General features: G+C 34.4%; 57 protein-coding genes and 1 riboswitch (2 of these 58 cut by a window edge). Of the genes, 11 read left to right on the forward strand and 46 right to left on the reverse strand.

All coding sequences use genetic code 11. The annotated features are described in order from the left end of the window. The 13 genes from sufB to IEV35_RS10385 form a co-directional block, all read right to left on the reverse strand. Positions 1 to 113, reverse strand: partial view of a Fe-S cluster assembly protein SufB gene (gene sufB / locus IEV35_RS10325; protein ID WP_188384577.1) — the 5' portion only. 1,285 nt of this gene lie to the left of the window's left edge; 113 of the gene's 1,398 nt are visible here — the first part of the coding sequence; its start codon is at positions 111 to 113; its stop codon lies beyond the left edge, outside the window. A gap of 29 nt (positions 114 to 142) precedes the next feature. Then, positions 143 to 574, reverse strand: a complete 432-nt coding sequence (sufU, locus tag IEV35_RS10330; protein ID WP_188384578.1) for a Fe-S cluster assembly sulfur transfer protein SufU — start codon at positions 572 to 574, stop codon at positions 143 to 145. Next, complete coding sequence (locus IEV35_RS10335) at positions 564 to 1,784, reverse strand: cysteine desulfurase (protein ID WP_188384579.1); 1,221 nt, start codon at positions 1,782 to 1,784, stop codon at positions 564 to 566. Before IEV35_RS10335 ends, sufU begins: the two co-directional genes overlap by 11 nt. Further along, positions 1,784 to 3,097 (reverse strand): Fe-S cluster assembly protein SufD, encoded by a 1,314-nt coding sequence (gene sufD, locus IEV35_RS10340; protein ID WP_188384580.1) that lies wholly within the window; start codon positions 3,095 to 3,097, stop codon positions 1,784 to 1,786. The genes IEV35_RS10335 and sufD overlap by 1 nt, the downstream gene beginning before the upstream one ends. 17 nt (positions 3,098 to 3,114) lie before the next feature. Next, the gene (gene sufC / locus IEV35_RS10345; RefSeq protein WP_188384581.1) at positions 3,115 to 3,900 is read right to left on the reverse strand and encodes a Fe-S cluster assembly ATPase SufC; all 786 of its coding nucleotides are present in this window, start codon (positions 3,898 to 3,900) and stop codon (positions 3,115 to 3,117) included. 243 nt (positions 3,901 to 4,143) lie between these two features. Then, complete coding sequence (locus IEV35_RS10350; RefSeq protein WP_188384582.1) at positions 4,144 to 4,314, reverse strand: YuzK family famiily protein; 171 nt, start codon at positions 4,312 to 4,314, stop codon at positions 4,144 to 4,146. Positions 4,315 to 4,559: 245 nt separating this feature from the next. Then, entirely contained in the window at positions 4,560 to 5,375 is an 816-nt protein-coding gene (locus tag IEV35_RS10355) for a MetQ/NlpA family ABC transporter substrate-binding protein (RefSeq protein ID WP_188384583.1), read from the reverse strand. A gap of 35 nt (positions 5,376 to 5,410) precedes the next feature. After that, positions 5,411 to 6,079 carry a methionine ABC transporter permease gene (locus tag IEV35_RS10360; RefSeq protein ID WP_188384584.1) on the reverse strand — a complete coding sequence of 223 codons (669 nt, stop codon included), beginning with the start codon at positions 6,077 to 6,079 and terminating at the stop codon, positions 5,411 to 5,413. Further along, complete coding sequence (locus tag IEV35_RS10365; protein WP_188384585.1) at positions 6,072 to 7,094, reverse strand: methionine ABC transporter ATP-binding protein; 1,023 nt, start codon at positions 7,092 to 7,094, stop codon at positions 6,072 to 6,074. Before IEV35_RS10365 ends, IEV35_RS10360 begins: the two co-directional genes overlap by 8 nt. A 144-nt stretch (positions 7,095 to 7,238) precedes the next feature. Next, a riboswitch (SAM riboswitch) is annotated at positions 7,239 to 7,351 on the reverse strand. An 82-nt stretch (positions 7,352 to 7,433) separates the two neighbouring features. Continuing rightward, the gene (locus IEV35_RS10370; protein WP_188384586.1) at positions 7,434 to 7,751 is read right to left on the reverse strand and encodes a thioredoxin family protein; all 318 of its coding nucleotides are present in this window, start codon (positions 7,749 to 7,751) and stop codon (positions 7,434 to 7,436) included. Between the two features lie 23 nt (positions 7,752 to 7,774). Then, positions 7,775 to 8,131 (reverse strand): toprim domain-containing protein, encoded by a 357-nt coding sequence (locus IEV35_RS10375; RefSeq protein ID WP_188384587.1) that lies wholly within the window; start codon positions 8,129 to 8,131, stop codon positions 7,775 to 7,777. 115 nt (positions 8,132 to 8,246) lie between these two features. After that, the gene (gene gcvH, locus IEV35_RS10380) at positions 8,247 to 8,630 is read right to left on the reverse strand and encodes a glycine cleavage system protein GcvH (protein ID WP_188384588.1); all 384 of its coding nucleotides are present in this window, start codon (positions 8,628 to 8,630) and stop codon (positions 8,247 to 8,249) included. Positions 8,631 to 8,716: 86 nt separating this feature from the next. Next, on the reverse strand, positions 8,717 to 9,079 hold the full coding sequence (locus IEV35_RS10385; RefSeq protein WP_188384589.1) for an arsenate reductase family protein: 363 nt from the start codon (positions 9,077 to 9,079) through the stop codon (positions 8,717 to 8,719). Between the two features lie 155 nt (positions 9,080 to 9,234). Between IEV35_RS10385 and IEV35_RS10390 the strand changes: the two genes are divergently transcribed. Next, on the forward strand, positions 9,235 to 9,777 hold the full coding sequence (locus IEV35_RS10390; protein ID WP_188384590.1) for a VanZ family protein: 543 nt from the start codon (positions 9,235 to 9,237) through the stop codon (positions 9,775 to 9,777). Between the two features lie 56 nt (positions 9,778 to 9,833). Here the strand turns inward: IEV35_RS10390 and IEV35_RS10395 are convergent, their stop codons facing one another. The 3 genes from IEV35_RS10395 to IEV35_RS10405 all read right to left on the reverse strand — a co-directional run bounded on the left by IEV35_RS10395 (position 9,834) and on the right by IEV35_RS10405 (position 15,457). Beyond that, entirely contained in the window at positions 9,834 to 11,618 is a 1,785-nt protein-coding gene (locus tag IEV35_RS10395; RefSeq protein WP_188384591.1) for an acyl-CoA dehydrogenase FadE, read from the reverse strand. Positions 11,619 to 11,865: 247 nt separating this feature from the next. Next, on the reverse strand, positions 11,866 to 13,041 hold the full coding sequence (locus IEV35_RS10400; RefSeq protein WP_188384592.1) for an acetyl-CoA C-acetyltransferase: 1,176 nt from the start codon (positions 13,039 to 13,041) through the stop codon (positions 11,866 to 11,868). A 16-nt stretch (positions 13,042 to 13,057) separates the two neighbouring features. Further along, on the reverse strand, positions 13,058 to 15,457 hold the full coding sequence (locus IEV35_RS10405) for a 3-hydroxyacyl-CoA dehydrogenase/enoyl-CoA hydratase family protein (protein WP_188384593.1): 2,400 nt from the start codon (positions 15,455 to 15,457) through the stop codon (positions 13,058 to 13,060). Positions 15,458 to 15,806: 349 nt separating this feature from the next. Between IEV35_RS10405 and IEV35_RS10410 the strand changes: the two genes are divergently transcribed. From IEV35_RS10410 to IEV35_RS10425, 4 genes are read left to right on the forward strand one after another with little or no spacing between them, the layout of a single operon-like run. Next, a complete protein-coding gene (locus tag IEV35_RS10410) occupies positions 15,807 to 16,892 on the forward strand; it encodes a metal ABC transporter solute-binding protein, Zn/Mn family (RefSeq protein ID WP_188384594.1) in 1,086 nt (361 codons plus the stop codon). A 13-nt stretch (positions 16,893 to 16,905) separates the two neighbouring features. After that, positions 16,906 to 17,667 carry a metal ABC transporter ATP-binding protein gene (locus tag IEV35_RS10415; protein ID WP_188384595.1) on the forward strand — a complete coding sequence of 254 codons (762 nt, stop codon included), beginning with the start codon at positions 16,906 to 16,908 and terminating at the stop codon, positions 17,665 to 17,667. Positions 17,668 to 17,685: 18 nt separating this feature from the next. Continuing rightward, positions 17,686 to 18,540: a metal ABC transporter permease gene (locus IEV35_RS10420; protein ID WP_188384596.1), complete on the forward strand. Its 855-nt coding sequence runs from the start codon at positions 17,686 to 17,688 to the stop codon at positions 18,538 to 18,540. Further along, complete coding sequence (locus IEV35_RS10425; RefSeq protein WP_188384597.1) at positions 18,537 to 18,950, forward strand: Fur family transcriptional regulator; 414 nt, start codon at positions 18,537 to 18,539, stop codon at positions 18,948 to 18,950. Before IEV35_RS10420 ends, IEV35_RS10425 begins: the two co-directional genes overlap by 4 nt. A 389-nt stretch (positions 18,951 to 19,339) precedes the next feature. On the opposite strand, the gene IEV35_RS10430 is transcribed toward IEV35_RS10425, so the two are convergent. From IEV35_RS10430 to IEV35_RS10455, 6 genes are all read right to left on the reverse strand, one after another. Further along, positions 19,340 to 20,554 carry a hypothetical protein gene (locus IEV35_RS10430; RefSeq protein ID WP_188384598.1) on the reverse strand — a complete coding sequence of 405 codons (1,215 nt, stop codon included), beginning with the start codon at positions 20,552 to 20,554 and terminating at the stop codon, positions 19,340 to 19,342. 18 nt (positions 20,555 to 20,572) lie between these two features. Continuing rightward, positions 20,573 to 21,766: a hypothetical protein gene (locus tag IEV35_RS10435; RefSeq protein WP_188384599.1), complete on the reverse strand. Its 1,194-nt coding sequence runs from the start codon at positions 21,764 to 21,766 to the stop codon at positions 20,573 to 20,575. After that, a complete protein-coding gene (locus IEV35_RS10440) occupies positions 21,756 to 22,973 on the reverse strand; it encodes a DUF58 domain-containing protein (protein WP_188384600.1) in 1,218 nt (405 codons plus the stop codon). The genes IEV35_RS10435 and IEV35_RS10440 overlap by 11 nt, the downstream gene beginning before the upstream one ends. Beyond that, positions 22,970 to 23,914, reverse strand: a complete 945-nt coding sequence (locus IEV35_RS10445; RefSeq protein WP_188384601.1) for an AAA family ATPase — start codon at positions 23,912 to 23,914, stop codon at positions 22,970 to 22,972. The genes IEV35_RS10440 and IEV35_RS10445 overlap by 4 nt, the downstream gene beginning before the upstream one ends. A gap of 112 nt (positions 23,915 to 24,026) precedes the next feature. Next, entirely contained in the window at positions 24,027 to 25,205 is a 1,179-nt protein-coding gene (locus IEV35_RS10450) for a hypothetical protein (RefSeq protein WP_188384602.1), read from the reverse strand. Between the two features lie 136 nt (positions 25,206 to 25,341). Further along, positions 25,342 to 26,622, reverse strand: coding sequence for a hemolysin family protein (locus IEV35_RS10455; protein WP_188384603.1), 1,281 nt, complete (start codon positions 26,620 to 26,622; stop codon positions 25,342 to 25,344). 291 nt (positions 26,623 to 26,913) lie between these two features. On the opposite strand from IEV35_RS10455, the gene IEV35_RS10460 reads away from it, so the two are divergent. Beyond that, a complete protein-coding gene (locus IEV35_RS10460; RefSeq protein WP_188384604.1) occupies positions 26,914 to 27,489 on the forward strand; it encodes a YitT family protein in 576 nt (191 codons plus the stop codon). Between the two features lie 32 nt (positions 27,490 to 27,521). Here the strand turns inward: IEV35_RS10460 and IEV35_RS10465 are convergent, their stop codons facing one another. From IEV35_RS10465 to aceB, 4 genes are all read right to left on the reverse strand, one after another. Next, positions 27,522 to 29,030, reverse strand: a complete 1,509-nt coding sequence (locus IEV35_RS10465) for a BCCT family transporter (RefSeq protein ID WP_188384605.1) — start codon at positions 29,028 to 29,030, stop codon at positions 27,522 to 27,524. Positions 29,031 to 29,177: 147 nt separating this feature from the next. Continuing rightward, positions 29,178 to 30,380 carry a C40 family peptidase gene (locus IEV35_RS10470; RefSeq protein WP_188384606.1) on the reverse strand — a complete coding sequence of 401 codons (1,203 nt, stop codon included), beginning with the start codon at positions 30,378 to 30,380 and terminating at the stop codon, positions 29,178 to 29,180. A 221-nt stretch (positions 30,381 to 30,601) separates the two neighbouring features. Further along, positions 30,602 to 31,873: an isocitrate lyase gene (gene aceA, locus IEV35_RS10475; RefSeq protein ID WP_188384607.1), complete on the reverse strand. Its 1,272-nt coding sequence runs from the start codon at positions 31,871 to 31,873 to the stop codon at positions 30,602 to 30,604. Next, entirely contained in the window at positions 31,863 to 33,464 is a 1,602-nt protein-coding gene (gene aceB, locus IEV35_RS10480; RefSeq protein ID WP_188384608.1) for a malate synthase A, read from the reverse strand. The genes aceA and aceB overlap by 11 nt, the downstream gene beginning before the upstream one ends. A gap of 340 nt (positions 33,465 to 33,804) precedes the next feature. Here aceB and IEV35_RS10485 point away from each other — a divergent pair, with 340 nt between their 5' ends. Further along, entirely contained in the window at positions 33,805 to 34,818 is a 1,014-nt protein-coding gene (locus IEV35_RS10485) for an FUSC family protein (RefSeq protein ID WP_188384609.1), read from the forward strand. A 37-nt stretch (positions 34,819 to 34,855) separates the two neighbouring features. Here the strand turns inward: IEV35_RS10485 and IEV35_RS10490 are convergent, their stop codons facing one another. From IEV35_RS10490 to IEV35_RS10505, 4 genes are all read right to left on the reverse strand, one after another. After that, positions 34,856 to 35,689, reverse strand: a complete 834-nt coding sequence (locus IEV35_RS10490; RefSeq protein WP_188384610.1) for an undecaprenyl-diphosphate phosphatase — start codon at positions 35,687 to 35,689, stop codon at positions 34,856 to 34,858. Positions 35,690 to 35,701: 12 nt separating this feature from the next. Then, complete coding sequence (locus IEV35_RS10495) at positions 35,702 to 36,310, reverse strand: DedA family protein (protein ID WP_188384611.1); 609 nt, start codon at positions 36,308 to 36,310, stop codon at positions 35,702 to 35,704. Between the two features lie 165 nt (positions 36,311 to 36,475). Then, entirely contained in the window at positions 36,476 to 36,856 is a 381-nt protein-coding gene (locus IEV35_RS10500; protein ID WP_188384612.1) for a PilZ domain-containing protein, read from the reverse strand. Between the two features lie 97 nt (positions 36,857 to 36,953). Further along, positions 36,954 to 37,541 (reverse strand): DUF1836 domain-containing protein, encoded by a 588-nt coding sequence (locus IEV35_RS10505; RefSeq protein WP_188384613.1) that lies wholly within the window; start codon positions 37,539 to 37,541, stop codon positions 36,954 to 36,956. Positions 37,542 to 37,671: 130 nt separating this feature from the next. Here IEV35_RS10505 and trhA point away from each other — a divergent pair, with 130 nt between their 5' ends. After that, on the forward strand, positions 37,672 to 38,319 hold the full coding sequence (trhA, locus tag IEV35_RS10510; RefSeq protein WP_188384614.1) for a PAQR family membrane homeostasis protein TrhA: 648 nt from the start codon (positions 37,672 to 37,674) through the stop codon (positions 38,317 to 38,319). A 43-nt stretch (positions 38,320 to 38,362) separates the two neighbouring features. On the opposite strand, the gene IEV35_RS10515 is transcribed toward trhA, so the two are convergent. Continuing rightward, positions 38,363 to 39,412 carry a M42 family metallopeptidase gene (locus IEV35_RS10515; RefSeq protein WP_373284735.1) on the reverse strand — a complete coding sequence of 350 codons (1,050 nt, stop codon included), beginning with the start codon at positions 39,410 to 39,412 and terminating at the stop codon, positions 38,363 to 38,365. Between the two features lie 152 nt (positions 39,413 to 39,564). Beyond that, entirely contained in the window at positions 39,565 to 40,005 is a 441-nt protein-coding gene (locus IEV35_RS10520; protein ID WP_188384616.1) for an RrF2 family transcriptional regulator, read from the reverse strand. A 138-nt stretch (positions 40,006 to 40,143) separates the two neighbouring features. Here IEV35_RS10520 and hmpA point away from each other — a divergent pair, with 138 nt between their 5' ends. Beyond that, the gene (gene hmpA / locus IEV35_RS10525; RefSeq protein ID WP_188384617.1) at positions 40,144 to 41,370 is read left to right on the forward strand and encodes an NO-inducible flavohemoprotein; all 1,227 of its coding nucleotides are present in this window, start codon (positions 40,144 to 40,146) and stop codon (positions 41,368 to 41,370) included. Positions 41,371 to 41,457: 87 nt separating this feature from the next. Here hmpA and IEV35_RS10530 read toward each other — a convergent pair whose 3' ends face one another. From IEV35_RS10530 to IEV35_RS10540, 3 genes are all read right to left on the reverse strand, one after another. After that, positions 41,458 to 42,396: a coiled-coil domain-containing protein gene (locus IEV35_RS10530; RefSeq protein ID WP_188384618.1), complete on the reverse strand. Its 939-nt coding sequence runs from the start codon at positions 42,394 to 42,396 to the stop codon at positions 41,458 to 41,460. Between the two features lie 154 nt (positions 42,397 to 42,550). After that, positions 42,551 to 43,855, reverse strand: a complete 1,305-nt coding sequence (gene murA, locus IEV35_RS10535) for a UDP-N-acetylglucosamine 1-carboxyvinyltransferase (RefSeq protein ID WP_308419781.1) — start codon at positions 43,853 to 43,855, stop codon at positions 42,551 to 42,553. A gap of 4 nt (positions 43,856 to 43,859) precedes the next feature. Continuing rightward, positions 43,860 to 44,639, reverse strand: a complete 780-nt coding sequence (locus tag IEV35_RS10540; protein ID WP_188384620.1) for a DeoR/GlpR family DNA-binding transcription regulator — start codon at positions 44,637 to 44,639, stop codon at positions 43,860 to 43,862. A gap of 364 nt (positions 44,640 to 45,003) precedes the next feature. Between IEV35_RS10540 and IEV35_RS20460 the strand changes: the two genes are divergently transcribed. After that, positions 45,004 to 45,075 (forward strand): putative holin-like toxin, encoded by a 72-nt coding sequence (locus IEV35_RS20460; RefSeq protein ID WP_373284736.1) that lies wholly within the window; start codon positions 45,004 to 45,006, stop codon positions 45,073 to 45,075. Between the two features lie 181 nt (positions 45,076 to 45,256). On the opposite strand, the gene aroD is transcribed toward IEV35_RS20460, so the two are convergent. Together aroD and IEV35_RS10550 are read right to left on the reverse strand one after the other, a co-directional pair. After that, positions 45,257 to 46,021, reverse strand: a complete 765-nt coding sequence (gene aroD, locus IEV35_RS10545) for a type I 3-dehydroquinate dehydratase (RefSeq protein ID WP_188384621.1) — start codon at positions 46,019 to 46,021, stop codon at positions 45,257 to 45,259. Positions 46,022 to 46,027: 6 nt separating this feature from the next. Next, a complete protein-coding gene (locus IEV35_RS10550; protein WP_188384622.1) occupies positions 46,028 to 46,672 on the reverse strand; it encodes a YgaN family protein in 645 nt (214 codons plus the stop codon). A gap of 132 nt (positions 46,673 to 46,804) precedes the next feature. Here IEV35_RS10550 and IEV35_RS10555 point away from each other — a divergent pair, with 132 nt between their 5' ends. Beyond that, positions 46,805 to 46,945 carry a hypothetical protein gene (locus IEV35_RS10555; RefSeq protein WP_188384623.1) on the forward strand — a complete coding sequence of 47 codons (141 nt, stop codon included), beginning with the start codon at positions 46,805 to 46,807 and terminating at the stop codon, positions 46,943 to 46,945. A 55-nt stretch (positions 46,946 to 47,000) separates the two neighbouring features. Here the strand turns inward: IEV35_RS10555 and IEV35_RS10560 are convergent, their stop codons facing one another. The 9 genes from IEV35_RS10560 to IEV35_RS10600 form a co-directional block, all read right to left on the reverse strand. Beyond that, on the reverse strand, positions 47,001 to 47,510 hold the full coding sequence (locus tag IEV35_RS10560; RefSeq protein WP_188384624.1) for an RNA polymerase sigma factor: 510 nt from the start codon (positions 47,508 to 47,510) through the stop codon (positions 47,001 to 47,003). A gap of 31 nt (positions 47,511 to 47,541) precedes the next feature. Further along, positions 47,542 to 49,776 (reverse strand): MFS domain-containing histidine kinase, encoded by a 2,235-nt coding sequence (locus IEV35_RS10565; protein WP_188384625.1) that lies wholly within the window; start codon positions 49,774 to 49,776, stop codon positions 47,542 to 47,544. Beyond that, entirely contained in the window at positions 49,754 to 50,446 is a 693-nt protein-coding gene (locus IEV35_RS10570; RefSeq protein WP_188384626.1) for a response regulator transcription factor, read from the reverse strand. The genes IEV35_RS10565 and IEV35_RS10570 overlap by 23 nt, the downstream gene beginning before the upstream one ends. Positions 50,447 to 50,667: 221 nt before the next feature. Further along, a complete protein-coding gene (locus IEV35_RS10575; protein ID WP_268237919.1) occupies positions 50,668 to 51,324 on the reverse strand; it encodes a serine hydrolase in 657 nt (218 codons plus the stop codon). A gap of 38 nt (positions 51,325 to 51,362) precedes the next feature. Then, on the reverse strand, positions 51,363 to 51,947 hold the full coding sequence (locus tag IEV35_RS20315) for a serine hydrolase (RefSeq protein ID WP_188384627.1): 585 nt from the start codon (positions 51,945 to 51,947) through the stop codon (positions 51,363 to 51,365). A gap of 1,225 nt (positions 51,948 to 53,172) precedes the next feature. After that, entirely contained in the window at positions 53,173 to 54,435 is a 1,263-nt protein-coding gene (ltrA, locus tag IEV35_RS10585) for a group II intron reverse transcriptase/maturase (RefSeq protein ID WP_188384654.1), read from the reverse strand. 622 nt (positions 54,436 to 55,057) lie between these two features. Then, complete coding sequence (locus tag IEV35_RS10590) at positions 55,058 to 57,085, reverse strand: hypothetical protein (RefSeq protein WP_188384628.1); 2,028 nt, start codon at positions 57,083 to 57,085, stop codon at positions 55,058 to 55,060. Between the two features lie 5 nt (positions 57,086 to 57,090). Beyond that, positions 57,091 to 57,564: a hypothetical protein gene (locus tag IEV35_RS10595; RefSeq protein WP_188384629.1), complete on the reverse strand. Its 474-nt coding sequence runs from the start codon at positions 57,562 to 57,564 to the stop codon at positions 57,091 to 57,093. Continuing rightward, positions 57,557 to 57,671, reverse strand: partial view of a hypothetical protein gene (locus tag IEV35_RS10600; protein WP_188384630.1) — the final stretch only. 857 nt of this gene lie beyond the right edge of the window; 115 of the gene's 972 nt are visible here — the last part of the coding sequence; the start codon falls outside the window, past its right edge; it ends in the stop codon at positions 57,557 to 57,559. The genes IEV35_RS10595 and IEV35_RS10600 overlap by 8 nt, the downstream gene beginning before the upstream one ends.

Here is a 57,671-nt window from a genome sequence, read left to right on the forward strand (position 1 = left end):
GAAATCTCTTCAACAACTTTACGTGTTAAACCACGCTCCGTACGGAAAACAGAAACGTCTTTATCACGAAAGCCATATTTATACTCATCTATTTCAGGCGCTTTTTTTGCCATCATATACCCTCCTTCTAGTAATGGTACATTTACTTATTGTGAACTCCCTTTTCCATTGCTTTCCATGCTAAGGTTGCACATTTAATACGAGCTGGGAATTGAGAAACACCACTTAATGCCTCTGCATCTCCCATGTCTAAATCCGTATCAATCTCTCCCCCAAGCATCATATTAGAAAAGAGTTTCGACATTTCTAAAGCATCTGCAACGGGTTGACCTTTTATTGCTTGAGTCATCATTGATGCAGACGACATACTGATTGAACAGCCTTCCCCTTCAAATTTAGCATCCTTTACGACACCATCTTCAATTTGAAGTTGTAATTGAATACGATCTCCACAGGTTGGGTTATTCATATCAACTGTAAGTGCATCTCCTTCAATTACACCTCGGTTACGGGGATTTTTATAATGATCCATAATCACTTGACGATAAAGTGACTCTAAGTTGTTAAAAGACATGACCGAAAAACTCCTTCGTTTTCAAGAGTCCGTCAACTAATTTTTCCACATCATCTTCTGTATTATAAAGGTAGAAGCTTGCTCTCGCTGTTGCTGTTACGTTTAACCACTTCATTAATGGTTGAGCACAGTGATGTCCAGCACGAACAGCTATACCATAAGAATCTAATGCGGTCGCAACGTCATGAGGATGAACGTCCCCTAAATTAAAAGTTACAAGTGCCGCACGATGTTCAGGTCCATACACTTTAATATCATCTACAGTACGTAGACGGTCCATGACATAATCAGCTAACTTTTGTTCATGATTTAGAATGTTATCCATTCCGACATCTTCTAAAAAGTCAATTGCAGCAGCAAGACCTATGGCACCAGCTATAATCGGTGTACCACCTTCAAACTTCCAAGGTAGCTCTTTCCAAGTTGAATCCTGTAAATCTACAAAATCGATCATTTCACCACCAAATTCAACTGGTTCCATATTCTCTAGCAATTCTCTCTTCCCATAAAGCACACCTATTCCAGTTGGTGCTAACATCTTATGACCAGAGAAAGCGTAGAAATCACAATCAAGGTCTTGTACATCTACTTTCATATGTGGAACTCCTTGAGCCCCATCTACAACGAGTACAGCACCTTTGCTATGAGCAATTTGAGCAATTTCTTTAATTGGGTTTATTGTTCCCAATACGTTAGAAACATGCGCAATTGCTACTACTTTCGTATTATCGGTAACAAGTTTACGAACATCTTCTAAAGAAATTGTTCCATCATCTTGTAACGGAATGTAATTTAATGTTGCACCTGTTGCTTTAACTGCTTGTTGCCAAGGGATGATATTACTATGATGTTCCATAGGAGTAATTAAGACTTCATCACCAGGCTTTAAGTTAGCACGAGCATAACTATATGCAACTGTATTAATACCTGTCGTTGTACCGCGGTTAAAAATTATCTCCGAAGTACTTTTTGCATTAATAAAACGTCGAACCTTCTCACGTGCTCCTTCATATTGATCCGTCGCACGAGAACCAAGGGTATGAACACCACGGTGAACATTGGCATTATCTTTACGATAGTAGTTATCAACAGCTTCAATAACCGAAATTGGTTTTTGAGATGTTGCTGAAGAATCTAAATATACTAATGGGTGACCATTTACTTCTTGATCCAGAATCGGGAACATTTGCCTAATGGCTTTTACATCCATTAGTTAACTTTCCTTTCGATTACTTGTTTCAACTGCTTTTTAACAGCATCAATTGGTAATTCTCTTACTACTGGATCTAAGAATCCATAGATAACAAGACGTTCAGCTTCTTCTTTTCTAATTCCACGACTCATAAAGTAATATAGTTGCATCGGATCTACTCTACCAACTGATGCTGCGTGACCTGCAGTAACATCATCTTCTTCAATTAGAAGGATTGGGTTTGCATCTCCACGAGCATTTTCACTTAACATTAGTACACGAGAAGTTTGTTCACTATTTGCACCAGAAGCACCATGTTCAATTTTACCAACAGCATTAAAAATAGTTGTTGCACTTTCTTTCATAACCCCACGTTGTAGGATTTGACCATCTGTATTTTTACCAAATTGAACAATTTTCGCAGTAAAGTTCTGTGTTTGTTTTCCACGTCCAACTGTAACGGCATTTGCGTTAGCAGATCCACCATCTCCAACTAGATGTGTTACGTTTTCTGACACTGTGTCACCATCATTCATTTGTCCTAATGCCCAATCAATTTGCGCATCACGGTAACCTACACCACGACGATTTACATATGTTGTCGTGCCTGCAGCAAAATTATCTACCGCTCCAAATGAAATTTTTGCATTATCTTGTGCAATAACCTCTGTTACAATGTTTGCAACAGTTTCTTCATTTTGATTATTAGAAATATAGTTTTCAACATATGTTAATTCACTATTTTCATCAGCAACAACTAGCACATGATTAATAAGCGCTACTTCCGGATCTTCTTGCCAAAAAACAACTTGAAGTGGTTCTTTAATTTGTACATTTTTTGGAACGTATACAAAGATACCACCGTTCATTAATGCAGCGTGAAGTGCAGTTAATTTATGTTCATCAACAGATACTGCATCCTTCATAAAGTATCGTTTCACTAGATCTTCATGCTCTCTTAAAGCAGTGAAAATATCCGTGAAAATTACACCTTTATTTGCTAAATCATCATTTAGTTTAGCGAAAGCTACAGTGTGATTACGTTGGATAACTAGATTCTCAGGTAAAGCTTCTTTATCAAAGAAATCTTGTATTTCAACTGGCAATTCTGTTAAAGATGTAATAGTTTCCACTTCACCAGAAGCCGTATGTTTAAAGCGTGTAAAGTTCCATTTACCAATTTTTGTTTTATCTGGTTTTGGTAATTCCAGAGATTCAGCCTGTTCCAATGCATTTAGACGAAGTTCTTTCATCCATGCTGGTTCATTAAGCTGGCTTGAAAACTGCTCGATATAACTTCTATCATAAGGTAGCTTTGTCTCTACAGTCATATTACCCCTCCTAACTATTAAGCGTTTTGCCCAACTGTTTCGTCTTCAATACCTAATTCTTCTTTAATCCAGTCATATCCTTCCGCTTCTAAGCGTTGTGCTAATTCAGGACCACCAGATTTAACAACACGACCTTGCATCATTACGTGTACGTAGTCTGGAGTAATATAGTTTAATAGACGTTGGTAGTGAGTAATGATCAAGCAGCCAAATTCTTCGCCGCGCATTTTGTTAATTCCTTTTGATACTACTTTAAGTGCATCAATATCTAGACCAGAGTCAATTTCGTCAAGAATTGCAATATCTGGTTTAATTTGCATTAATTGAAGGATTTCATTACGTTTCTTCTCTCCACCAGAGAACCCTTCATTTAAATATCTAGTTGCCATATTTTGATCGATTTCTAAGTAATCTAGGTCTTTATCTAATTCTTTAATGAATTTCATTAGTGGGATTTCATCGCCTTCTTCACGACGTGCGTTAATAGCAGAACGTAAGAATTCAGATGTTGTTACACCACTTACTTCACTTGGATATTGCATTGCAAGGAATAGACCTGCACGAGCACGCTCATCTACTTCCATTTCAAGAACATCTTCACCATTAAGTGTGATGCTTCCCTCAGTAATTTCGTATTTAGGATGACCCATGATAGCAGATGCTAATGTGGATTTACCAGTACCGTTTGGTCCCATAATAGCGTGGAATTCTCCACCCTTAATTGTTAAATTAACACCTTTCAATATTTCTTTATCTTCAATAGATACATGAAGATTTTTAATTTCTAATGTAGATCCTGCCATATTTGATACCTCCATAATTGTTATGTTTTTGGATATGTAAATTATTTATATCCATTCTCAATCTATTCTCATTACAATCTTATAGCATTTCGAATTGATAAGCAACTTTTTTAGGTTATGCAAGTTTGTCCATTTATATAGGAAGAAACAAGGTATATTTTATTGTCAATTTCTAGAAAAATATTACAGTTTGGCGAATAAAATATAGAGGCTGACTATAATTAGCCAACCTCTCATCTATAATCATCTATGAATGTTACTTTCAATTTCAGCTACAACGTATTTAGATCTATTGTAATCTTCTTGTCGTCTCCTTTCAACCTTCATCCGGTTTTCTAATTTACGACAATAATCTGCATACCCCATTCGATGTGATTTTTGCATCGCTTTTTCCATTTCTGGAGTATAATTCATTTGTATCTCACTATTAATAGTGAATCATCCTTTCGTTTTATTGACAATTCCATCGTAGCATGCAGACATAGTGGACTCCAAGTTGGATTTCATCGCTAATATTAGGATCAATTCACATTTCTTCTACTACAATTCTAATAATAGTAATATCCATAAACATTTTCGCTTTTTCTCGCATATACTATTGTTTGCTCAATAAAAGAAAAAAACAGTAAACCCTAGAATGGATTTACTGTTTGAAAGTATTAGTTATTTCCACCAACTGGTACTACAGCACCCTCATACTTTTCGATAATAAAGTTTTGAATTTCCTCGGATTGAAGAACTTCTACAATTTTCTTAAGGTCTTCATTGTCTTTATCTTCTGAACGAGCAGCAATAATATTTACATAATCAGATTCTTCACCTTCAAGAAGTAGCGGATCGTCTAGTGGATTTAATCCACCTTCGATTGCATAGTTTACATTAATTGCTACAAGTGTGTTTTCCTCATTTTCATATGCTTCAATTAAAAATTCTGGGTTTACTTCCCCGAATAGGAATTGTAAGTTTAATGGATTTTCAACGATATCATCTTGTGTTAATGTTAGTGGGTCTTCAATATCATCTGCAACTTTAATTAACCCTTCTGCTTCAAATAGCTCAAGTACACGAAGATGATCTGCATCGTTACGACTAATAATTACTTCTGTGCCTTCTGGAATATCATCAACACTTGTAATGCCTTTAGAATAAATTCCAATTGGTTCAATATGAATTCCACCTAGATTAACGATATCATAAGCTTTGTCTGGGTCAGTTGTTTCACCTTCAAAAAACGGAATATGTTGGAAATAGTTTGCATCAATTGCACCTTCGTCTAGATCAAGGTTTGGTAAGAAGTAATCAGAATACTCTTCAATTTCAATTGTAATGCCCTCTTCTTCTAAAATAGGCTTAGCCTTTTCTAACACTTCTGCATGCGGTGTACTTGTTGCACCAATCTTGATCACTTCATCATTGCCACAAGCAGCTAATAATCCAATAAGTAAAATAGATAACACAAATAATAATTTCTTCATTTTGTATTCTCCCTTATGTTTTTAGTTTTTAGTATTTATCTTTTATCCAATTTCTTAGTAATCATGTCACCAATAAATTGGAAAATGAACACAATAATAATGATTAATACGGTACATACGAATACTACATCAAAATCACGGCGTACAAAGCCATAATAGTAAGCAAAATCACCTAGTCCTCCTGCACCAATAACTCCAGCAACTGCTGTATATCCAATTAAAGCAATTGCTGTTACTGTAGCTCCAGATACAAGTGCTGGCATTGATTCAGGCAATAATACTTTAAATATAATTGTTTTTGTTTTTGCCCCCATTGATTGTGCAGCTTCAATGACGCCTTTATCCACTTCACGTAAGCCAATTTCTACTAATCTGGCATAGAATGGAGCAGATCCGATAATTAAAGCAGGTAAAGCCGCATTCGAACCTCTAAACGTCCCTAATAAAAAGGTTGTAAATGGAATTAACAGTAAAATTAAAATAATAAAAGGAATAGCTCTAAAAATATTTACTACAGCAGCAATAATGTAATTGAAACCTTTATTCTTCCACAAGTTACCATTAGATGTTAAGTATAGTAAGAGACCTAAAATAATCCCAAAAATAACAGTTCCCACAAGTGCGAGTAGTGTCATATAAAATGTTTCACCAGTTGCTACAAGAAGGTCTTCTAGTACTACGTTTGGAAATAATTCCTTAAGCATGAGCTAAAACCTCCACTTCAATTGAGGTTTCTTCTTTAATAAATGTAATAGTTCGATCAATTTCCTCTATTTCTCCGAGTATTTGAACAGTTAAGGTTCCATAGGCACCTAGCTTCGTTTGATTAATTTTCCCTTGTAAAATATTTACCTCAATATTAAATTGTTTAGATATTGTACTTATTAATGCTTGGTTAGCAGTTTCTCCAATGAAGTGTAATCGTACTAATTTGCCAGCAGAATGGTCATCTATTATCTCGGTTAGGTCACCCTCTTCATTACCCATTACTTGCTCTACAAATTTCTTCGTGACTGAATGCTTAGGTTTTAAGAAAACATCGATAACCTCACCTTGCTCTACGATTTTTCCATTTTCCATAACTGCAACTCGATTACAAATCTTCTGGATAACGTGCATCTCATGCGTGATGAGTATGATTGTTAAACCAAGCCTCTCGTTAATATCTACTAGCAGATCGAGGATAGAGTTTGTTGTTTCGGGATCTAATGCAGATGTAGCTTCATCACAAAGCAGCACCTTTGGATCATTAGCAAGAGCTCTCGCAATTCCAACTCGTTGTTTTTGTCCACCGCTCAATTGTGAAGGGTAGGCATTTTCTCTACCAGCTAGACCAACTAACTGAATTAATTCTTGGACACGCTTTTCCCTTTCGTCTTTAGGTACACCAGCAATTTCTAATGGAAAGGATATATTTTCACTTACCGTTCTCGACCATAGTAAATTAAAATGCTGAAAAATCATTCCTATGTTTTGCCTTGCATTTCTTAATTCACCCTTACGAAGATTAGTTATCTCTTTGTCACCGATGATAACACTACCAGAAGTTGGTTCTTCTAGACGATTTATTAATCGAATTAATGTACTTTTTCCAGCACCACTATAGCCGATAACCCCGAAAATTTCTCCTTTTTTAATAGTTAAGCTTAAGTCATCGACAGCTGTAATCTCTTTATGTTGGATCAAAAATTTCTTTGTTAGTCCTTTTATAGATATCACCAGTGCATCCCTCCTTTTTCTATGATGTACGAATAAATAATCTTATATTCTCATGACGCTTTACTCAGTATTCTAAAACAACAAAAAACGTCTTTCTGTAAGAGAACAGAAAGACGTAATAAGTCAATATTAGATCTTCATGTTCTCTCATCTTTCAAAGCAATATGCTTTGTAGGAGTTGGCACCATTTCAAACACGATTGTTTGACGGTTGCCGCGGTTTCATAGGGCCTTTCCCTCCACCGCTCTGGATAAGAGATTCATAAATCATATATTCGATTTTGATAGATTTAACTATATCACCACTGTGAAACTCTGTCAACATAAAAATGAAAATTGTTTATTGTTTTTCGCTAAACAGCTCTGGTTGATACGTTAATAAATAAGAATAGATATTAGGTATTGAACGAAAAGCATAGACTTTTTCCTGGATTATATTATTCTTCTTAATTAATAAACAGGGTACACTTTCAATTTTATATTCCTGCATAAAATCCGGATAAAAAGATGCATTCATCTTATGAAAAATCTCCGTTTTATGGACAGACTCAATCTTCTCAAGCATTGATCTTGCCAGATTACACGTACCACAAAAAGGCGTATAGATATATAATAAGTAATCTTGTTTTTCTAGTTGTTCTTCTGTAATCTCTTTCAAATAATCACCAACTTGTACGTAAGCTATACTAGATAGTGTGGATTAACTGCAATATGCTTACCAAGTAGAAGCATAGCTAGAATTTTTTCAGGAGTTGCGGCCACTTCTCTGTATTCACTACTTACATAAATATGTTCAGCATGAGGTAATTCTAAGGAAAGTTGTTTTCTTAGTTTTATCCCAGACTTATCTTCATCAACAAAAATATAGACATCTTTTTCATCCAATTGATATGTTTCTAACATTTCGTCAAAACGCTCAATATCAAAAGTTCCATTCGTACAGATAATTGTTATTTGATCATCAATCACCTTTTCCAGTTGTCGTTTATCAGTTAATCCTTCAACAATAATAACCCGATCCGGTTGATGTGAAATCATGTAGATCCCCCTCATCTGTTAAATACAAGGCGTCTAAATTTTGTCAAAATGGAAATATAAAACTGACTCTCTTCCTATTTCACGGAAAAAAGTCAGCTTAAGATGCTATATTGTATTAATCTTGCTCTACAAACTCTTTATAACTTTGAGCTGATAATAGTTCATCTAATTCGGATTCATCCGTTAGTTCTACAACGATCATCCATGCATTTTCATATGGAGATTCGTTAACCAGCTCAGGACTATCTTCTAACTCTGTGTTCACTTCGACAATTTTCCCACTTACCGGAGCATAAAGTTCAGATACTGTTTTAACAGATTCAACACTTCCAAATGGCTCGTCAACTTTTACTTCGTCACCAACTTCAGGTAGTTCTACAAATACGATATCTCCAAGTTCATCTTGTGCAAAATCAGAAATACCTATACGAACTGTATTTCCTTCTTTTTTTACCCATTCATGTTCTTTTGAATATAATAATTCATTTGGTATGCTCATTAGTATCCCTCCGAATAATTGATTGTATCTTCACTATACAAGTATTAATCAATTTAAGCTAGTAATAAAGATATACCTGATATATCTTATTGTTCTGTCCAATGCTTTTCAAATTCATCTTCTTTAAAACCAACTGTAACCTTTTTTCCGTCTGTAACAATAGGACGTTTAATTAACATTCCATCTGAAGCTAGTATTTCAGCCATTTCTTCCGTTGTTGCGTCTTTAATCTTGTCTTTAATATTTAACTCGCGATACTTCATTCCACTTGTATTGAAGAATTTCTTAGGTAATAGTTCACTATTTTCAATCAGTTTTAGAATTTCTTCTTTAGAAGGTGTCTCTTCCACAATATGTATGCTATTGTATGTTACGTTATTCTCATCGAACCATTTCTTTGCTTTCTTACAAGTCCCACAGTTTGGATACCAATAAAACGTTAATGCCAAATTAACCCCTCCTTTTCTACCAATATTCTACCATGGATTGCTTGGAAAGATAAGGGGGATATAGGATTTTATAAGAGGGTCAGTCCCCCTAAATTCCTTGCTCGTTGTTAAGTCGTCTTTTATACTAATAATATTAATTTATTAGGGGCGAAGTAATGAAATATATCAATGGCATTCCTTTCACACTCATCGTGTTGACTATTGTTGTTTATATCCCTATTCGAATGGGATACCTCAAATATAATAAGAGAGATGTGGATTACATACGTGAAGTGTTGATTATCGCTTTCTTAATATACGCAGAGACATTATTGTATTTAACGTTATATCCAGGTAATGGCAGAATAAACGAAGAAGTAACTATTAATATAATTCCATTCGAAACTATTAAACTCTATCTTAATTTTCCTGGTGATTTTACCTTACAAGTTATTAATTTACTAGGAAATGTGGTCGTCTTTATTCCGATTGGTTTCCTAATACCACTGTTATTTAAGAACATTTCTTTTGGAAAGATCTTTGTTATTGGTCTAATCAGTACTCTTTTTATTGAAACAATGCAATTAATATTATCTATTAATGGGATTATCTCAAGAAGCTTTGATGTAGATGATTTAATACTTAATACCATTGGGGTCATTGTTGGGTATATACTTCGGATTATGTTCGATATGCTATACAGGTTTATAAGAAAATAAAAAAATATAAACCGTACAAGGACATATTCGTCTTCGTACGGTTTTCCTTATTTCTATTAAACTGTATATTTCTCAGCTTCTATAATTCCTGCTGCAATTTCACGTTTCTTCGCAATCACATTTGTAGGTGTGTGACGAGTTAGTTTACGTAATGAAGAAAGCATCATACGTAATGTGTCACCTTCCTCAACTGCAATTAATGTTTCTTTAGCATCTGCTTCAATACGGTTAAATGCTTCTTGTACATATACTTGTGTGTATAATAGCTTTTGTTTATTTTTATCCGCACCAGTTGCATTTATTGCTTTTTCTGTACGTAAAATTGCACTTTCCATGTTGTATACCTCTGCCACCATATCAGCAAGGTTTACTAAAATCTCTTGTTCTTTCTCAATTTTTTGCATGTACTTTTGAGCTGCTAATCCAGCACCAAGTAATACAATTTTCTTCGCATTTCTTAGTAGATATTTCTCTTGCTCTAGAGGTTCATTGCCTGGTTCTTCCGGCATCATCATCATGATTTCTTCCTGTAGTGCCATAGCTTTTTGGAATAGAGGAAGCTCACCTTTCATTGCTTTCTTGAGTAATGTTCCAGGTACTAGTAAACGGTTTATTTCGTTTGTTCCTTCAAAGATCCGATTAATTCGGGAATCACGATAAATTCGCTCTACTTCATACTCTTGCATAAACCCATATCCACCATGCATTTGAACAGCCTCGTCAGCTGCGTGGTCTAATAATTCAGTAGCCATATATTTGTTCATGGAACACTCAATTTGGTATTCAGCAATAGCACGAGCTATCTCACGCCCGTCTTTTAATTGCTCATCAGTGAGAGATCCCATACGTTGTTCAAAAAGTCCAACTGTACGATATACAGCACTTTCGTTTGCATAGATTTCAGATGCAATGGTTGCAAGTTTTTCTTGTGTTAATGAAAAACTTGAAATTGGAGTATTAAATTGTTTACGTTGGTTAACATATTCTGTTGCAACTTCAAGTGCTCGTTTTGCTCCACCAACACCACCAATTGCAAGTTTGTAACGTCCAACGTTTAAGATATTAAACGCGATGATATGACCGCGACCTTTTTCTCCTAAAAGATTCTCTACTGGAACTTCTGCATCTTCTAAGATTAATGTACGAGTAGATGATGATTTAATTCCCATTTTCTTTTCTTCTGGACCAGTTGAAACTCCAGGGAAGTCTTTTTCTACAATAAATGCAGAGAAATGTTCGCCATCAATTTTTGCATAGACAACAAATACATCCGCAAAAGCTGAGTTTGTAATCCATTGTTTTTCTCCGTTTAGTATATAGTGTGTTCCTGCCTCATTTAGTTTTGCAGTTGTTTTTGCACCTAGTGCATCCGAACCTGAACCAGGCTCTGTTAATGCATATGCTGCGATTAGTTCACCTGTTGCAAGCTTTGGTAGGTATTTTTCTTTTTGTTCTTCATTTCCGAAAAATACAATTGGAAGGGAACCAATTCCTACATGTGCTCCATGAGTGATGGAGAATCCACCTGCTCGTGCAAATTTCTCAGTTATTAAAGAAGAGCTAATTTTATCAAGTGCTAATCCACCATATTCTTCCGGTATGTCTGCACTTAGTAGACCTAGATCTCCTGCCTTTTTTAATAGGTCTACAGAATGTTCAAATTCATGGTTTTCCAGTTTTTCAGCTACTGGTAGTACTTCTCCTACGACGAAGTCTTCGGTTGTTTTGGCGATCATTTTGTGTTCGTCTGTGAAGTCTTCTGGTGTGATGATGTCTTCGCCTTTAAGGTCTTCGACTAGGAAGGAACCGCCTTTGAATAATTTTTCTTTTGTTTCGCTCATTTGTTTACATCCTTTCTACTTTTGAAATCTATATTAGAACTCTTATGCCAGACCCGCGGTCCGAATACACTTCGCTTTCCGCGGGGTGGCAGTGAGCCTCCTCGAGCTTCGCTCTGCGGGGTCTCACTATAGCCACTTCTCCCCGCAGGAGTCTACGTGTATTCGGACCGCTCAGTGCAATTCACTNTCACTTAATTAACTCTCACATTTTTTAATAACCAAAGCATATTCAAACTAGATTGCTAGATTACAACAGTTCGAATACTCCTGCTGCTCCCATGCCGCCGCCGATGCACATGGTGACGACGCCGAATTGGATGTTACGGCGTTTCATTTCATAGGCTAGACTTAGGGTTAGTTTGGTTCCTGTCATACCTAGTGGGTGTCCTAGGGCGATTGCTCCGCCGTTTACGTTTACAATATTTGTGTCTAGGTCTAGTGCTTGGATTACACGAACAGATTGGGAAGCGAATGCTTCGTTTAATTCGAATAATCCTACGTCAGAGAGACCAATTCCAGCAATTTCTAGTGCTTTTGGAATTGCTTTTACTGGACCAACACCCATGATTTCAGGTTCAACACCCGCTACTGCAAAGGAACGGAATTTGACTAATGGTTTTAGCCCTTCAGCTTCCGCTTTTTCACGGTCCATTACTAGAACTGTTGCTGCACCGTCACTCATTTGTGATGAGTTTCCTGCTGTTACTGACCCTTTCACATGGAAAGCAGGGCGTAACTTAGCAAGTACTTCCATTGTTGTACCTTCTCGTACACCTTCATCTGTATCAAAAATGAATGATTTTTCTTCAACTTTATTATTTTTACCGATGAAGCGCTCAGTTACTTCTACTGGTACAATCTCATCTTTAAACTTACCTTCTGCAATTGCTTTTGCAGCTCGCTTATGACTTTCAACAGCAAATGCATCTTGATCCTCTCGAGAAATTCCAAATCGATTGGCTACTTCTTCCGCTGTATGTCCCATTCCCATATAATAACCTGGTGCATCTGTAACTAGTGTTGGGTTTGGTTTAAATGAGTGGCCCAACATTGGTACTAGACTCATAGATTCTGCACCACCAGCTATAATCGTGTCGCTTGCTCCTAGCATGATACGTTCAGATGCATATGCAATGCTTTGAAGGCCTGAAGAACAATATCTGTTTATTGTTATACCTGGTACATCATGTTTTAATCTGGCTAGACCGGCAATATTACGTGCCATGTTCATGCCTTGTTCTGCTTCAGGAATTGCACAACCAATGATAACGTCATCAATATTTCCATCATATCCACCAGCACGCTTTAATGTTTCTTTAATTGTTAAAGCCGCTAAATCATCTGGACGACTATTTTTTAAGGATCCCTTATTTGCTTTTCCAACAGGGGTTCTAGCTCCTGCTACAATTACTGCTTCTCTCATATTTCATTCCCCCTCCCTAGTTTCTCAGTGGCTTTCCTTTTAATAGCATGTGTTGCATTCTAGCTTGTGTTTTCGGTTCTGCAATTAAGCTCAAGAAAGCCTCTCGTTCTAGATCAAGCATTACTTGTTCATCAATGAGTGTTCCTTCTTTAATTCGACCACCTGATAATACATATGCAAGTTTCTCAGCAATTTTCACATCATGTTCGGAAGCATAACCACCAAATTGTAATGTCTTAGCACCGATAAGCATAGCTGCATATCCTGCTTCTCCAACTACTGGAATTTTTTCACGTTGTGGTGCTCGGTATCCTGCTTTTGCAAGTTCTAAGACGCGTTGTTTTGCATCATAGATTAAATGATCTGGATTTGCACTAATTCTGTCATTAGCATCTAAAAACCCATTTTCAATTGCTTCTTTAGCAGAAGTAGATACTTTTGCCATGGCAACTTTTTCAAAGACATTATTTGCAACCTTTGTTAAGTCAAAGTCAATATCTTTTGGTAGATTACGAAGTTCTTTCAAATAAAGTTCTTTCGTTCCACCTCCACCAGGGATTAGCCCTACTCCAAATTCAACAAGGCCAATATATAACTCAGGAGATGCTTGTAGAGCAGCAGCTGGTAATGATACTTCAGCTCCACCACCTAGTGTCATATTAAATGGTGCTACAACTACTGGCTTATTCGCATATTTAATTTTCGTCCCCATATCTTGGAACATTTTTACAACCATATCTAACTCGAAGAAATTGTCATCTTGTGCTTCCATTAACATTAATGCAAGGTTTGCCCCAACACTAAAGTTCTTCCCTTGGTTTCCAATTACAAGCCCTTCGTAATTCTTTTCTACTTCATCGATTGCATTGTTAACCATTTGTATTGAATCTAAGCCAATTGCATTACTTTTAGAATGGAATTCTAGTAATGCAACACCATCTCCAATATCAATTAAACTTGCACCAGAGTTCTTTTTAATTACTCGATTCACATCTTTTAATCGTTTAATGTTAATTTCTTTTGGATTGAATGCTTGTTTTTTATATTCGCCATTATCATAGAAATAAACTTCCCCATTATCTTGCTTATAGAAAGATTCATTACCAGCTTCAAGGAACTCTAGTACCCAATTCGGCACTATCTCTCCTTCTTCTTTCATCCGTTCTACAGATGACCTCAATCCAATAGCGTCCCATGTTTCAAATGGACCAAGTTCCCATCCGAAACCCCATTTCATTGCTTGGTCAATCGCAACAATATCGTCTGCAATTTCACCAACTAATTCAGCAGAATAGAGTAAAGCAGGTTTTAATACGTTCCATATAAGCTCTCCAGCACGATCACCTTTTGCACTTACAAGCGCTTTCATTTTGTTTCGAGTACCTTTTGCTTGTTTCGCTAATTCGACGGCAGGAGATTTTAGTTTTTTACGATCTTCATATTCTAAAGTGTTAGGATTTAGTTCATAGATAACACTTCCATCTTTTCCTTTTTTCTTTAAGAAAAATCCTTGACCACTTTTAGCTCCTAACCAGCCTTTTTCTTGCATCTTTAACATAAATTCTGGAATCTCAAATACTTCTTTCTCTGCACCTTCAACTTTTTCATACACATTTCGTGCAACATGTATAAAGGTGTCTAGACCAACAACATCTAATGTTCGGAACGTAGCACTCTTTGGTCTACCAATTAATGGACCCGTTACAGAATCAACTTCACTAACACTGTAACCGCCTTTTAACATCTCTCTAACAGTAACTAACAAACCATATGTTCCGATTCGATTCGCTATAAAATTTGGTGTATCCTTTGCTTCTACTACACCTTTACCTAAAACATCTTCACCAAACTGTTTCATGAATGAAAGAACATTTGGATCTGTATATTGTGTTGGAATAACTTCTAATAATTTTAAATATCTTGGTGGATTAAAAAAGTGCGTACCTAAGAAATGTTTCTTAAAGTCTTCCGATCGTCCTTCCACCATCGCTTCAACGGATATACCTGAAGTATTAGAACTAACAATCGATCCATCTTTTCGATTAGCATCTACTTTCTCAAATACAGCTTTTTTAATTTCTAGTCGTTCTGTTACTACTTCAATTATCCAATCAACATGTTTAAGTTTGTCCATATCATCATCCATATTTCCAATTTCAATTAAATCAAGACTTGATTTGGATGTGATAGGTGATGGCTTTTGTTTCAATAATGCTTGCTTACTTTGGGCTGCAATTCGATTTCGTACTACTTTATCCTCTAAAGTAAGTCCGAGTCCCTCCTCTTTTTCTGTTAATGCTCGTGGTACGATATCTAGCATTAAAGTTGGAATCCCAATATTAGCTAGGTGAGCAGCAATACCCGAACCCATTACACCAGAGCCTAAGACTGCAGCACGCTTAATAGTTCGCTTCATGTTTTGTCCCCCAATCACTTCTTGAATGAATACTCATTCATTTTTTGATAAAAAAATTAAGGACAGTCTCCTATCCATCTACTTTTACTATAAGATAATTTCTGCTATTTCGCAATAACAAAATGTTTAATTTTATAAATTTATTAAAAATTAGATATAAATTAGAATAGTTTTTGTCTTTTAAAACTTGTCTATTACACATTTCTAATCTTTGAATATTAATTAAATTCAGTGGGACATTACTGAAAAGAAAAAAACAATAATCGTAATCATTACTATTTACAAATCGGAATGATTACGATATGATATTTTTGGCAGTAAACTTATTAACAATAATGTGAGGATTAAAATGAAATTATTTACTACAATCGGTTTAATAATTATTTCAGGCTTCTTACTAATTGGTTGTCAAAGTGAACAACCATCTAATCCAAAGCCAGAAAGCAAATTATCTATCTATACATCTATTTATCCAATTCAGTACATAATTGAACGAATTGGTGGCGAGACGATTGATACTTCTACTATTTTCCCACCTGGTGTGGATGCTCATTCTTATGAGCCAACTACGAGAAAAATGATCCAACTTGCAAAAAGCGATGCATTCGTCTATATGGGAGCAGGTATGGAAGGATTCTCAAACAGCATAGCAAATGCTCTTGAATCAGAACATGTACATTTACTTGAATTAGGACAATACGAGGACTTATTTAGTGAGAATGAGCACGATGAACATTACCATTCTGACGAAGTTGACCAACATGAACATAATGACCATAACCATTCTGGCGATGGTGATCATCATGAGCATAATGACCATAACCACTCTGACGATGGTGATCATCATGAGCACAATGACCATAACCACTCTGACGAAGGCAATCAACATGAGCATGACGGACATAATCATGGTGACCATGATCCACACATTTGGATAGATCCAATACGGATGATTGATATGGCTGAAATCATTTTACAGTTTTTATTGGATATTAATCCATCTGAAATGGATCTATACGAGAGAAACTTCATGGCATTAAAAGAAGATCTTATGAATTTAGATAACGACTTTAAAGAAATGATTGAACAAAAATCTCAAATGAAATTTCTTATCTCTCATGCAGCCTATGGATATTGGGAAGAAAGATATGGGATAAAACAACTAGCCATAAATGGTGTATCCTCAACTAGTGAACCATCGCAAAAAGATTTGGTTAGAATTATTGAACAAGCTAAAAACAGTGAGTTAAACTATATTATTTTTGAGCAAAATACTTCAAGTAAGGTTTCAACTATCATTAAGGATTATCTTCAAATTGAAACTCTTACCATACACAATCTAGCAGTCTTAACAGAAGACGATATTAAGAATAAAGAAGATTATTTAACTCTTATGAGAAAAAATTTAAAGGTGCTTGATCAAGCATTGCAGTGAAAGGATATATAATATGAATAAAGAAAGTCCGATTATATCTCTCAAAAATATCGAATATACGTACGAGAAGAAAACCGTTCTTAAGAATGTGAACTTTGATTTGACAAAAGGATCTTTTGTAGGCTTACTTGGTCCAAATGGTGGTGGGAAAACTACTTTAATCAAAATAATTCTTGGAATGCTTTCTCCAATGAAAGGAAGCTTAACACTTTTCAATAAACCAGCTGAAAGCTTTAAAGACTGGAATAAGATTGGTTTTGTCTCTCAAAAGTCTAATTCATTTAATAAAGGATTCCCAGCTACTGTATTTGAAGTTGTTTCAGCTGGATTAACAAGTAAAATTGGTTACTTTAAATTCTTCAATAAAAAAGATAAACAAAAAGTGTTAGATGCAATCAAATCAGTAAATATGAGTGAATATACGTATGAAAATATCGGTAATTTATCTGGTGGACAACAACAGCGTGTGTTTATTGCACGTGCATTAGTAAGTGAGCCAGAATTACTAATATTAGATGAACCTACTGTCGGAATTGATTATGAAAATGTTCATCGTTTTTATGAGTTATTGCATGAATTAAATAAATATAAAGGTATTACTTTACTTTTAGTTACTCATGACACTGGAACGATGACCAAATATGCTACAGATATTGTATGTTTAAATAAAACACTTCATTTCCATGGGAAACCAGATGAATTTGAAAGTTTAACAGAAAAAGAAATGTCAACATTTTACGGTCATCCAGTCAATATCGTTACCCATGACCATTAATTAGAGGAGAACTAAATTATGTTAGCAGATTTATTGGAGTTTAATTTTTTAAGACAAACCTTCTTAACTGGTTTACTTATAGGCATTATCGCCCCTTTATTAGGTACTTTCATTGTAGTTAGACGATTATCCTTAATTGCAGATGCCTTATCACATGTTACACTTGCTGGTATAGCATTTGGACTATTTATCGAGAAGAAATTTTCTTTTACATTATTACCACCTATTTACAGTGGTTTAGTATTTTCAGTAGTTGGTTCTATTTTTATCGAAAAGTTAAGGCATGTATATAAGGCTTATCAAGAAATTGCAATTCCCATCATTCTATCAGGTGGTGTTGGATTAAGTGTTATTTTTATTGCCTTAGCAGATGGATTTAATACAGAACTGATGAATTTTCTTTTCGGTTCCGCTTCCGCAGTAAGTAAAACAGATTTTTATACTATTTTAACCATATCCATCTTTGTGGTAGTTATTATCTTCCTATTTTATAAAGAACTTTTTACTCTATCTTTTGATGAAGAACATGCAAAAGTCTCAGGAATACATGCTAAGCAAATACATTTATTATTTATTATCTTAACTGCTTTAGTTATTGCAGCCTCCATTCAGATCGTTGGTGTATTACTCGTGTCAGCTTTAATGACTTTACCAGTTGCTGCAAGTATGCGTATTGCTAAAGGTTTTAAACAAATGATGTTCTTATCTATTCTTTTCGGGGAAATAGCTGTTATAATAGGGTTAATCTCAGGATATTATTTAAATATCCCTCCAGGAGGAACAATTGTAGTCGTATCAATTATTATTTTATTACTTTCGATTGGATACAAACGTATATTTGTAACAAAAACAAAAGTAGGTGCTACAGTATGAATACTTCTAAGGCGATTGAACTTCTAAAGAAAAAAGGCTATAAAACAACGGGTAAAAGAAAAGATATTTTAACTTTTTTTGACGATGCAGATGGGTATCGAACTGCGAAAGAACTCATTCAGCATTTGGAAACAATCCATGATGGAATAAGCTTTGATACAATTTACAGAAATCTTCATCTGTATCATGAAATGGGAATATTGGAACTAACAGAATTAAACGGAGAGAAACATTTTCGTATGAGCTGTACACACCATCATCATCACCATTTCATCTGTAAAGACTGTGGTAAAACAAAGGATATAGATGTATGTCCGATGGATGAAGTTAAGAAAACCCTTGTAAATTATTCTATAGAAGATCATAAATTTGAGATTTATGGTCTTTGTCCAGCTTGTCAGACTGCTTAAATATAGGTAAAACGAAGAGGCTAGTAAAAAGAATTTAGTCTAAAGATAAATGCGAACAATAAATTAGTATGTGCTTCTAACCCGCTCCGGGAATATACTTCGCTTTCACTTTCGAGTACAAGTGCGACATCCGCTCGATAGAACCATCGCGGTGTCTTCTTTGCCGCGGGTGGCTGGTGAGCCAGGCTACTACTTGAATAAGCTTCTTCGCTGCCTTGCACCGAGGAAGCTTTCTTCGTAGCGATACTTGCAGACGCAGGTGCATCAACGGGTCTCCCCGATGCCTTGCTTCCCGCAGGAGTCTACGTATATTCCCGGAGCTAATAATGCTTATTGTTCGTCTAGACAAACTTTTAATTTCGTCTCAGCCTCTTCTATCATTATAATAGTTACATTTCTTCCTCAATCTTTATTTCCTCTAGTGTTTTCTCAAGTGAATGTAGCAGTTTTTTTAGACTAGCTTCTTCTTCTCTCGATACAGGTTTCTCTCCATAACGCACTTTTTGATAAACTTGGGCGTTGCCTTCAAGGCCAAGTCTATTAAACCAATTCTCAATGGATTCATAATGCATTCTCCCAAGTTTTCGTTTGGCTGCTTTTAATTCAAATTCAAACATTAATCTGCGAATTGGATGGTTAGGGCTTCTTCTTCTTCGTTTGAAAAGCGTTCTACCAAATTTTCCCCTGTCCGCTAATTTTTCTTCCTTAATACTATACTGCGTTACTTCTTCTTGATCATTCTCTGCTGCTTTCTCTTTCAATCCACGATAAATTAAGTAGATTAATAGAAGAACAATAACACCAATTGCAATCATTATTAGCGTGTTCATATCGATTCCTTCTGATGGTTGACTTGTGTATTCCTTAATCTCTTCCCCTTCCGCAAAACCAGGAGTACCCTCAATCGGTTCCATTTGGTCAATGCCTCTCTGGAAGAATTGCGCTATACCGAGATACTCTAGAAACTGTGCAAATTTACCTGCAACTAATGTCAGTACACTGCCTATACCGCTCCAAATAAATGATACAACTTTGGTTAACGTATCTCGAAGGAGAAAAAATAGCATAGCACTTCCTAAAAATATCCCACCCCATTTAATCCATTCTGTACGATGGAAGGAATTTCTCTTTTCTCTTTCAATATGGTATAGGTTGCTTAACGTATTTCCAATCAGTGTTACAGCAATTAGTGTTAGTAACAACATGACATAGGTAAAATTCTGAGTTACAAGCAGTGCGAGAATGGTTAATAAGAATGTTATGATTAAATAATTTGATTCGTTATTAATAAATATTTTATTTCGAATAGAGATAAATCGCCATACGAATAACCCTGAGAATAACGCACTTAGTCCAGTATTATAGCCAAACGAAGTTAATACGATGAACACAACTGGTATTGAGATTATATATGGAATATAACTGTTTGTTATTTTAGAAATAACAGCATAGCCAACACTTATTGCAAACAGTATACTTATATAAGTCCATATTGGAAGACCTTCGAAATACTTATACATAATTGGTAGAAGAGACAAGTAAATAATTATTCCTTCACTAATAAAATGGTAGGCATAGGTTATTTGAAGTTGTTTATTGTGCAATTTTTCACCTCCAGGAAGCTATTTAGCGGTCAGCAGTTCCTCCATCCGTTTCAATTGTTCCTTCAATGACTCTTGATCGGATTCATTTACTATATGATTTCCATACCGTACACTCTGGTAAATATTAATGTCCTCTTCTATTCCAATTCGTTTAAACCAATCTTCAATCGTTTCATGTGGCTTTCTACCTTTTTTATGTTTGACTGCTTTCCGTTCAAATTGAAATACCAATTTTCGAATCGGATGATTTGGTGATTTGACCTTACGACGAAAAATAGATGTTTTATTGTCTTCTACAATTGAATCCCGTTGGATAAGGAAAGTAGCCTCCGAAACTTTCTCTTGAATCTCTCCTTTTTTATAACGTTTCTTAACTTGTCTTCTAAAGAAGGAGATGATCAAAAGTACCATAACAAATAATAATACAACAGCAATTGTAAACATTAATAGACCTGACATTTCGCGAATAACACTTTCATCTGGTGCTGCATACCCATACCCGTCATGTGTTATCTTATCACTGTCTTGATCTGGCCAACCTCTTTTTTCAACTTCAAAAAAGTAACCTAATACATTTGAAACACCAAGGATTGAACCACCTGTCAATGAGATCAAACCATCCCATAGTGTAACAGTGACGAACCGCAAGATTGGGTAAGTAGCAAAAAGCAAAACTGCTCCGGCTATCAATATCCCTATAAAATACCCTGGTACTTTACGATCTATTTGTTTTCGATCTTCTTTCACAACATAAACTAAATGACTGGAGATATATCCAAAAAACAAGATTACAAACTGTAAAAATGGATATACCATAAACTCACTATCATGAACAAAGATTGTTACATATATCGTAGCGATAACTGTTAATAAAATATATAACGATTCTCTTTTAATGAACTCTTGATGTTGTATTGCCATATATCTCCAAACTAGTAAACCAGATAATAAAATAACTATAATCGTTGGATAATCAAGCATAGAGAATGTAACGAATAAAACAGGTGCGACTAGTACGTATACAAATAAATTAGCATTAGACTTTTTAATAAGTGTAAAGATAATACATGCAACAACAATTACTGCTAGATAGCTCCAATAAGGAACGTAGAAATAGCGATGATAAAAGACAGGCATAAAAACCATAAATATGATAATAGCTTCCGCCAAAAAGTGATAGGCATAGGCAATCAGAGGATGATTATGTTGCATTCCTGATTGCCTCCCTCGTAACTGATCTGATACCAGCTCCACCTTCTCCTTCCACAACTTGGTAAACACTATTTTGGGCTTGTTTCCAAGAATTCATCATTTCCATGGCACCAGACGGCAAGTCACCGATGAATATTATGGTTTTTGGCTTAATAAACTGTTTTCCAATATGAAACATCATCTTATTAAATGGCAAGATTGGGGCTTGTTTATGAACCCTTGCAAGCATTTCAAGTGCGTGCATATAATGAGTTTTTCCTTCGCCTTCATGCAAGTGAATATATGGCGTCTTCCCTGGTTTTCTAGCATTAATATAAATCTCAAATGGAATTCGCATTTTGGTAGCATATTCACTTAAATAGGCAGTATAAGAAAGTAAATTTTCGAGATTTTTATTAAAGCTTACTAAGTTTTTATCATTCTCTGTACTTAAATTGATAATAAATACAAACGTTCGATCGACTACTTTTTCATATATATTGGTTTGCATTTTCTGTGTTTTTACAGTAGCCTTCCAATTAATCTTATGGAATGGATCACTATAACTGTAATCCCGTGTTCCTAATGGACTTTGAACATCTTCAAAAGGAGAAAAATTTAATCTACTTTCCCCAGGCATCATATGAAAGACCGCATTTGCTCCATGTACTGGTAATAGCTTCGGATAAACAATAAATTCCGTATTATGAAAATCATAATAACGAAGGCGAACCCTGCTAAAGTTTAATAAATGAGGGAAATCATATGATATATTTTTTACACGAGCAACCCCTCTTTGCTCTGCATGTAAAGGAAATTCAATAACTGTCTTCTTCTTTTGAATTATAGATAGTGGAAGTTTTAATTCTTTCCAGTACTCTTTGTCGTTATTTGCAATTGTATAAGCTTTCATTGCAGAACCAATTTGAAAAGTGAATTCTCCATTAATTAATGGAAACATTGACCTATTTTCTATTTCAAATTTATAACTAGTTTCCTCCCCTGGAAAAAGCTTGATCGAACGTTGTTCATTCTTTAAGGAGAGACTTTTCTCCACACTTTTGTCGTAAATTTTGTATGCAATTAAATAGGCAGTAAAAATACCAACTGCGATAAAGACGATTGGTGATTTGAATATGACTCCGACAATAAAGAAAACTAGTAAAGCTAAAAGGATATAATCAAAACTGCTTGAGTCTCCTGTTCCTGCTTCCTTTCTCCACATCATTGAGTAACGGCCCCTTCTTCAACCGGTACAGGGACAGCTTCCAAAATTTCTTGTACAATTTGTTCTGCAGTTTTCTTAATGGAGCCTTCCATTGTAAGTATTAGACGATGCTCAAATACATACGGCGTTAATGATTTAATATCATCTGGAGTAACATATTCTCTACCTTGTAAGTATGCACGTGCTTGTGTTGCACGCATTAATGCAAGCATTCCCCTCGGGCTAATGCCTAACTCAACTTCATGATGATTCCTTGATGCATGAACTAAATCTAATAAATAGTCATATACCACTTCAGAAATGGTAACTTCTTTTATTTCCTCTTGAATAGAGCGAATCTCATCTAATGACAATGCAGCACTAATGGAATCATATGGATCACTTGTACGATATGTAGTTAATATTTGTTTCTCTTCCTCTTTTGATGGATATCCTAAATCAACTTTAAACAAGAAACGGTCTAACTGTGCTTCAGGTAATGGGAAAGTTCCATAATTACTTTCTACTGGGTTTTGTGTAGCAAGAACTATAAATGGTGCCTCTATTTTAATTGTTTCACCATCAATAGTAGCTTGGTATTCCTCCATAACTTCTAATAAACTGGATTGTGTTTTTGGTGTTGCACGGTTAATTTCATCAGCAAGTAATACATTGGATACTGCTGGTCCGATACGCAATTCAAACTCCTGTGTTTTTGGGTTAAAGAATCTGATACCAGTTACATCACTAGGAAGTACATCTGGAGTAAACTGAACACGATTAAATTTACCATCCATTACTTTAGCAAAACTTTTCGCTAATTTAGTTTTCCCAGTCCCTGGTACACTCTCCAATAACACATGGCCACCTGCAAATAAGGCGGTGAAAAGTAAATCGACAACTTCTTCCTTACCATAAATAACTTTATTTAGTGATTCCTTTGCTAATTTAATATTTTCCATTCTTTAAAAACCCCCTATTAGTAGTAAAAATTAGATAATTGATACTATTATAACATGTCTTTCTATTCATTTACGATATTAAAGTATGAAAGTTTCACTCTTTTTCTTTACTCTATTCTTTTAAGTAATCTATCATGTTTCTCAATTCTTGTTTTAATTGATTCATTTCACTCTCATTCACATCCATTTCGCCGTACCTAACCTTTTGATAAGCAAGCAAATTTGATGATAATCCAATCCTATCTAGCCAATCCTCCACTGTTTCAAAAGGCTTTCTACCCTTCTTATATTTCACTGCTGTTCTCTCAAACTCGAAGACTAATTGTCTTACTGGATTAGTTGGCTTTCCAATGAACAACTTTCTAATTCTTTCAAATGGAAAAACTAATTTACTATTTGTAGGAACTAGTTCATAAGATTCAGATAATTGGTCATTTTCTTCTCTAAACTTCACCCTTGTACGGAATTGTCTTACGATTAAATAAATCCCACCTAAAATAATGAATGCCGTGATTAAGATGTAAGTTATTGAATAGGTAGCCACATATCCCCAAATGGATGGGCCTGGTTCTCCCTCTTCTCCTAACCCCATTTCTTCTATTCTATACTTATTCCAATCTATTAAGTTCTCATAATCAGCATCTGGAACTAGTCTAGACAGTAATGTCGCAAAAAAGAAGAGAATACCACTTATTGCCTGCCATATTTTTATACTTACAAATTGTAAAACATCGGAAAATAAATAAATAAAAATTGTAATAAAAGTAAAAAATATGATAAAACGCGGCCATATTTTCCTATTAATATATCTTCTTTCAGATCGGCTGTTAGAAACTATATTACTTAAAATAAATCCTACTAAAATATTTATTAGTTGAAAGACAAAGATGAATAAGAAAACAAGATCACGTAGAAATAATAGACCTAATACTGTTAATACCAATGTCAATATTAAATACATATTTTCTCTTTGTAAGTACATTTCACTACGAATTGCAATATATCTCCAGGTAATTAATCCTGTAAATGTTATGCTTAATCCTAAAGGATATCCGACCATTAAGAAGACGGCGATTACAACAGGAACCGATAAAAAATACCACAAATGACCAGTAGAATATTTAGAAATGATTGTATAAGTCAGAGCTAAGCCTAGTACAAGAAATATAAAAATCCAATAATCTACCTGCATGTAATGGTGAAAAACAACAGGAAGAAGTAACAAATAAACGATAATTGCTTCACTAATAAAGTGATAAGCATGGATTACCTTAAGGTTTCTATAATTCAATTAAGACACAACCTTTATCTTCAGTTAAGTAACAAGACATTTCCAAACATTATAACACAAATATTCCGAATTTTATGATTGAAATTTATTTGCAAACATAAAAAAGACAATCCATTACAGATTGTCTTTTTTATATTTATGCTTTTACAATTCTTATTTTCTTAATTTGATATCCATCGTTTTCTTCTACAATGAATTTAAATCCTTCATGCTCAACTGTAGTGCCTTTTTTAGCTTCTACATTTTGAGTAATAATCCATCCTGCGATAGTGTCGACTTCTTCTTCATCAAGATCTGTACCAAGAAATTCATTAACTTCATATAATAAAAGCTTCCCATCGACTAAGACAGAGCCATTTTCTTGTTCTTCAATCATAGGAGTTTCATGTACATCAAATTCATCACGTATGTCTCCTACGATTTCTTCTAATATATCTTCAACTGTTATTAATCCTGCTGTTCCACCATATTCATCAACTACAATCGCCATATGAATTCGTTCTTTTTGCATTCTTAATAGCACTTGCTTAATTGGCGTTGATTCAGAAACATGGAGAATTGGACGTATATGTGGAACTATAGATTCTTTTTCACTAGTAATATGGCCTGTAAATAATTCCTTAATATTAACCAATCCAATAATATGGTCCTTATCACCATCTGCTACTGGATATCTCGTATATTGTCCTTCACGGATAACATTAATATTTGTTTCATAACTATCTTCTTTGAAGAAACAGACCATTTCTGTTCTGGGTACCATAATCTCTCTAGCAACCCGTTCATCAAATTCAAAGATATTATTCACATATGTCATTTCTGACTTATTTATTTCCCCATTTTTATAGCTTTCAGATAAAATAAGGCGAAGCTCTTCTTCTGAATGAGCATTGTCATTTTCACTTGTAGGTTTTAGACCTAGTAAACGAATTAACAGTTTTGCAGTGCCGTTAAATATAAACGTAATCGGATAAAGAATATAACGGACGACTATTAGTAGTTTTGCTAAATTTAAGGCTAGTACTTCTGCATTATTAGTTGCTACTGCTTTTGGGACTAATTCACCAAGCACTAAACGAAGATATAAAATAATGAAAAAGGCAATTAAAAATGATAAGAAACCAACTGAATTAGTTAATCCCATATTCTCGAAAATTGGACGAAATACCGATTCGACATACCCTTTACCTATCCATCCAAGTGCTAATGCAGTCACTGTTAGACCAACTTGACACAGATTGATAAATGCATCCAGGTTATCGTCTATTTTTTTCAAGCTAACCGCTTTTGAATTACCTTCCTCAATTAGTTGTTCAATACGGCTTGAACGAACCTTCACAATGGCAAATTCGGTTGCTACAAAGAATGCGGTTAAAAGTATCAATGTAGCAACCCAAAGTAAGTTTACTATATCCAATTAAGATCCTCGTATCAAAAATGATACGTAGGATTTCACCTCCTGAAATTTTCAAACTATAAATAGTTAGTTATTGTTCCGTTCCTTTGTAGATGATTCTTCTCTTAGGAAAACTTAGAATATCTACAAAATTTATTTGATTAATGTATACTAATGCCTTCCCATCAGAATCACCTACTTTCTTAAGATAATTATATTCTATCTCAAACAATCAGTCTACAATAATATTTCATGTTACGTGAGAACTGTTCATACACTAAAATATGCTAATTGGACAAGGTGGGAGTACTATTGATAAAAAAGACAATAGCTATCATTTTGGGTAGCTTTTTTATCGCAATTGGGGTAAATTATTTTGTCATACCTCATCATTTAGTTGAAGGAGGAATAGTTGGAATTAGTTTAATTGGAAAGTATGCATTTCAATTACAACCTGGTTTAATTACTATTATTCTAAGTTGTCCACTTTATTTGCTTGCTTTCTTCGTTGATAGAAAATATTTCTATAATGGCATACATGGATTATTAGTTTCATCCTTTTTTATTGACCTCTTCCAGCCAATATCATTTTATTCTTCCCTCCCTGTTTATATCAGTAGCATATGTGGGGGCTTCATAATTGGAATAGGAATTAGCATCTTATTAACGAATCATATTAGTAGTGGAGGATTGGACTTACTTGCATTAATGCTAGCTAAATTCACATCCATAAACGTTGGTATTTTTATACTCTTTTTTGATAGTATAGTCATTCTTATTGGATCTATTGTTATAGTCGAAACCACTATTCTTTATTCCGGTATGTTAGTTGCTATAATTGGGGTAACAACAGTCTCCATTACAAGTTATTTCAAACATAAAAAGTAGCTCATATTATTAAAAAGAGCTACTTTTTTGCTTTATTTTTTTACGTCTTTTGTTGTTTCATTATTTGTTCGACGAAGTAACTTAACAAAAGCAAGAACAATGATGATTAGGATTAATGTAAATGGTAGAGCAGATATGAGGGACGCTGTTTGTAAAGCATCTAAACCACCAGCTAATAACAGAACTAGAGCTATAGCAGTAATTAATACTCCCCAAATAATTTTTACTACTAGCTCTGGATTTAAACTACCTTTTGATGTCATACTACTTAGGATATACGTAGCAGAATCTGCTGAGGTAACTAGAAATGTGAAAATTAACAGAATGGCAAGAATGGACAGAATGGTTGACATTGGCAGAACCTTAAAAGTCTCAAATAAGGCAATTGATACATCTTTGTTTACCGCTTCTGCAATCATTGCCCCAGAATTAAGATCACTATGTAATGCTGTACCACCAAATACGGCAACCCATAAACAAGCTATAGCCGGTGGAACAATTAATACACCAAAAACAAATTCTCTAATCGTTCTTCCTCTAGAAACTCTAGCAACAAATGCACCTACAAATGGAGACCAAGCTATTGCCCACGCCCAATAGAAAATGGTCCAATCTCGTACCCAACTTCCGCCTCGGTATGGTGTTAGCCGTAAACTATATTCAATAAAATTGGTTAAATAATCTCCGAGTCCAAGTGTAAAAGAGTTTAATATAAATATAGTAGGACCTGTAATAAACACAAAAAGTAATAACAGTAAACAGAGGCCTAAATTAATATTACTAAGCCATTTAATCCCTTTGTTTAAACCAGTACTGGATGATAATAAATACAGTAATAAAATTACGACTGCAATAATTATCTGTGTCCATATCGAATTAGGTATACCAAATTTACTAGATAAACCTCCATTCATTTGTAATATACCAAGACCTAATGAAGTCGCTACCCCCATTACAGTTGCAATTACCGCTAATGAATCAATCGAATTAGAAACAATTTTACTCTTTCCAAGTACAGGAGAGATGGCAGTCGAGATTAAACCGTTTTTCTCCTTATTAAATTGATTAAAAGCAATAATTAATCCAACAATCGCAAAAACAGACCATTGACTAATTCCCCAATGAAAAAAGCTATATCCCATTGCTATACGTGCTGCTTCTTCAGATTTACTACCTAAATCTGGAAATGGCGTTGTAAAAAAATGAGACATTGGTTCTGCAACACCCCAGAATACTAAACCTGATCCAAAACCAGCTGAAAATAGCATGCCAATCCATGTAAAAAAAGGATAATCGGGTCGAGAATTTTGTGCTCCTAAGCGTACCTTACCATATTTACTAAGGGAAAGAGCAATTAGAAAAATGATAAACATAAATACAGCTAGTAAATATAACCATCCAAAATTTATAGTAGTGAAATTAAACAACATTTGAGCAACATACTCAAATCGTTTCGGCAAAAACGCTCCCAGTAGGACTAAAACAGAGATACTAATCGCAGATATGTAAAATACAGGATTATGATAGGACCTCTTTTTCATGAATTATTCCTTTCTATTATAAATTTCATTCTTTTTTATTCTTTTACTAATATTATTTTTTATTCTAAGTATGGTATTCCCTAAAAACAAAAAAGATCAAACCTCTAACTATATAGAAGTTTGATCTTAACTAATTTTATTTCATTATTATTGAACTACTCTTCTCACATGACCGGAAAAGTGATCTTTCCAATATCCAGAAGTCATATCTGCAACAGCTAATCCAGTAGAATTCTGAGCACCGATGAATTTTCCATTACCAACGTATATTCCAACATGACCATTTGTTTTATACGTATTGAAGAAGACTAAGTCTCCTGGTCTAATATCACTATAGGATACCTTTATTCCTGAATACTGCATTGCTGATGTACTAGAAGGTAAAGATACCCCTGCTTGTCCATACGCCCAAGATACAAATCCTGAACAATCAAAACCTCCTGGACCTTTTCCTGCCCATACATAAGGAGTTCCTATATGTGGGTATCCAGCATTGATTGCAGTTTGAACAACACCATTGGAAGAAGCAGGTGCAGACTGCTTACTTTTACTTAATTGTGTTAAAGAACCATTTGAATCTGAACTATTACTGCTATTTGCTGATGCAACAGGATTGGATACTGTTCTTTTTGCTGCAAGTTGTCTATTTACTTGTGCTTCGATTGAAGCTAACTGACGTTCTTCAATTTGTAAATCTTTTATTTTATTCGTAAGACTTTTTTCTTTTTTACTTAATTCTTTTTTCTTCGTTTCATTTTGATCTTTTTGAACTAAAATCGTATCTTGCATCCCTTTTAACTCTGTTTGAAGATCCGATAATTCAGCTAATTTGTCTGCTACTTTTTGCTTATCTTCTTCTAGTTTGTTAACTAAATCTGCATCTGATGTTGTAATCTTATTTACAGCTGCTACACGACTAATAAAGTCTGTAAAACTAGAAGAACCGAATATTACATCAAGGAAGCCGATACTTCCACCATTTTTCTGATAATTAACCATACGAGTACTTAAAAGGTCATAGCGTTTTTCTATCTCTTTTTCTAATTGAGCAACTTCTTCCTCTGTTGTTTTAATTTGCTCATTAGTATCATCAATCATCTTTTGATTTGATTTTAATGCTTCTTCAACTTGTTTAATCTCTTCGTTTAATTCTTCAATTTCTGTTAGAACTTTTGCAATTTCTTCCTCTGCTTTTGATAACTCACTTTTTATATTTGAACGTTCATTTTTTATCTCTGCTTGTCTATTATTTAAGTCATGGATATTTTCTGCATGAGCAACATCTAAGGCAAAACTACTTGTAAGGCCGATTACAGCTACTGTTGCAATTGTAACGAAAGACTTTTTCACTTTCTTTCCCCACTTTCTAGACTCTCTACCAAATCTATTAATCTTCTATGTCTATGTAAATTGTCTATTTAATCTATTACTTTTGTCATAGAAAGTATAGCACCATTAAATGTCACTAGTATTATTGTAGTGTTACAAATAGATTTCAAAAAATATGAGTAGGTACTAAGAGTGGATAAAAAAGAACAGACCATATAACTATGGTCTGTAAAAATTGCCAATCAAAACTGTTCTTCTTCTGTTGATCCACTTAGTGCTATCGTTGAGGAAGTTCCGCCAGATATTACTGTTGCCACTTTATCAAAGTAACCTGTTCCGACTTCTCTTTGATGTTTCGTAGCAGTATATCCATATTCCTCACTTGCAAATTCATTTTGTTGTAATTCGGAATAAGCAGCCATTCCAGTTACTTTATATTTTCTAGCGAGTTCAAACATACTATAGTTCAATGCATGGAACCCTGCTAATGTTACAAATTGAAACTTATATCCCATTTTAGCCAATTCATCTTGAAAACTAGCAATCTCCTCATTTGTTAATTTCTTTTTCCAATTAAACGATGGAGAACAGTTATATGCTAGTAGCTTATTCGGATATTTTTCATGTATAGCATCCGCAAATTGTTGAGCTTCTTGTAAATTTGGTTCAGAAGTTTCACACCATATTAAGTCTGCATAAGGTGCATATGCTAGCCCTCTACTAATAGCCTGTTCAATTCCCGCCTTAGTTCTAAAGAAACCTTCATCCGTACGCTCGCCAGTTATAAAAGGAGCATCCTCTGGGTCAACATCACTTGTTATTAAATCTGCTGCGTTAGCATCAGTTCTAGCGATAATAAGTGTTGGCGTACCCATTACATCTGCTGCAAATCGAGCAGCAATTAAATTTCTAACTGCTGTTTGGGTCGGTAATAACACTTTTCCTCCAAGGTGACCACATTTCTTCTCCGATGATAATTGGTCTTCGAAATGTACTGCTGCCGCACCTGCTTCAATCATTGCTTTCATTAATTCAAATACATTTAGTTGACCACCAAATCCCGCTTCTGCATCTGCCACAATTGGAACAAACCAATCTATTTCTTCCTTACCTTCTGAAAAATATATTTGATCTGCGCGTTGAAGTGCTTGATTTATTCTCTTAACTACATTGGGTACACTATTAACTGGATACAGACTTTGATCAGGATACATCTGACCTGCAACATTTGCATCTGCCGCTACTTGCCAACCACTCAAATATATAGCTTGAAGTCCAGCTTTCACTTGCTGAACCGCTTGATTTCCAGTTAATGCTCCTAGTGCTTTTACGTAAGAGTCGGCGTTCACCATTTTCCATAGTTTTTCTGCACCTTTTTTGGCAAGGGTATATTCAATATCAATCGAGCCACGTAATTCAATCACATCTTCAGCAGTATACGGACGTTTTATACCATCCCACCTTGTATTCTCTTCCCAATCTATTTGTAATTTTTCAATTCGCTCATTCAGCATCTCTGTTCCCCTCTTTCACTAATTCTTCATATGCAGGCAATGTCAGAAAATCAACAAACTCTTCATTGTACACGAGTTTGCTAAAGATCTCTTTTGCTCGAATAAATTTATCCTTGAAATGAAAATCATATTTAGTTAGCAATCTATCTAATTCCTCATCAATTACCGTATTAACAAAGTCCATTGTGATATTTCTGCCATCCGTTAACTTTCCTTTCGGATGACGAATCCATTGCCAAACTTGGGCTCTAGAAATTTCAGCAGTTGCTGCATCCTCCATTAAATTGTTAATTGGTACAGCACCCCTTCCATTTAACCAGGCAGTAATATATTCTATTCCAACACTAATATTAGTCCGTAAACCCGCTTCTGTAATTTCACCTGGAGGGATTTCTAATAAGTCCTTACTAGTTATCTTGTAATCTAATTTTTTATTTATTTGATTACGTGTAGGCATTTCTTTGTTAAATACATCTCTAACTAAAGCAACCATTCCAGGGTGAGCAACCCAAGTGCCGTCATGACCATCACGTGCTTCTCTTTCCTTATCTGCTCTCACTTTATTAAATGCAGATTCATTAGCACTCACATCATTTTTCACTGGTATTTGTGCTGCCATTCCACCTATTGCTGGCGCATTTCTCTTGTGACAAGTCTCTATAGCCAATCGTGAATATGCTCGCATAAAAGACGATTCCATCGTAACTAAATGACGGTCTGGAAAAATGACATCCATACGATTATGAAACTTCTTAATAAAGCTAAAGATATAATCCCATCTTCCACAATTTAAACCCGCTGAATGCTCCTTTAATTCATATAAGATTTCATCCATTTCAAATGCAGCTGTTATCGTCTCTATTAATACTGTTGCTTTTATCGTTCCAATTGGAATACCCAGCGATTCCTGTGCAAAAATAAATACATCATTCCAAAGTCGAGCTTCTTTGTAATGCTCTATTTTTGGTAAATAAAAGTATGGTCCAGTTCCATTTTCCATTAGTTGTCTTGCATTATGGTAAAAATATAATCCGAAATCAAAGAGGCTTGCTGACATCGCTTCATTTTGAACATATATATTCTTTTCTTCTAAATGCCATCCTCTTGGACGGACGACTAACACAGCTGTCTCTGGATTCAATTTATATTCCTTACCATTAGAAGAAAGGAAATCAATTTGTTTCCGAACGGCATCTCGTAAGTTTAATTGGCCATTGACCATGTTTTCCCATGTTGGAGAAGATGCATCCTCAAAATCTGCCATAAACACATTTGCTCCAGAATTTAATGCATTGATAATCATTTTCCGGTCAACTGGACCAGTAATCTCTACTCTCCGGTCCATTAAATCATCAGGTAAAGGAGCAATCTTCCAGTCGCTATTTCGGATATCTGAAGTTTCTTCTAAAAAACTAAGTGTATGCCCTTCATTAATTCTTGTTTGAAATGACTTTCTATCTTTTAACAGGGTTAACCTTCTACCATTAAATTTTTGATGGAGCTTCACTAAGAATTCTAGTGCACCATCTGTTAAAATGTACTCTTGGTTAGAGATATTCCTTTTACAACTAACTAAGTCAGTAGTTTTCATCCTCGGCCTCCAATTGTTATGATACAGAAAATAATTAATACTTTTGTTCTATAACATAATAATCAAAAAAAATTACTCTTCTCTTTTAGATAAACAATACTCACATTCTAAAATAAATCCTAAATTGTCAACATATACACCACACTCAGGGCATTTCTCTTGTTGTTTTTCCATAACTATCGCACCCCCTTTTATATAACAGTTAACATTTTATAAATTTGTTATGATACAGGATATGTGATTACTCCAAAAATGATACTAACTATTTGTAAAGAAGCATATTCTCCTACACTTCACTTAAAATACATTATAATGGGATACGAAAAGAGGGGACTAGGTTATGAAAAAATTTCAGGTTAGAGGCGGAAGAATATTAAAAACATCGATATCTATATTGTTAACTGCTACCATCTGTGAATTATTACATTGGCCGCCTGTATTTGCAGTAATTACTGCTATTGTTACTATTGAGCCTACCGTGTCCGATTCTATTCGCAAAGGAGTCATCCGATTTCCCGCTTCAGCAATTGGCTCACTTTACGCCGTTATTTTCATTTCACTTTTTGGTAATTCCCCGTTAACCTATACATTAGCAGGTACATTAACGATAGTAACTTGTTACAAACTTAAGCTCCATGCTGGCCTTCTAGTAGCTACAATTACATCCGTTGCAATGGTAGAAGTTATCCATGATCATTTTTTCATATCTTTCTTAATTCGTTTAGGAACAACTACTATTGGTTTAGGAGTCTCGACTCTTGTAAATATGTTAATATTACCACCCAACTATCAGAATAATATCGAAACAGGTATTCATAAATTAAGAGTAAAGGTTGGAGAAGCAATAGCTTTTGTTTTTGAAGAAATAATGGATGATGAGAAAGAAAAGAAGAATTATAATTCAGACAAGCAACTAGAGGAAATAAAACCATTATTTTATAAGATTGAAAAGTATGTTCGTTTTCAAAAAGACGAGAGTAAATATCACCCACTATTGGGACATGACAAAGAAGCATTCAACACCTTGCAAGATCGAATACAATTATTACGTATGATTCATTATAATCTAGTTAATTTAATCAATACCCCGTTAGAATTAACACCTTGGAGTAAGTCTGAAAAGGAACATATTTTAGCTGTCGTATATCAATTCAAGGAAAACTTAGTAGATAGAACTTATCAAGCAGAAGAAAACGATCGAATGCTTAAACAAATCACAGAAATGTTTTGGGAAGATAATGAGGAAATCACAAAAAATAACGATCAATTCCCAACTAACTTCCCCCCAGAATTAATAATCTTATATGAATTAATAACAATAGGTGAGTTAGTTAAGCGCTACTTTAATTATTAAAAAGGATCAAGCACTACAAAGTACTTGATCCTCTATATTATAAGAAAAACACGAATATAATTACTACTAATACAATTCGGTAGACAGCAAATGGTGTTAATTTAATGCGATCAATTAATTTTAGGAAGAACTTTATCGAGATTAGAGCGAATATAAACGCACTAATAAAACCTATAACAAAAAATGGTAATGCTTCTATAGAGAAGTATTGCCAGTTTTTTAATAAGGAAAGAAAACTAGCACCTGCCATAATTGGAACAGCCATAATAAATGTAAAATCGGCTGCAGCTCTATGACTCATCCCCATCAATACACCACCAGAAATAGTTGCACCGGATCTTGAAAAGCCAGGCCATAAAGAGAAACATTGGATGAATCCTACACTTAGTGCCTGCTTGTACGTAATTTGATCAACCGTTTTTGCTGCTGGATTTTTAGATGCATAGCGGTCAGCTACTATCATTAAGATAGCACCAAGCAATAATCCTACAAGAACTGTTTCAGTAGAAAATAAGTACTCATCAATAAAATCTTCAAAAAGTACACCAAACACACCTGCCGGAATTAATCCTACTATCACCTGTGATAGTTTTAGACGCTCTTTATGTGCGGGGATTTCTTTGTTCATTAAACGATTTAACCCTAACAAATCTACAAAACGTTGCCAAAATACAACGACTACTGCTAATATAGATCCAAGCTGAATAACAATTTTAAAAGTATTTGCTGGATATTTCCCTAAAAATTCTTCTGATTTTAACCACATATCATCTACTATGATCATATGTCCAGTTGAAGAAACAGGGGCAAATTCCGTTAAACCTTCCACTAATCCTAAAATTAACGCTTTTAATAAATCCATTAGTTCCATGATAATTCCCCTTTATTTTCTAATCCGTTTGCGTATAAAAATAAATACTAATACAATAAATCCGATTGCAATAGATGCATAAGTAATTGTCGAATATGTCTCCATAAACCCTAGAATAGAATGCCAGTTTTCACCTAGAAGTACACCTATCATGATTAAGATGATATTCCAAATTAATGTCCCAATTAATGTGAATAACAGAAATAGTGTAAAATTCATATTAGACATACCAGCTGGAACAGAAATTAAGCTGCGAATTAATGGTATCATTCGACAAAATAATACCGTCCAATAACCATATTTATCGAACCATGCATCTGCTTTATGAATATCTTCTTTCTTAATTCGAATGATATGGCCCCATCTATCAACTATCTTTTCTAACCGTCCTACATCAATTAATAAACCAATTCCATACAGGATAATTGCTCCCAATACAGAACCACTTGTAGCTGTAATGATGACTCCTACAACGGTTAGTTCTGAATTAGTTGTCATAAAGCCTCCAAAAGGAAGAACAATTTCAGATGGAATAGGAGGAAATACATTCTCCAATGCCATCATGAAGAATATACCAATGTAACCGAATTGCTCCATTATACCTGTAACCCATTCTTGCATATTTTTTTCCTCCACAAATAAATGCTTGTAATTAATCTTGTCCATATAAATATAATCAAGGACTATATCATTTATGCAACTAGATTTATATCCAATATAAAAGGGGTTGATTAATATTAGAAATCAACCCCTACTGATTATATACATTTTTTTACTAATTGGGAACTATATTCGTTCTAAATTTACCATTTGTTTACGAAGTAATTTTAAATCCCTTAGTATTGCTTTTTGAACAGAACTATTTGCAAGAAATTGAATACCATATAAGTTTTCCGAATCCCTTACTTTTTTCCAAACTAACTTTCCTTGGACTGAATATAGTTGCTGGACTATTGTAAAGTGGATAGATATTCCTATTTCATTTTCCTTGTTGACAGGTAATGACAAAGTTGTAGCTATTTTCATTCCACCTAAACTTAAATCAAGCATTTTCCCTGCCCCTTCAGATGTGTTAACAGGGATTCCATTTATTTTATCTATTGTAAAAGTTATCGGAATAGGTTCATCAAATTCAAATCGAAATGCCTCATCCCGTTTATAACGCATATGATGACCCCCAAAATGAATGAATAAATATATTAATTAAATAATAAGGTAGTTATGTTGTTTTTACAATAATTTCTTTTAATTTTTGAAAAATTTACTATTTTAATTTCTTACTATTGCTTTCTTCCTGTAACTCATCTACTAATTTTTCTGCTAAACGACGATAATAATTACTCATGTTTACGAGTGAAGTAATCATTAAAAGTTGTTCGATATATTTCGCATTTTCATCCTCAAATTCAGAAGCTTCCTTTGTAACACCCTTTATACTTTCAGTCACGTCATTTTCAAATCGGTCCGTATTGTACTCTGAAAGTTTTAAATAACTTCTATATAATCTTTCAACATCAAATTCTTCTGAAACTAATTCATTTAACCTATTTAAGGTTATTTTAATATCATTAATAGAAAGCGCACCTTTTAATTGGTAGATTAAACTAATTAATATTAAATGTTTCTTCGTATATTTCTTATTTTCAATAGGAAAAAATAATTTACCTTTTGCATAATTATTAATCATCGTTTTCGTTAACACTTTATCGTCTGGATTTCGTTTTGAATTACTAAATTTATTTTCAAAAATTTGTATTACTTGATCCATATATAGATCTAAATCCGGAATTTCCTCAATTAATAATTGATTATTTAAATTCAAGTCTTCCATCGCTGATTCAATATTTTTCATAAAGTTACCCTCAAAGTCTTTTTATTTTATTATACTAGAGAAACATCCAAAAAGAAAATCTTGACTAGGTGATGTTATCGCTGTATTATTTTAAGTAGTTATCAAAACTACATAAAGAGGTGTTGTAAATATGAACACATATATTCGTGAACCAATAAACGGTTTTACCCATCTTTTTGGAGCTATTGTTTCCTTTATTGGACTTCTAGCTTTAGTAATTAAAGCTTCTATGGAATATGGTTCCCCTATAGTTATTACTGCGGTTATTATTTTTGGAGTTAGCTTAATTTTGTTATATTCTGCATCTGCAACCTACCACATGGTTGTTGCTCGAGACCGTGTGATCGCGTTTCTTAGGAAAATTGATCATTCGATGATTTTTGTATTAATTGCTGGGACATATACTCCTATCTGCCTCATCAGTCTTCAAGGTGTTCTTGGTTGGACATTGTTTTTCGTCATAAATGGACTTGCAGTACTTGGAGTTCTGTATAAATTAATTTGGTTTACAGCACCTAGGTGGTTATCTACCGGATTGTATGTATTAATGGGCTGGCTTGTCGTATTTTTTAGTTCATCTCTTTTTGAAGTTTTATCATTAAATGGAATGTTACTGCTTATTTTTGGAGGGGTTGCTTATACGATAGGAGCGATTATCTATTGGTTAAAGCCGAAGTTCTTAGAGTTTAAGCAAATGGGATTCCATGAAATATTCCACATATTTATCTTAGTTGGTAGTTTATTTCATTTTCTATGTATATACTTTTATGTGTTGTAGAGAGAATATAAATAAAAAGGCACCTAGCTGGTGCCTTTTTATATTAATAAGAAATCATATCTGATAATACGTAGTGATAGACTAATTTTTCTGTATTGATTAAAGATTTTTCATGGGTGCGTTCAAAGGCATGGGAGGAGTCTATTCCCGGGCCGATTAACCCATGGACGATATCATGCCCTGACTTAATTGCTGCTGAGGCATCTGAACCGTAATATGGATAGATATCTAGTTTATATTCAATACTATTATTCTCAGCAAGTTCTACTAATCGTTTACGTAACCCATAATGGTATGGACCACTTGCATCTTTCACACAAATAGAAACGGTATATTCATCTGTAGATTGGCCATCACCCATTGCTCCCATATCAACAGCTAAATATTCAACTGTTTCTGGAGTAATATTGGAGTTTCCACCGTAACCAATTTCTTCATTGTTAGAGATTAGAAAGTGAGTTGTATATGGTAATTGAACATTTTCTTCTTTTAATCTTTTTATTAATTGAAGTAAAATTGCAACACTAGCTTTATCATCTAAATGACGAGACTTAATAAAACCATTATCCGTTATTTCTACACGAGGATCAAAAGAAACAAAATCTCCGACCTCAATTCCAAGTGCACGAATTTCTTCTGCATTCGTTACTTCTGCATCGATTCGCACTTCCATATTTTCTTGATTTCTCTCAGCTTTCCCTGCATCTTTATAAACATGGACAGAGGTTTGTCGCATGAGTATAGTACCTGTATAAACTTTTCCATTTGAAGTATGAATTTCACAATATTCTCCTTCTATTGAGTTATAGCGAAATCCACCAATAAGATCTAATTTTAGACGACCATTACTTTTTACTTCTTTAACCATCGCTCCTAGTGTATCTACATGAGCAGTAAGCATTCGGTGTTCATTGGTATTTGCTCCTGGGATTGTTGCAATTAATCCACCTTTACGATTTCGTTTAGTTTCTACTTGTAGTTTAGTCAAGTACTCTTCAGCAAACTGAATAACTTTTGATGTGAATCCCGTTGGACTAGGGATGGATACTAGTTCTTTTATTAATTCTTTTGTTTCTTGAACATTAGGATACATAGCCAATTCAATTACCCCTTTCGAATATAGATTACTACTATTTTACCGCTATTCTAATAGATTGAATAGAAATACAAACTATTGCCACTTCTACTTTAGCTTTTAGCAGGTTCTCCAAATATAGAACCAATCAGTAATATTAATTATTACTATTATAGTTTTTGAGTCATCAAGCTACGTAATTCCTCTTCATTTGCTATTAAATCCTTTAATGTATATTGATCTAATACGTGATAAAAACTATGAAGGGCCTTGTTTAATACATGTTTTAATGTACACCCAGGTGAAATCACACAATGATTTTCCCCTGTGTTAAAACATTCTAATAATGCAAAGTCACGTTCGATTACACGTATCAATTTCCCTATATTTATCTCCTCTGGATTCTTAGCTAAACGAATCCCGCCTCCTCGACCACGTATCCCTTCTAATAGCTCCAGCCTCGTTAATTCATGAACAATTTTGCCTAAATGGTTGTGCGAAATGTCATAGACATCTGATATTTCTTTTATACTAGCTAGTTCCCCTTGTGGTTTTAAACCTACAAAAATCAATACTCTTAGGCTATAATCTGTATACTTTTTTAACTGCATCATTAATCTCCTTGTTTTCTTCTTCACAATATCGTAACATAAATCGCTTTTCTACTGTTGTTCCGTCGTCCAATTCCAGTATACAATAAAGATGTATTTAAAATACACCTTTAAACAACAAACAAGGAGTGCATTTCTATGGCTACTACTACATTAGGATTAGATCAAGAAACTATTGAAATTGTTAAATCGACTGTACCAGTATTAGAAAAGCATGGTACGAATATTACGAAACGTTTTTATCAGATTATGTTTGAAAATTATCCGGAATTAAAAAATATTTTCAACCTGACCAACCAAAGAAAAGGTGACCAGCCTAAAGCATTAGCTAATGCTGTCTATGCAGCAGCAAAGTACATTGATAATTTAGAAACTATTTTACCTGTCGTGAAGCAAATCGCTCAAAAACATAGAAGCTTGAATATTAAACCAGAACATTATCCAATTGTGGGAGAAAATTTACTTCTAGCAATTAAAGATGTGTTAGGTGATGCTGCAACGGATGAAATTATAACTGCTTGGGAAAAGGCGTATGGCGTTATTGCAGATGTGTTTATTTCTGTTGAAAAGGAAATGTATGATGAAGTAAAAGCATCTCCAGGCGGTTGGGTTGATTTCCGGGACTTTAAGGTTACGAAAAAAGTAGTGGAAAGTGATGTTATCACTTCGTTCTATTTAGAGCCAGTTGATACAAACCCGCTCCCATTATTTAAAGCCGGTCAATACATTACAGTAAAGGCTGAAATCGAAGACCAACCATTTAATCACTTACGTCAATATAGCCTTTCTTGTGCTTCTGGGGAAGGATATTATCGTATAAGTGTAAAACGGGAACAAGCTAAGGATGAGCTTCCTGAAGGTGTTGTGTCTAACTACTTGCATAATCATGTAGAGGAAGGAAGTATTATTCCAATAAGTGCACCAGGTGGGGACTTTATATTGGATCAAGACGATTCAAGACCTCTCGTTTTAATGAGTGGAGGGGTTGGCTTAACTCCAATGATGAGTATGCTAGAAACAACTATTAAAGATAATCCGGAACGTAAAGTTATCTTTATTCATGCAGCACAATCTAGCAATGTTCATGCTATGAAGGACCGTGTAAAAGAAATCACAGCAAATAACCCCCAAGTTTCAAGCTATACTATTTATGACGATCCAAAAGATGGGGATGAATATGACAAATCCGGATACATTGATTTGGAATGGTTACGTACTGTAATTCCAACTAGTGATGCAGCATTTTACTTCTGTGGACCTAAAGGTTTTATGCGTGCTTCATATCATCTATTAAAACAATTGGAAGTACAAGATACTAATATTCATTATGAAATCTTTGGACCTGCAGAAGATATTACAAACTAACATCAACATTAGGAGATATTCCTATTGTTACTCAACAAAACCAGACATTCATCAGATTACTGATTGTGTCTGGTTTTTTCATTAGATTTATAGCCTTTCTAATATGTTTTTTCTCTCCTGTTGAAGATTTGAAAGTTTATGTTGACGGTCTGACAGTTCATCTTCTAACATATTGAGTATCTCCCTCACTTTAGCTAATTGATTATGTACTTGGTCTAGCGAATCATTTATTCTACCCTGTACCATCCAGTCTACAATAAAACCATCAAAGAAAAAGTCTGCAAACTTGAGTAATCCTGAAATATCCATATCAACCTTTATCATCTGGTCAATATCTAGTAACTCCTTCTGGAAGGATCTCATTCTCGTTTGGGCAATATGAATATGATTCGATGCATCATCCATTCTACTATGTTTAATGGCACTAGAAATCATGCCCCCTCCTAGCATATCCCATGTACCCCAATTAGAAGCTGAATTCAGCGAATCTACTGCATTACGAAGAGCCTGCTTCGCATCTTCACCAGCCTCTATTGCTTCATTCAGTTCTTTAATATATGCTTGGATGTCTCCTTCTTGGTCACCAATATGATATAATTCGTCTGCATATCTTGAATTACTGTTCTTAATTAACTGCTCTTTCTGCTCAAGAAGCAATTCATATTCATTTTCACTATTTTCCACTTCTACCAGTTTCCTGCTTAATTCCATCATAGACGCCTCGATCTCAGCTCTTGTTTTTTCTGCTTCTTCTAGCTGAAGCTGAGCAGCAAGCACCTCTCTATTCTCTTTATCTAGTTTTTCATACTTTGTCCCAGAGATAGTAGAGAAGAAATTAGTTATACTGAATCCCTCTAATTTTTTCACATCTGCTTTTTCATCTTTTAATTTCTCTTCTAACTGATGGATAGTTCGTTGGATAGTATCTAATTCCACTTGATAATCATCTAATTGCAACATTAACTTTTTCTTCCGATACATGTCACCTTTAACACGGACAATTTCGTCATTTAATTGTTGGAACAAATAAATCTCCCCCTTATTAGTCTCTATTATGTTCTACGAAAAACTTTAGGAAAAAGTTTCAAGGAGGCAATAGGGGAACTATAGCGTTTATTTCGATATAAAAGAGAAACGCCCCACATTACAGTTATGAAGGGCGTGAAAAAATAGACTATATTTACATGACATCATTACTTACATCATTATTTCTTCCAAAATTAATGTTCTCTTTGCTAACGGAAACTCCAAGTGATTGGAAAGCTTGAACTACATCTTCATATCCACGTTCGATATGTTCTACTCCAGTAATATAAGTCGTTCCTTCCGCTACTATACCAGCGAGAATAAGGGAAATACCAGCTCGGATATCAGATGTATGGACCATTGCTCCTTGTAAATGTGCTTTTCCTTTTACAAAGGCAACTCCGGACCTAACTCGAATATCTGCCCCCATTTTACGTAGCTGCCCAACATGATTAAACCGCTTCGGGAATATTTTTTCGGCTATAATACTTTTACCATGAGCTTGGGTCAATAATGTTGTCATTGATTGTTGTAAGTCCGTTGCAAAACCTGGATACATAGCTGTTCTCACTCTGGAAGCTTTAAGTTTACTACCTGCATATGCAGTTATTTCTTGGTCACCCAATTCTATTTCCAATCCAACTTCTTTTAGCTTAGAAATTAGTGAACCGAGATGTTCAGGGATAACATCCTTTACTGTAATAGAACCGCCGGCAACCCCAGCTGCAATTAAAAATGATCCAGCAATTAATCGGTCAGGGATAACGCGGTGAGTACACCCGTGTAGATGGCTTACTCCGGTAATGCGAATCGTACTCGTACCTGCTCCAGTAACCTTTGCTCCCATCTCATTTAATAACATGGCCGTATCTACTACTTCTGGATCACGAGCTGCATTATATAACACCGTTTCGCCTTTTGCTCGTGTAGCAGCTAACATCGCGTTCATTGTTGCACCAGAAGTTATGGTATCAAAATATATAGTTGCACCTGTTAATTCTTTTGCTTCCACGACATAATAATTTTTGTGATAAGTTAATGTTGCACCCATCATCTCAAATGCTTTAATATGTTGATCCATCGGCCGACTAACAAAATCATCACCACCAGGATAACCTACTGACACTTTTCCATATTTCGCAAGTAGTGCCCCTACAAAATAATACGCAGTGCGGAAAGAAGAAGATTTAACAGGGTCAAAAGTAGTAGAGTGAATTCCTGTTGGATCAATATGAACATCACCTAATAGGTCTCGCTCAATCTTCAGACCAACTTCTTCTCCCATTTTACAAATGACACGGAAATCACCAATGTTTGGTATTCCTTGCAGTGTGACTACTTCATCTGACAGGCATGCTGCTGCAAGTAATGCTAATGAACTATTCTTTGCTCCTGGAATATGAACTGTACCTTTTACCCCTGGTGAATAGTCAACTCGAATCGCCTTCAATACATTCACTCCCTTAAGCTTCTACAAAAATCACTTCTACATTTTTCTTTTCCATTTCTTTTAATTCTTTTTCTGTAGCTTGTTTGTCTGTGATGATTACATCTATTCTGTCCATAGGCACGGAGGAAATAAACATTTGTTGGCTTACTTTTTCATGAGGTGCTAAGCAAATCGTCTTTCTAGAAACCTCTGAAACTCTTCTATGGAATGCCGCGGCCTCTGGTGTCGCTGTACTAATTCCATCTGCGGTAATACCTCCACCAGTTAGAAAGCCTATGTCAAAAGTAAACCTACCAACCATTTCAAGTGCAATAATATCAATCATACTATTGGCGGAATTAGCCCTTAACTTTCCACCTATTAAATAAGATGTAATGTTTTCTATATTCCTTACTGCCTCTGCAATTTTTAAAGAATTTGTTACGAGGGTAAATGGATAACTGGTTGGTAAGTGTTTAATCATTCCATATTGAATTCCAGCACTACCGATAAAAACAGTATCCTGTTCTTTTATAAAAGATGCAGCATACTTCGAAATTTCATCTTGATGACGTGCAGGAGGACTATATCTTTTGGATTCCGGAGAAGGCAAAGTTCTTACTTTTTGATGAGGTGTTATTGCAACAGCTCCACCGTATGTCTTTTGAAGTAATCCTTGCTTTTCCATAATTGTAAGATCTCTTCTAACAGAGTCAATAGAGATATTAAACATATCCGAAAGGTCTTTTGCAATCACTCTACCTTCTTTTTGGATGATTTCCATAACTTGTTGCCTACGTTCTTCAGCAAGCATCGTTCTCCCACCTCTTTAGTCATTGATGTTACATTTATAATATGCATTATCATTCTGTTTTGTCAATAATATATTCATGTTTCTTCATGTTTGTTCCATTTTGTTCGTGTATTGACTATCTTTTTTAGTTACTTTATTTATCAAATTACCCGATAGAACTTACTCTACACAAAAGGTGGCTTAGAAAATTAATAGTTAGACTTAAAAAACAAAAAACACCCCTCTTAATGACGGGTGTTAAATAGTTCCAATTATCCATTGGAAACATATGTTCGATTATGCTACAATAAAAATACAACAGACAAGCTTCACATGAGGGTTGGCGCATGCTCTTTTCTCCTGGAAAGGAGGTGTTGCCATGGATATGTTCGAAGTATTAACGCTGATGATTTCATTCAGCATGTTAATTGCTTTAGTCATTTCCAAAAAAGATTAATTCATCCCTCATGTGCTTTAGCTGGGCCTTGAGGGATTAACTCTCTTTGCGCCACCCCTCTTGCTGGGGCAAATCTGTTGTAGCCGTTCCATGTTACCGCATGGACGGTTTTTATTAGTATATTATTTTCTACATTTATTATAACACGGAATAGGTAATTGTACAGAATTCTCTTACTTTATTATTTACTATAATGATTTATTAAATGAAGGATGTTTCGAACTTCTGAAATAGGAATCTGACCTGGTGCTGACTGATTGACAACAGAAGCAAAAGTCGCTGCAGATCCAAATATTTCACCTGCTAATCTAGAGATTATCCCCATCTTTCCCATTGAGATAGCAATGAATGGACACTCTAAATATTTGGACCTTAATTCTTGTGAAGCATCTAGAAGTGTCACTACATCTTTTGTGTTAGTAGACATCACAGCTATTTTAGGAATATCTGCACCAAGATCTTGCATTTTACATAAGCGTCTTATAATCTCTTCTTTCATTGGTGTTTGTTGAAAATCATGATTAGACATTACAACATACACACCAAATTCTTTCGCAGATGCAACTAGTTCATTTACTGTTTCCTCATCCATATTAAGTTCAATATCAACTAAATCAACTAGTCTTGATTGTATTGCTGTATTTAAAAGCTCTTTATAATACGGAAGGGAAACTTTTTTGTTGCCACCCTCTTCGATAGTTCTAAACGTAAATAATAAGGGAATATCTCCAATTTCACCTCTAATTAATTCAAGTAATCTTTGTACAGAATATAAATCTTCTACAGTACTTAATGAATCAACACGCCATTCGATAATATCTGGGTTAAATTCCATAATGCGTACACATTCATCAATTAGTTTACTTTCTGTTTTTTCCACTAATGGTACGATAACTTTTGGCATTCCCTCTCCAATCATTATATCTCTTACGTTAATAACCTTCATTATTAGTTACTCCCTATCGATTTCACTTATATTCGACTTCGTAAATTGCACCTTTAATAAATAGGCTACATTATATTGTTCTAAATCACTCATATGACTTTCCGGATTTTCAAAAAAGCTAGTAGTAAACCCATAAATTGAATTTTTGTCTGAGTAGCCAATCCCTGCTAGTACAAGTTCACCTTCATTAATTGGAATTCCTTCATCCATAATATTACCCCATGTAGTTGACATGTTTGGAACATTGTCTGGAAAATTTTCATTTCCTGTTCCAGTACCAACGCCACCACTCGTATGTATACCAATATGATAAGTACCTTCATTTTGTTCATCTGGATTTTTTTCAGTAGTGAATACAATCGTTCCCTCTTTTTCCTTTAAGCTTGATCCGATGCTACCAATTTCATTCACAAACTTTCCTGATTCATACTTTTCAATCCAAACAGTTACTCCTTGATAGTCATCCTCAACTTTAAAATCAAATAGAAATGCTTTATCAGATAGGGTATTTAGAATAGCATCTTCTCTATCTGTTAGCTCGGCTTCTTTCACCATATTTATGGTGTTTGATTTCGATTCTTCACATCCACTTGTTACTAAAATAATTAATAGAAGTAATAAAAAAATTATTGCCTTTTTAATTACGAACACCTCCAATTCATTTAACTATTATAAAAGAATGGTACCACATTTCGTTACACATAGAATATAGTTATTACTTATTCATTCTAAATCATAACAGAATGAATTCTGGTAAGACTACACCTAAGGAGGAGATGTTCGATGGATAAAAAGAGCAATCTAAACAATCATAGTAAACCGAAAAAAGCTTATACAGATGAAGAAAAGGACCGATTCATTCAAAGCTTGGCACAAGTACTGAGTAACAGTAAATATAAAGATCGAGATAATGAAGATATGTAGAGTCTCTAGTAATTGATAAACCCCTAGAAAGATATTTTCATCTAGGGGTATCGTGTTAAGCAATATTTGTAATCATTTCCTGTAGTTGCCTTCTTGCACGTAACATTCTCGTTTTTACTGTAGGCACGGCAAGATTTAATCGTCTGGCAATCTCTACACCTTTCAACTCATAATTAATCTTTAGTAAAAGCACATCCCGATAAATCGGTTGTAAGCTCCTTATGCATTGATTAATTTCCTTAGTTAGGAAAAGGATTTCAACTTCTTTTTCTACATGACCATTACTATTGTCTCCAATATTCATTAGGTATTCTTCATCTAAAAGAGCCGGATGTTTATTCTCTACTTGACGTAACATGTCAATTGCCGTTCTTTTCGCAATAACGGATAACCATGATCCAATCTTCTCTTCCTCTTGAATAGAATCTACTTTTCTCCATGCTTTAATAAACGTTTCTTGCACAATATCCTCAGCGAATCCAGGATCTTTTATGATCGATAAACTAATTCGATAAACCCGGTTATAATATTGCTTATATATGTTTGTAAAATTTATTCCATCCATTTTTTATCTTTCCTTTCCTCTCCTGCTCCTCCTATTCTTCTATCGCTAAAGTAATTGTTACTTTAAACAAGTCACCATCTGTTTGGATATCAAGACTTCCTTCATGGAGTTCGACTATTGATTGAGCAATAGCTAATCCAAGTCCACTCCCGTCTGTATGGCGAGAGGTATCGCCTCGTTTAAATCGTTCAAATAGTTCATCCGTGTTTTCGTTCAATTCATACTTAGAAACATTTTTAAACGTGATGATGGCATTTCGGTCATTTGCTGTTAAATTAATATATACTCTTGAATAATCTAGAGAGTACTTTAAGATATTCCCAATTAAATTATCAAACACTCTCCATAATTTTTGTCCGTCCACTAGAGCATTTAAAGGAGGATCATCATGGGTTACTCTAAACTGTAGCGTAGAATCATTGATTAAATCGTCGTATTCACCCAATGCCTGCTGTAATAATTGGACAAGATCGACCTTCTCTTTATTCAATTCAATAGTTCCACTTGTCATCTTAGACACCTCAAATAAGTCATCAATTAACACTTTTAGCCGCTTCGATTTACGGTCAATAATTTCTAAATATGCTGACCCTTCATCTGTTAGCCCCTCTTGCTCTTTTAGTAATTCTGTGTACGTTATGATAGAGGTTAGAGGTGTTCTTAAATCATGACTAACATTTGTTATTAACTCCGTTTTTAGTCGTTCACTTTTTGCTTGTTCTGTCTGCGACTCTTTGACACCAGATTTTAATTTATTTATATTCTGAGCTAGTTTGCTAAGGACAGAATAACCTTTAACTTGTAGATTATGACTTAAATTTCCTTTTGCTAGTTCATCCGTAGTTTCAACAATTCGATTAAATTCACCGATTTTATTAATAATCATAAGGGCAATAGGTATTCCTACACCACCAAGGATAGCAAGGTATACAAAAAAGAATATCGGATGTACGGATACAATAAGAGCAGTTAATCCTAGTATAAACACTGCTCCAAATAGTAAAATGATTTGGGTTCCTGTAGTTTGATCTAAAAAAGCTACTTTTAACTTATCAACTAAAACTACTATTATTTTTTTGAGTTCCTTAAATAATCTATAGCTAATACTATGTTCCCATTGGGTCTTCAATTTGTTCCATTCTTTCAATGTTGCTAGAATATATACTAGTTGTAATAATGCCAAGAATAAGCCGATAGCAAATCCAAAGACCGCAATTACTATTTCTAGTAAGCTAACTGTTGTGACTTCAAAAACGACAAATCCAAATAAGAAAAACATTCCAGGTATATAAAGAAGGGTAATGGCAAATAAAATTGCTCGAACATCTATCGGTATTTTGTCATAATATTTTTTCCATCTAATCAGTTCTGCTCGTGAATGCTTAGCTTTCTTGAAGATAATCAAGGACAAGAATAGCGCAATGATATTAAGTCCCACAACAGTCCAATAAACGATTTGTTCCTTTTTGTATTCATCATAATGAATGACGAAAACATTGTAAGACGGTAGTGATTTTGGTACTCCAATTTTCCCTTCTAACGTTGTGTATGAACCTTCTACCATTTCATAGACAACTTCACTATTAGGAATTTCGTATTCAATCATTTGCACATTATCAATCGTTAAACTCTCCGTGTAATACATCTCTCTATCATTAATGTCATTTAATGAAGGATTGGATGATTCGATATTCGTATAAATTTTTCCAGAACTATTATCCTTAAAATAATACTGAAAACTGTTCTTCAGCTCTTCGTAAAGCGAGCGATAACTTTCTCTTTCCTTGTAATATTCGTCAATAATTTGTTCTTTTTCTTTTATAATTTTTGCTTCGACATGTTCATCACTTTCAAAATTCATGGTGATATCTTCAATTTTTGTGTCTCGTTCCTTTTTATAGACGTCTGCTGCTTGTTGATTATCACTATCCAGAGCTTCTTGAATTAACCCTTCATATCGATGATTAATACTTTCAATCTGTTCTGCTAAATCCCCATAGCGATACCGATGCTCTTCAATTTCTTCATCAGAAACTGTAATTTTTTCCTTTGCCTCTTCTATTGAAAGATCATTTACTTCAAAAGTTCCTATCAGATTAGTGAACCTTTGAACCTCTTCATATCTAAATTCTGATGTATGAAAATAACTTTTATGCGCGTAATAATTGCCATGGTCTGCCAGTAAGAAAATACCACTTACACCAAAAGTAAATAAAATAGCGCATATAATCATAATGACTAAACTACTTTTCCATTTTGTACCCAATGCCCCATACCACCTTTAAAAATCTCGGATTTTTAGAATCGATTTCTATCTTTTCTCGAATTTTTCGAATATGAACTGCAACCGTGTTTTCTGCATTGTAATTTGGTTCTTTCCATACTCGTTCATAAATCTCGCTAATAGAGAAGACACGTCCAGCATTTGTCATTAATAATTCCACAATTTTATATTCAATTGGTGTTAGTTTGACTATTTCCCCATGAGCCTTCACTTCCTTGGAAACTGGATCTAACGTTAATCCATTCAAATCAATTACCTTATTTGCACCTTCAAATGTACCAAGCGAAACATATCTTCTAAGTTGAGACTTTACTCGTGCAACCAACTCCATCGGATTAAATGGCTTCGTTATATAATCGTCTGCCCCGACTTGTAAGCCTAATATTTTATCGGTATCTTCACTTTTAGCACTTAAGATGATGATAGGGATATTCTTTTGTTCACGAATCTTATATGTAGCAGAAATTCCATCAAGTCTTGGCATCATCACATCCAAAATAATAAGATGTACTTCGTGCTGATGTAGTATATCTAGGGCTTCAATGCCATCTTTTGCTTTCAGTACGGTAATACCTTCATTTTTTAAATAAATTTCAATAGCATCTCGAATTTCTTTTTCATCGTCTACGACTAAAACATTATATTGTACCATTTGATACATCACCTTTCCCGCGGGTTACTATATTTATCATAAACACTAATTCTTAATAATCATCCATTAATTTTCTTAAGAATTACTTAAGATTGTATGATAATCCTCTATTTAAAGAGAATCTATTAAAATTTAGCCTATCAAATAGAAAAAGATTTGCCTAGTGGAGGCAAACCTTTTCTATTGGTTTATTTAACTAATTTTCAGGATTATCCAAATAACTATAAATGTTCGTTAAGAACTTTTATTAAAAAGGAATTCATACTTCGATTCATTTTTATTTGCTCAATGAATGACAAACCCTCTGTAAAAATGACTACTTCTATTTTCTTTCCATTGTGATCCTCCACATATAATGCTTGATTTAGCACGAATGCTGTTGAACCACCTTTCGCCCCAAAATGAGCATACATTTCTCGATTAGATTCGTATAATTCCATTGGCCATTCCATTATCTCTCTTAATATTTTATCTCCACCTGGTATGGTCGCTTCATTGTTTGAAATAGCTTGCATTATTTTTGCATAATCCTCCGTAGTCGCATTCGGCAATCGATCAGACCAGATTCTTTGTAAGTCCTTAGGGAAAGAAAATTGACCAGTATTAAATTCTTGCCCACCTTGTTTTATCTTATCATGGATTTCCCATACTAAGCTGCGGTACCCATCCATTGACATCGATTGAAGATGTGCCTTTATTTCATCATTACTCCAATCATTTTGCTGTTTTAAATAAGTAGACGTCAATAGAGCAGAAACAATTGGATAGACCGGATCATGGTTTTCTAACTCCAAATCAGTTATGACATCATTTATTGAGTCAGCTCCTAATTTCTCTATTAGGAAATCTGTATTAGCATTGGAACTAAATTTAATCATACCTTTTGCTACATCTTGTAGTTGAATTCTTTCATCGTCTATTTTTTTGTGGATTTCATTTCATCTAACCATGCCGGATGTGCCCCACCATCAGTATTAGCAAGATAGAACTTATCTAATTTCTCCAATGAAACCCATTCTTCAGGATCAATTTTCCCTTCCACTACTTGGTTGACATATTCAATTGCAATAACTGCCTTTACAGTACTAGCAAGTGGGCGTTTCACATCACCTTGTTTGTTTATTACGGTTTCTCCATCAACACTTACATACATAGAAGCAAATTCTGGGTTATTATCAATATACTTTTGCACAAAATCAGGATCATCGTGAAATAAGTAATATGCACCAGCAATAATTAGAGCAATTATTATCCCAGTCACAATCATACCTTTTTTCGTATATGTAGATTTGTCTGTAAGAAAGCTGATAATGATTAAAATGATCATAATCATTAATGGTGGAAAGAGCAATAGTTCAATAGCGAGAATTCCTAAAATAATGGCAGCTGTCATTACGATTGCCCGTATGACATTCCACTTTGTTCGATATTTAGGAATAAATATGGGGAATACATAAATAACAGTAATTCCTATAAAGAGAAGCCATAGAAATGGGTACATTGAAATACATCCTTTCTATAAAAAACTAATTCCATAACTAATACATTCAACTATTCATACGTTATAATACTCAAAATGTTTCATCTATCAAATGAGATTGCTAGCCCTCCAATTTAGACAATAAAAGAAAAAACAGAGCATATTGAGCTGATAATAATTGGTGAAAACGTTTTGAAAAAGCAACGTATCGTAATAGTAACTACACAGGACTCATAGAAATTATTGTAGAGTATAAAATTCAGTAACTTTAGAATGCATGAATAAAATACTTAAAAAAGAAAGAGAGTGAGGTAATGGAGACTTGCAAAATATGTAATAGCGATTTTTCTTGGTTTCAACTTTACATGCTAATTTGGCTACCACACAAAACTGTGAAGTGTAAGAATTGTGAAACACCTCATATTGCAAGTTTGGCATCAAAATTATTCTTAGTAGTTGCAGCGTTATTTGTAGTGTTGGCTCCGATTGTCCTATTTGTCACCGATGTTCAGCGAGTATTAAAGATAATAATTATCAACACCATCATACTATCTTATTTAGCCCCTTTCTGCTATAAGATGGTGTTATATAAGAGGCACATCATTGGTAAGTAGTTTGATTGTGAAATGAAAAAAGCGAAATAACAATGCAATATTTTTTTAGACGATGTTTAGTAAATTCAGCTAAGCTGATATATTCGTTTTCTAACTTGAAGTATTTTCTTGAAGAAACATTGAGTATCGTGAGTAACACAAAAAAGGACCAACCTTGTTGAGAGATTGATCCTTTTAATAGCAGCATGACGGAAACTACTTTTTAGAACTATAATTAATTAAAGGGATATCGTTACCACTTCGGCAATATTATGCTTCAAGTCATAGTGAGACTTCAAGCATAAATATATTTTAAATCAAGCATATGTTTTCAAAGCCTATTATTAGTGCCGTTTCTAATGCTATTTTTAACTACTTTATACATAGTATTTTATTTATAACTACTTTTTTATAGATTTTTTTCGCCATTTTTAATACTTACTGAAGCTTTTTAATTTAGAAAAATACTTTATGAAAGCTTATACGTTATAATTGATTTTGGACCGGTTTAATACCTTCCATCTTTTAAAAATACTCTAGATATTCTGTATCACCTCTGGAATTTTAAAACAAATAGAATCGAGTAGGAGGAGGCGATTAACCTCCGACCTCTCACACCACCGTACGTACGGTTCCGTATACGGCGGTTCCATCTAAGTCCAACGTAACGTTTGATATCTACTAAATAGACTCTTTAGCCCTTGGCCTGACCAATATTGGTCGTCAAGGGCTTTATGCAAGATTGGGCTTTTAGCTATTCGCCAGTATCCCTTTCTTGTGTTAGCCCATTCCCACGCTTTTCCTTTCTTAATTCCGTATCGAATTAAGTTATGGTACCTTGTTTGGACTTTTTTCCATTCCTTCCAACGAATCATTCGTAACCTTCTTCTTATCCAGGCATCTAGTTTCTTGAATAAAGAAGGCGTTTCTGCCAGTTGGTAGTAGCCTAACCAACCTATTAGGAATCGATTTAGTTTCTCCATCCTTCTATCCATCGCCACCGATTTCCTTCTAGAAGTCAGTTCACGAACTCGCTGTTTAAAGCGTTTTACACTTTCTTTTGAAACCCGGATTTTCGGGGTTTCCTTCTGGATGGTAAAAGAAAATCCAAGGAATTTGCGTCTCCATGGGCGGTCTACCGCACTTTTGTCTCCATTTACTTTGAGTTTCAGTTTCTCTTCTATGAATTTAGTGATAGTATTCATGATTCGTAAACCCGCACGTTTGGAGCGAACATAGATATTACAGTCGTCTGCATAACGGACGAAGTGAAGTCCTCTTTTCTCCAGTTCTTTATCCAGTTCATCGAGGACAATATTGGAAAGTAGTGGACTTAGGGGGCCTCCTTGGGGAGTACCTTCTGTATTAGGACAAGCTAACCCATCTTCCATAATTCCTGCCTGTAAATATCTTCTGATTAATTTCAAGACCATTGGGTCTTGAATTCTTTTACTTAATGTTCGCATCAGTCTGTCATGATTTACTTTATCGAAGAATTTCTCTAAATCCATATCGATTACCCAACGGTAACCCTGCTTGATATAATTTCTAGCTTGTCTCACCGCATCATGTCCGCGCTTGTTTGGACGGAATCCATAACTGTATCGCGAAAATGTAGGGTCGTAAACTTCCGTTAGGACTTGTGCGATTGCTTGTTGGAGGAATCGGTCTGTCACGGTAGGGATACCTAACTTTCTCTTCCCACCGTTTGGTTTCGGGATTTCGACACGACGAACAGGTTGAGGGTAGTAGGTTCCCTTTTCGAGTTGTTCCCGAATGGTAGTCCACTGTTTCATGATATGTGCTCGTAGGTTTTGTACAGGCATATCATCCACACCATGACTTCCTTTGTTTCTTTCTACACGTTTTAGTGCTTGTATTAAGTTTTCCCGTGATAGTATTCTTTCCAACATGATATCGAACTCCTACGCGAATTGTCCGTCCTTCTTATGTGGCAACTACTTTCAGCCCTTCTAATGTCCCCCACGAGATTCATCGTTTCCTCCATTAGGAAGGTTCTTATGTTTCTGCGTCATCAAGTGTTGCGTATGCAAAGTGGCAATTCTCCTTAGATGATTCAGCCCTTCCCGAATACCCTAGGAGCATTCGGTACTATGGCTTCGGCTGACTTCTGATAGTTCAGCGAACATTCTCATGTTCGGTTACGGCAGGTGTACCGCATTTCTATCAGACCTCCCAGGGTAAGCACACATTCTTCCTCTCCATGTCCTCGCTCCATTTACTCTATGCTCCCTTTGGCAGTAAGGACTTCAACTTGTATAGCAGTCTCATCCAAGAACATCTAGCCTTATATGAAGTTTGTGTTCCTCGAGGCGGAGATTTGCCGCTGACTTCCTTCAGATTCTAGGTCACCCTAGACACCCTTGTCTTAAGCTAATCACTACTACTGCCTTCGTGATTCAGGACTTCAACCCTAGAGAATGTGTGCATGCCTGGCACACTATAAATAAGCCCACTACCAGTTTAGGTAGTGAACTTAGTTTGTTAATTTAAAAAGTACTTTATAGTTGCTTTCCATTAATTTAGTTTATTAAAAGCTCTATCCTTAATTATTATTCCTTTGGAACCTTCTGAAATCTTCTTAAATACTAACTCTCGAGTGTCTGTTTCTTTGATTGTTATTCCTACAATAATTTGGGTCTCGGCAGCCAATTCTATTAAACATTCTAAGAAAGCTTTCATATCTTCCACAACTATACTATGCTGACCAGGTTCATCAAATATAAGAATTCCTGGATGATTCCCATTTAATTCATTAGATGTTTGTACTAGCGCTATAGTAAATGCCCAAATCCTTCTAATATGATCACTAGCAGATGAATCAAATTTTAAATCGAAATTCTCAATTATAGGCATGTAGGTATCTCGCGAAATCATAACTTTATTAATGTCCGAAGAACTCCTATATCCAAATACCTTTAGGTTTGAAACAAAGTAATCTCTCAAAGACTTAATTTTTTTCTCATCCAAACTAGTAAACTTATTTTTAGGCAATTTACTTAAATCCCCAAGATATTGTTTCCATTCTTCAGATAGTTCTTTGAACTCATTTATCGCCGCCCCAACTTCTGCTTTTATCTTTTCTAATTCGGATATTGTATTATTTAATTCTACCTTTTTATAAATAGTACTTTCTGAAACTGAACCATCAATCGCAAAAATATCATTTCTCGTTATCCTTGAAAGTTGATACATCTTAGTGACTGTATTCTCTAATATAAGAATGTTATTTTCAATATTTTTTATATTTATTTTCTTTTGTTCAATAGCATACTCGAATAATTTTTCTTGGGATTTTAAGTGTTTAATATTATCGTCAATATCCATTACATCTGCTACATTCTGACTCACTAATAATGTATCAGATATTGGTTGATTACAAGTTGGACAAATATCTTTAAATGAATTAAATCCCTCTTCTGATCCCAGATTCCTCAGTTTTTTAGCATCCTGGTTGTTTAGAATGTCTGTTTGAATTAATTTTAAGCTATTTAATAATCTACCCAAACTTGATTCTTCATTATTCATATTAATTTTCAGTTGCTTAATTTTTTCTTCATGAACAATAATATCTTCTTCAATTTTTTTAAGTTCAATTTTTAATTCTTGAAAATTATCGATATCTCTAGGCTTAATTTTAATTAAGTTATTATATTCTTTTCTTTTCAACTCAATATACTCTTCGATTGTGAGGACTTGGTCTTCATTTTGATAAACAACCTTAATTTGTTGACTAGGATCATCTATAATCTCGACCTTTTCAGTTACTCCCTTTAGCACTAACCTAATATTCTCCAATTTTTTAGCTGTTTCAAAATAGATTTGTTTCCACTTTTCAGCAATTCTACTTTCTTTGATTTTTAAACTATATCTTAACTTTTCATTTTTAAGAGTATCCATATTTAACAGATATTCAATTACTCTTTTTTTGGGCTCTCTAATTCCAAAATGAGGCATACCTGAAAAAAGATCAGACCAACCTCTTTTTTGTTCTATTAGCATACTAGAAAAAACCAATTGCAAGTATAACTTTCTTTCTTTATCATCTGTAGTTGGAACTTTAGGCAAATTCAATCCTATAAAGGATTCCAAAAATGTGAAGAATCCTTTATTACTGGTAGCTGAATTTTGAGAATGGACATACATGTCTTCACTTTTAGTTTCTATATTATTAATATGATCCATGTTCGAATAATAGATAGTCATTAGATTGGTATCTCTATTTTTATTTTTTGCAGTTCTTAAAATAGTAATAATCTCACTACCATTAGAAATTTCAAGAAATACTTTTGACTCTAAAACATCAAGCTCTTCTGTTCCACATTCTACTTTAGTTTTAAAAGCGGAGCTTAGTACATTATGCCCTTTACCACCAATTATTTCTTCCAAACCTAAACCATAATAAATGATTGATATTATTGAACTTTTTCCACTGGTATTTAATTCACTGCAAATAATATTCATTTCTTGATCAAATGTATCATCAAAGCCAATAATATCATTTTCCGTAGTTATTTCTACTCTGACTCTTCCTATTCGTATCACATGATTCACCCCATTAATGTTCTTTTTAACTTATCTATAACATTTTCCGTAAGCTTATTTGATAGTTTTTTTAAGAATTCCTTTTCACTTATTAATAATTTATCATCGTCCATAATTTTCTCAAGAAAACTTTTCCCTGAAGTTGTTAATCTAAACAAGCCATTACTTTGTTGAAATATTATTTTTTCTGCTAACATGAAATCAACTGTTTTATTTATGGTAGGATCAAATCTCAATATCAAGTATTGATTGAAATCCCCATTCACATAATTTAGCAAAGTATTTTTTTCCTTTTCGGAGTACATAGAGACAATAATTAAATGTAATTTAGATAATGAACATCCACTTCTACCACACGATAAACCTAAAATTAAACAAGCAAGTGATATTTTAAAACTTAGCCTATAATGATAAGGGACCGCATCAGGTTTCGAATCAAAAACAATATAATCCGTTAATATAAAGTCACCTTTATCCATTTTTTATTTCTCCTTTAAATTCCATTGAACAATCAGCAAGCCAACTTGCAATTAAATCCATTTTTAAATTCATTATGGAAGCATTATTTATATGTTTAAATTCAATT

Origin of the sequence: Ornithinibacillus halotolerans, from assembly GCF_014637405.1 — a bacterium.
Lineage (GTDB): Bacteria > Bacillota > Bacilli > Bacillales > Amphibacillaceae > Ornithinibacillus > Ornithinibacillus halotolerans.

What these genes read in the sequence shown, in the direction of transcription:
- sufU (WP_188384578.1), bottom strand. Translation starts at nt 574, where the DNA reads ATGTCTTTTAACAACTTAGAGTCACTTTATCGTCAAGTGATTATGGAT.
- IEV35_RS10335 (WP_188384579.1), bottom strand. Translation starts at nt 1,784, where the DNA reads ATGGATGTAAAAGCCATTAGGCAAATGTTCCCGATTCTGGATCAAGAA.
- sufD (WP_188384580.1), bottom strand. Translation starts at nt 3,097, where the DNA reads ATGACTGTAGAGACAAAGCTACCTTATGATAGAAGTTATATCGAGCAG.
- sufC (WP_188384581.1), bottom strand. Translation starts at nt 3,900, where the DNA reads ATGGCAGGATCTACATTAGAAATTAAAAATCTTCATGTATCTATTGAA.
- IEV35_RS10350 (WP_188384582.1), bottom strand. Translation starts at nt 4,314, where the DNA reads ATGAATTATACTCCAGAAATGGAAAAAGCGATGCAAAAATCACATCGA.
- IEV35_RS10355 (WP_188384583.1), bottom strand. Translation starts at nt 5,375, where the DNA reads ATGAAGAAATTATTATTTGTGTTATCTATTTTACTTATTGGATTATTA.
- IEV35_RS10360 (WP_188384584.1), bottom strand. Translation starts at nt 6,079, where the DNA reads ATGCTTAAGGAATTATTTCCAAACGTAGTACTAGAAGACCTTCTTGTA.
- IEV35_RS10375 (WP_188384587.1), bottom strand. Translation starts at nt 8,131, where the DNA reads ATGATTTCACATCAACCGGATCGGGTTATTATTGTTGAAGGATTAACT.
- gcvH (WP_188384588.1), bottom strand. Translation starts at nt 8,630, where the DNA reads ATGAGCATACCAAATGAATTATTATATTCAAAAGAACATGAATGGGTA.
- IEV35_RS10390 (WP_188384590.1), top strand. Translation starts at nt 9,235, where the DNA reads ATGAAATATATCAATGGCATTCCTTTCACACTCATCGTGTTGACTATT.
- IEV35_RS10395 (WP_188384591.1), bottom strand. Translation starts at nt 11,618, where the DNA reads ATGAGCGAAACAAAAGAAAAATTATTCAAAGGCGGTTCCTTCCTAGTC.
- IEV35_RS10400 (WP_188384592.1), bottom strand. Translation starts at nt 13,041, where the DNA reads ATGAGAGAAGCAGTAATTGTAGCAGGAGCTAGAACCCCTGTTGGAAAA.
- IEV35_RS10405 (WP_188384593.1), bottom strand. Translation starts at nt 15,457, where the DNA reads ATGAAGCGAACTATTAAGCGTGCTGCAGTCTTAGGCTCTGGTGTAATG.
- IEV35_RS10410 (WP_188384594.1), top strand. Translation starts at nt 15,807, where the DNA reads ATGAAATTATTTACTACAATCGGTTTAATAATTATTTCAGGCTTCTTA.
- IEV35_RS10415 (WP_188384595.1), top strand. Translation starts at nt 16,906, where the DNA reads ATGAATAAAGAAAGTCCGATTATATCTCTCAAAAATATCGAATATACG.
- IEV35_RS10420 (WP_188384596.1), top strand. Translation starts at nt 17,686, where the DNA reads ATGTTAGCAGATTTATTGGAGTTTAATTTTTTAAGACAAACCTTCTTA.
- IEV35_RS10425 (WP_188384597.1), top strand. Translation starts at nt 18,537, where the DNA reads ATGAATACTTCTAAGGCGATTGAACTTCTAAAGAAAAAAGGCTATAAA.
- IEV35_RS10435 (WP_188384599.1), bottom strand. Translation starts at nt 21,766, where the DNA reads ATGCAACATAATCATCCTCTGATTGCCTATGCCTATCACTTTTTGGCG.
- IEV35_RS10440 (WP_188384600.1), bottom strand. Translation starts at nt 22,973, where the DNA reads ATGATGTGGAGAAAGGAAGCAGGAACAGGAGACTCAAGCAGTTTTGAT.
- IEV35_RS10445 (WP_188384601.1), bottom strand. Translation starts at nt 23,914, where the DNA reads ATGGAAAATATTAAATTAGCAAAGGAATCACTAAATAAAGTTATTTAT.
- IEV35_RS10465 (WP_188384605.1), bottom strand. Translation starts at nt 29,030, where the DNA reads ATGAAAAAGAGGTCCTATCATAATCCTGTATTTTACATATCTGCGATT.
- aceA (WP_188384607.1), bottom strand. Translation starts at nt 31,873, where the DNA reads ATGCTGAATGAGCGAATTGAAAAATTACAAATAGATTGGGAAGAGAAT.
- aceB (WP_188384608.1), bottom strand. Translation starts at nt 33,464, where the DNA reads ATGAAAACTACTGACTTAGTTAGTTGTAAAAGGAATATCTCTAACCAA.
- IEV35_RS10485 (WP_188384609.1), top strand. Translation starts at nt 33,805, where the DNA reads ATGAAAAAATTTCAGGTTAGAGGCGGAAGAATATTAAAAACATCGATA.
- IEV35_RS10490 (WP_188384610.1), bottom strand. Translation starts at nt 35,689, where the DNA reads ATGGAACTAATGGATTTATTAAAAGCGTTAATTTTAGGATTAGTGGAA.
- IEV35_RS10495 (WP_188384611.1), bottom strand. Translation starts at nt 36,310, where the DNA reads ATGCAAGAATGGGTTACAGGTATAATGGAGCAATTCGGTTACATTGGT.
- IEV35_RS10500 (WP_188384612.1), bottom strand. Translation starts at nt 36,856, where the DNA reads ATGCGTTATAAACGGGATGAGGCATTTCGATTTGAATTTGATGAACCT.
- IEV35_RS10505 (WP_188384613.1), bottom strand. Translation starts at nt 37,541, where the DNA reads ATGAAAAATATTGAATCAGCGATGGAAGACTTGAATTTAAATAATCAA.
- trhA (WP_188384614.1), top strand. Translation starts at nt 37,672, where the DNA reads ATGAACACATATATTCGTGAACCAATAAACGGTTTTACCCATCTTTTT.
- IEV35_RS10515 (WP_373284735.1), bottom strand. Translation starts at nt 39,412, where the DNA reads ATGTATCCTAATGTTCAAGAAACAAAAGAATTAATAAAAGAACTAGTA.
- IEV35_RS10520 (WP_188384616.1), bottom strand. Translation starts at nt 40,005, where the DNA reads ATGCAGTTAAAAAAGTATACAGATTATAGCCTAAGAGTATTGATTTTT.
- hmpA (WP_188384617.1), top strand. Translation starts at nt 40,144, where the DNA reads ATGGCTACTACTACATTAGGATTAGATCAAGAAACTATTGAAATTGTT.
- IEV35_RS10540 (WP_188384620.1), bottom strand. Translation starts at nt 44,639, where the DNA reads ATGCTTGCTGAAGAACGTAGGCAACAAGTTATGGAAATCATCCAAAAA.
- aroD (WP_188384621.1), bottom strand. Translation starts at nt 46,021, where the DNA reads ATGAAGGTTATTAACGTAAGAGATATAATGATTGGAGAGGGAATGCCA.
- IEV35_RS10555 (WP_188384623.1), top strand. Translation starts at nt 46,805, where the DNA reads ATGGATAAAAAGAGCAATCTAAACAATCATAGTAAACCGAAAAAAGCT.
- IEV35_RS10560 (WP_188384624.1), bottom strand. Translation starts at nt 47,510, where the DNA reads ATGGATGGAATAAATTTTACAAACATATATAAGCAATATTATAACCGG.
- IEV35_RS10570 (WP_188384626.1), bottom strand. Translation starts at nt 50,446, where the DNA reads ATGGTACAATATAATGTTTTAGTCGTAGACGATGAAAAAGAAATTCGA.
- IEV35_RS10575 (WP_268237919.1), bottom strand. Translation starts at nt 51,324, where the DNA reads ATGATTAAATTTAGTTCCAATGCTAATACAGATTTCCTAATAGAGAAA.
- IEV35_RS20315 (WP_188384627.1), bottom strand. Translation starts at nt 51,947, where the DNA reads ATGTACCCATTTCTATGGCTTCTCTTTATAGGAATTACTGTTATTTAT.
- IEV35_RS10595 (WP_188384629.1), bottom strand. Translation starts at nt 57,564, where the DNA reads ATGGATAAAGGTGACTTTATATTAACGGATTATATTGTTTTTGATTCG.